This window comes from Pseudofrankia asymbiotica, assembly GCF_001983105.1.
Lineage (GTDB): Bacteria > Actinomycetota > Actinomycetes > Frankiales > Frankiaceae > Pseudofrankia > Pseudofrankia asymbiotica.
Genome location: NZ_MOMC01000077.1, coordinates 1 through 49,891 on the forward strand (window position 1 = coordinate 1; position 49,891 = coordinate 49,891).

General features: G+C 72.7%; 22 protein-coding genes. 8 read left to right on the plus strand and 14 right to left on the minus strand.

The features are described from left to right. The 5 genes from BL253_RS32035 to BL253_RS32055 all read right to left on the minus strand — a co-directional run. On the minus strand, positions 1–1,203 hold a 1,203-nt coding region (locus BL253_RS32035), incomplete at its 3' end, for an AIPR family protein (protein WP_198946486.1). A 79-nt stretch (positions 1,204–1,282) separates the two neighbouring features. Continuing rightward, complete coding sequence (locus BL253_RS32040) at positions 1,283–2,782, minus strand: class I SAM-dependent DNA methyltransferase (RefSeq protein ID WP_076821099.1); 1,500 nt, start codon at positions 2,780–2,782, stop codon at positions 1,283–1,285. After that, positions 2,779–4,287: a restriction endonuclease subunit S gene (locus BL253_RS41485; protein ID WP_076821100.1), complete on the minus strand. Its 1,509-nt coding sequence runs from the start codon at positions 4,285–4,287 to the stop codon at positions 2,779–2,781. Before BL253_RS41485 ends, BL253_RS32040 begins: the two co-directional genes overlap by 4 nt. Continuing rightward, complete coding sequence (locus tag BL253_RS32050) at positions 4,284–7,994, minus strand: DEAD/DEAH box helicase family protein (protein WP_198946487.1); 3,711 nt, start codon at positions 7,992–7,994, stop codon at positions 4,284–4,286. Before BL253_RS32050 ends, BL253_RS41485 begins: the two co-directional genes overlap by 4 nt. A 251-nt stretch (positions 7,995–8,245) precedes the next feature. After that, a complete protein-coding gene (locus BL253_RS32055) occupies positions 8,246–17,242 on the minus strand; it encodes a hypothetical protein (RefSeq protein WP_076821102.1) in 8,997 nt (2,998 codons plus the stop codon). Between the two features lie 632 nt (positions 17,243–17,874). Here BL253_RS32055 and BL253_RS32060 point away from each other — a divergent pair. Next, positions 17,875–18,780 (plus strand): type IV toxin-antitoxin system AbiEi family antitoxin domain-containing protein, encoded by a 906-nt coding sequence (locus tag BL253_RS32060; RefSeq protein ID WP_241835325.1) that lies wholly within the window; start codon positions 17,875–17,877, stop codon positions 18,778–18,780. Between the two features lie 194 nt (positions 18,781–18,974). Here BL253_RS32060 and BL253_RS32065 read toward each other — a convergent pair whose 3' ends face one another. After that, a complete protein-coding gene (locus BL253_RS32065; protein ID WP_131831620.1) occupies positions 18,975–28,574 on the minus strand; it encodes a hypothetical protein in 9,600 nt (3,199 codons plus the stop codon). Positions 28,575–28,910: 336 nt separating this feature from the next. On the opposite strand from BL253_RS32065, the gene BL253_RS32070 reads away from it, so the two are divergent. Genes BL253_RS32070 through BL253_RS32080 form a run of 3 tightly spaced genes read left to right on the plus strand, consistent with a single transcriptional unit; the run spans position 28,911 to position 30,615 of the window. Further along, positions 28,911–29,894 (plus strand): hypothetical protein, encoded by a 984-nt coding sequence (locus tag BL253_RS32070; RefSeq protein ID WP_076821106.1) that lies wholly within the window; start codon positions 28,911–28,913, stop codon positions 29,892–29,894. 59 nt (positions 29,895–29,953) lie between these two features. Next, positions 29,954–30,250, plus strand: a complete 297-nt coding sequence (locus BL253_RS32075; RefSeq protein ID WP_076821107.1) for a hypothetical protein — start codon at positions 29,954–29,956, stop codon at positions 30,248–30,250. Between the two features lie 56 nt (positions 30,251–30,306). Next, positions 30,307–30,615, plus strand: coding sequence for a WXG100 family type VII secretion target (locus tag BL253_RS32080; RefSeq protein WP_076821109.1), 309 nt, complete (start codon positions 30,307–30,309; stop codon positions 30,613–30,615). 65 nt (positions 30,616–30,680) lie between these two features. Here BL253_RS32080 and BL253_RS32085 read toward each other — a convergent pair whose 3' ends face one another. Next, positions 30,681–31,724, minus strand: coding sequence for a lipase family protein (locus BL253_RS32085; protein WP_076821111.1), 1,044 nt, complete (start codon positions 31,722–31,724; stop codon positions 30,681–30,683). A gap of 154 nt (positions 31,725–31,878) precedes the next feature. Beyond that, on the minus strand, positions 31,879–34,035 hold the full coding sequence (locus BL253_RS32090; protein ID WP_198946488.1) for a GMC oxidoreductase: 2,157 nt from the start codon (positions 34,033–34,035) through the stop codon (positions 31,879–31,881). Positions 34,036–34,284: 249 nt separating this feature from the next. Here BL253_RS32090 and BL253_RS32095 point away from each other — a divergent pair, with 249 nt between their 5' ends. From BL253_RS32095 to BL253_RS32110, 4 genes are read left to right on the plus strand one after another with little or no spacing between them, the layout of a single operon-like run. Next, positions 34,285–36,051 carry a GMC family oxidoreductase gene (locus BL253_RS32095; protein WP_241835328.1) on the plus strand — a complete coding sequence of 589 codons (1,767 nt, stop codon included), beginning with the start codon at positions 34,285–34,287 and terminating at the stop codon, positions 36,049–36,051. Further along, positions 36,048–37,277, plus strand: a complete 1,230-nt coding sequence (locus BL253_RS40665) for a collagen-like domain-containing protein (RefSeq protein WP_076821112.1) — start codon at positions 36,048–36,050, stop codon at positions 37,275–37,277. Before BL253_RS32095 ends, BL253_RS40665 begins: the two co-directional genes overlap by 4 nt. A gap of 31 nt (positions 37,278–37,308) precedes the next feature. After that, positions 37,309–38,382 carry an alpha/beta fold hydrolase gene (locus BL253_RS32105; RefSeq protein ID WP_198946489.1) on the plus strand — a complete coding sequence of 358 codons (1,074 nt, stop codon included), beginning with the start codon at positions 37,309–37,311 and terminating at the stop codon, positions 38,380–38,382. Then, a complete protein-coding gene (locus BL253_RS32110) occupies positions 38,379–39,272 on the plus strand; it encodes an acetoacetate decarboxylase family protein (RefSeq protein ID WP_096336134.1) in 894 nt (297 codons plus the stop codon). Before BL253_RS32105 ends, BL253_RS32110 begins: the two co-directional genes overlap by 4 nt. A gap of 23 nt (positions 39,273–39,295) precedes the next feature. Here BL253_RS32110 and BL253_RS32115 read toward each other — a convergent pair whose 3' ends face one another. The 6 genes from BL253_RS32115 to BL253_RS41950 all read right to left on the minus strand — a co-directional run bounded on the left by BL253_RS32115 (position 39,296) and on the right by BL253_RS41950 (position 49,648). Further along, the gene (locus BL253_RS32115) at positions 39,296–39,892 is read right to left on the minus strand and encodes a dihydrofolate reductase family protein (RefSeq protein ID WP_076821114.1); all 597 of its coding nucleotides are present in this window, start codon (positions 39,890–39,892) and stop codon (positions 39,296–39,298) included. 9 nt (positions 39,893–39,901) lie between these two features. Next, on the minus strand, positions 39,902–40,294 hold the full coding sequence (locus tag BL253_RS32120; RefSeq protein ID WP_076821116.1) for a pyridoxamine 5'-phosphate oxidase family protein: 393 nt from the start codon (positions 40,292–40,294) through the stop codon (positions 39,902–39,904). A 59-nt stretch (positions 40,295–40,353) separates the two neighbouring features. Then, positions 40,354–41,304: an NAD-dependent epimerase/dehydratase family protein gene (locus BL253_RS32125; protein WP_076821118.1), complete on the minus strand. Its 951-nt coding sequence runs from the start codon at positions 41,302–41,304 to the stop codon at positions 40,354–40,356. Positions 41,305–41,435: 131 nt separating this feature from the next. Further along, entirely contained in the window at positions 41,436–42,284 is an 849-nt protein-coding gene (locus BL253_RS32130) for a DUF6597 domain-containing transcriptional factor (RefSeq protein ID WP_338013762.1), read from the minus strand. 111 nt (positions 42,285–42,395) lie between these two features. Beyond that, the gene (locus tag BL253_RS44200; protein ID WP_241835327.1) at positions 42,396–47,735 is read right to left on the minus strand and encodes an FtsK/SpoIIIE domain-containing protein; all 5,340 of its coding nucleotides are present in this window, start codon (positions 47,733–47,735) and stop codon (positions 42,396–42,398) included. Continuing rightward, entirely contained in the window at positions 47,732–49,648 is a 1,917-nt protein-coding gene (locus BL253_RS41950) for a hypothetical protein (RefSeq protein ID WP_131831621.1), read from the minus strand. Before BL253_RS41950 ends, BL253_RS44200 begins: the two co-directional genes overlap by 4 nt. Between the last annotated feature and the right edge of the window lie 243 nt (positions 49,649–49,891).

Genomic DNA, 49,891 nt, shown 5'->3' on the forward strand with positions numbered 1-49,891 from the left:
AATCTCACCCCGCTTGATCGTGTAGACCTTCTTCAGGGTCAGCGCGAAGTCGTCCCTGATCTCGGCCTGCACACGGTCCAGGGCAACGAAGTCCCGGAGCTCGACGTCGTTCTGGGTGTTCGTCGCCTGTGTGATCCCGGTCGCGAGCTCCTCCGGGGCGTCGCCCAGCGCGATGATCCGCACGCCTACTACTGCTTCCCGGGCTTTGTCGGGGCTGCGCCGGATCGCCTCCGCGATGGYGGTTACCGTCTGGRCACCGTTGACCACGCTCGCCCCGCTCAGCTGTAGAGTCGCCGAGCTTTGCCRTGAGCTGCGACTGCGGACATYTGCCTCAGCGCTCTCGCATAGGACCGTGATGCCATTGTTGTAGTACCAGAATTTTTCGGGAGCCRTGATCAGAGTCTCGATCACGCCGCTGTTAACGTTAGTGATCCCCAAACCGGTACGGATGTTTCTGCTGAACAGATGGTCTCCGTGCTGCGCATACCAGTCTGCAATCACCTCGGTGCCGACCACGCCAGAGTAGGCACGGTACGGATACTCCAGGAGCATCCATTCGTCCATCGTCACCTTGAGGTCGATAGATGGCTCGGCTATGTCTTTCCGCAACATCTCGACGACGTCGACGGCGAGGCAATACTGGACGTCCARCATCGGACCGGCCCAGTTGAAGGTGTCCTCTGCATCCTTGAAGCACTGCTGCACCTCGGCGGACGGCGGCTGGCTACCGAGGAGTACGACGACGACCGYGATACGCCGGCTCGGATTGTCAAGTACGTCGCGGACCCGCTCGACATGCATCTGGAACCGGTCGTTGAACCGGTCGAACTCCTGCTGCTCGACGAGGTGCAGACCCTGAATCGTCTTGAGCGCCTCGCCGACTCCCAGACCTGCCTCACCGCGGTCGCTCCACTTCGACTGGATCAACCAGAGCCGCGGGACACCGTCAGCAATAGCGATGGCATCAATACCAACGTCCGCTCGGCCGTCGATCACCATGTCGGCGGCCTCGGCGCTGGTACAGCCTGTCCGGTCCCGTGCCACGAGCGCTGCCAGCGCCCGCGAGAGGAATTTCCTTCGCTTCTCGTCGGGCGAGGGATGGGTGACATCGGCCGTGTCGATCATGCCATCGAACTGCGATTCGAGCGCCCTCCTCACCATCGCCACCGTGCTCGAAACCGGACGCCCCGTCTTGCCGCTCATCTCGGTCCAGCCACTCCTCACCAGGGTCCATTGGTGCTGACCAGACTACGGAGAATTACAGCGGAGGAACAGCGCGAGGCTACTCCGCGCGAGTAGCGGCGCGGGCGGCGAGAACGTCGGCCACGGCCGCGAACTCGGCGAGCGCAGACTGTAGCTCATCGACGATTTCGCGGGCGAGGACATCCGGAGGCATTGGCGAGTCGTCGTCGTCAGCGGCCGGGTCGCGGAGCCACGTGATGTCGAGGTTGACCTTGTCGCGGGTGACCAGCTCGTCGTAGCTGAAGGGGCGGAAGCGCTCAGTCTCAGTACGGGTGTCACGAGGCTTCCCGACCTGGTAGCAGGCGACGAAGTCGGCGAGATGCTCGGCGCGCAGCGGATTCTGCTTGAGGGTGAAGCGCTGTCCGACGCGGAAGTCGTACACCCACAGCGTGGATGTCCACGGCTTGCCAGGCCGGGCCTGGCGCTTGTCGAAGAACAGGACGTTCGCCTTCACACCGCCGGCGTAGAAGATCCCGGTCGGCAGGCGGAGCATCGTGTGGACGTCGAACTCGCTGAGTAGCCGCCGCCGGATAGTCTCGCCCGCTCCACCCTCGAACAGGACATTGTCTGGCAGAACGACGGCGGCGCGGCCGGAGACGCCGAGCGCCGAGGCGATGTGCTGGACGAAGTTGAGCTGCTTGTTCGTTGTCGTGACCCAGAAGTCGTGGCGGCTGTAGGAGATGTCCTCCCTGCCGGTGCGGCCGTCCTCACCTATGACCGTGATCGACGATCGCTTGCCGAAGGGCGGGTTCGCAAGGATCACCGACGGGTGGCCGCCGTAGGGCCGGGCGAGCGCGTCCCGCACGTCGATCAACGGCTGGCCGTGAGCGGTGCCGACGCCACGCAGGAAGAGGTTCATCGCCGCAAGGCGCGCCGTGCCCGTCACCAGCTCGGTACCGCAGATCTTCCCGTGGACCAGATCGCGGCGCTGCCCGGGCGTCAGTTCGGCGCCGTGATGGTGCAACAGGTAGTCGTACGCGCCGAGCAGGAAGCCGCCAGTACCACAAGCTGGGTCGTAGACGGTGTCGTCCGGACCAGGTTGGACGCATTCGACCATCGCCGCGATCAGCGCCCGGGGCGTGAAGTACTGCCCGGCCCCCGACTTGATGTCCTCCGCGCTCTTCGCGAGCAGCTCCTCGTAGGCATCACCTTTGACGTCAGTCGTCGCCCCGGACCACCGCTCCCTGTCGATCAGCTCGACGACGAGCCGCCGGAGCTTGGCAGGATCCTGGATCTTGTTCTGCGCCCTACGGAAGATCATCCCGAGCGTACCCGGCTCCGTACCCAACGAGACGAGGATGTCACGGTAGGCGTTCTCAAGATCCTGGCCCTGGCTGTCAAGTAGCGTCTGCCAGCAGTCACCAACCGGTCGCAACGCAAGATCGGGACGCAGACTCCGATGCGACCGCTCGTGCGCCATCTTCAGAAACAGCAGATAGGTGAGTTGCTCGACGTAGTCGATGGTCGAGACCCCGTCGTCGCGGAGCACGTCACAGTAGTCCCATAGTTTCGCGACCAGCTGCCGCGAGGTCGTACTCACTCCGCCACCTCATCCATCCCAGGCAGGGGAGCGGCCACCCCTGTCGGCACACCCTTCAACGCCGGCAGCGACGGCGATTCGGCGATGAGAACCCCAACGGCGCCCGGAGCCACGCGGCGCGGGTGGCGCCTTCCGGGTGGCCCGGAGACGGCCAGTTCGGCCCTGATCCGAGCCAGCGCCTCGGACGCAGGCTCGTCGAGGGAATCCTGCTCGGTCAGCAGCCCCGTGAATGCCGCGCCCAGCAACCGTTTTTTGAGCCGCGCCGCACGCTGAGCTGCCTGGTCAATCGAGATACCGAGGCGGCGTGCACTGTCCAGATCCTCGGCAAGGAGACTGGCGATCTCGGACTGCCGTGCCGAGTCCGGAATGTTGATGCGGACCGACAGCAGGTTCTCCTGCGAAATGTTGCGCATGGACTCCTTCGTCCCAGTCGACAACGCCGTGACCTGGCGCCGCACGGCACGCGACAGGAGCACCTGCAGCAACCACTCCCGATCGATGCCGGCCCGTGGGACGAGTCGAAGACTCTTGTCGCTCAGGAGAAGCTTCGGCCGGGTCRTGCGGACCAGAACCGGAGCGCCGACGTACTCGGGCGTGTTGGCCCTGCTCACCAAGATGTCACCTGACTTGATCTCAAAACGCGGGTCGACCGCACGGGTCGACGGCGCCGCCTTGTTCTCCTCCTCACGGAATTGGCCCCAGGTCATCGCACTGACCTTGATTACGCCCCACTCGTCCGCCCGAGCCGGCCTAGGTTCACATCTGAACGATCTCCCCGCATGCATCTCGGCCACGACATCACCCAGAGTGGCCGCCTGCGCATCTGGGGCGTCAAGACCGGCGGCTCGGGCTGAGTGTCCAAATCGGCGGAGCACCCCACGGGCACGAGAGAGCGACAAACCTGCAGAAGTCAGCCGAGCCAGCTGTTCGTCGAGCGCAGCCACGAGGCGGCGCTGCTCAGCGAGCGGTGGTATTGGCACTGGCAGAAGCCGAATCCTGGACAGGCTGATAGAGGCGAGATTCACACTCTGCTTGCCGTTTCTTTCACACCAGACCTGGCCGAACTCGTTAATATGCCACGCCAGAAGCCGCGGATCCAGTATGCCGCCGAGAACGCGAGCCCGGAAGACATGATTCTGGTGAATGCAGTTCTCGATCTGTCCTTCCCATATCCACCCGCGTCCGAGCTTGTCAYGGTCGCCACCCTCGTTGAGAAGAACATCCCCTGGTCGGAGCGCCAGTTCTTCAACCTTGGCAGACGGTACTCGAATCGTCGCAACATTCGAGAGATCAAGATATCCACGTTGGACGTTCGCAACTCGCAGATAGGGAACTGAGGGAGTCAAAATATCGGCCTGTTTCTTACTGTCCTTCGTGATGCCGCCGACAACATCCGCTATCTCACCGAGGCGGGTCCACGCCCAAGTGGTTGGGAGGTCTGGCAGATAGCCGTCGTCGGTGTCGGCGGGGCTGATCCGGATAGGACCGACAGCTCTCGCGCTCATCCGGCACTGCGTGTGAGAAAGCCGCGGATATCCATGAGCATGGTTTCGGCATGGTCACCGAAGGCGGCGGCGAAGCCGTCGAGGCCGCCGCGTTCGGTGAAGGGAGGCTCGTCGACGTCGTCGAGGGTGACGCCGGCACTCGTGGCGACGATGTCGCGGATACGTTCGAGCCACCAGAGCTGGTCGGGGCGGAACGTGACGCCGTTCTGCTCCTGCCGCAGGAGCCAGTTCTGGAACCGATCCACGATGAGGGCACGGTGGGGCCGAGGTTCGTCGTCGACCTTGAGCTCATAGCGGATGAGGCCAAGCAGATCCAGCACGCCAGCCTTGCCGCCAGGATGGGCGGATGCCTTACCGAGCTTGGCGTAGGCGTCCCAGAGGCCATCTGGCGTCCAGTGGCGGGGCGCGGTGCCGATGTTCGCAGCGAGGTCGGTCAGCAGGGCGTACGCGGAGCGTTCGCCGGTGCCCTTCTCATACGCGGCCTGGATCAGCTCGATCTCCTCCCGATGGTCACGCAGGTAGGCGGACCAGTCTTCCACCTTCCTGCGGGCGATCTCCTCGGGGGGCACGCCACGCGCCTCCAACAACGTGTCCTCGTTCTGGTCGTCCGTGACGATGTCGTACTGCCGGCGGATGTCGACGAGCCGACGGCGCAGCTGCGGGTTCTCCGCGAGCGGGCGGACCGCGTCGACGACCAACGCCCGCACAGCTTCATCGCCGCTGGCAGCCGCGTCGTTGTAGGTGTCGGGGTCTGCGACACGGGCGAGCCGACCGACGAGCGCGGTGAGTGGCTGGTCTGCGAGCCGCGCCAGCTCGGCCCGATCCGTTTCGTTGATCTGCTGGTTGAGTCGGGCGAGTCGGGACGCGAGTGTCGAGGTCTCGTCGGCACTGATCGTGCCGGCCGCGGCACGGTCGAGCAGCTGCTGTAGGCTGACCTGCCGCTCCGGGTAGACGCTGAGCGGGGCGGACGCGCCTCCACGGTCGACGTCTATGGCGCCRACAGCGTCAACGATGACGAACCGGTCCTTCGTCGCGTCCGGGGTGACGGTCCGCAGGTCGTCAGCGTCGATGGTGCGGGCGCCGCGGCCCTTCATCTGCTCGAACAGTGCCCAGCTGCGCGGGTTCCGCAGGAACAGCAGGCATTCCAGCGGCTTGACGTCCGTGCCTGTGGCGATCATGTCGACGGTCACCGCGATGCGTAGCTCGGGCGAGTTACGGAAYGCGGCGAGCAGCCTCTCCGCGTCCGACTGCCGATACGTGATCTTTGCGGCGAAGTCATTACCTTGGCCGAAGACTTCACGGGCGGCGTGCACGATCTCTTCGGCGTGGTTGTCGTCGCGCGCGAAGATCAGCGTCTTCGGGACAACGCCCGCCGCACCACGGCCGGGAAAGATCTCCGTGAACAGCTGGTCCCGGAATGTTGTCAGCACAAGGTACAGCTGGTTGATGCTGATGACCGACCGGCCCAGCTGGGCCGGCGTCCAGACCAGGTCGTCGTCGAGCGCCTCCAGGCGTTGTGCCCTGGTCCGCCGGTCCCGGATTGGCACAGTCGTGTTCGCCTCGAGAGTGGCACCGCTTCCAGACAGCTCGGTCCGGATCCGGTAGACGTCGAAGTCGACGTTGACCCCGTCCGCGACCGACTGCTGGTAGGTGTACTCGCTGACGAGGTTTCCGTGAAAGAACCCGAACGTCTGCTTCACCGGGGTCGCGGTCAGCCCGACGAGGAAGGCGTCAAAGTATTCCAGCACCGCCCGCCACCGGCCGTAGATCGACCGGTGACACTCATCGATAATGATCAGGTCGAAGGCCTCGGGCGGAATCGCCGGGTTGTAGGAGAGCGTCTCGACTGGCAACTCGGCGGCGACGACCGAGGCCTCGCCGTTGTCCGACTCGTCGCCCTCGGTGGCGCTGGCCGCCCACTCCTCGTCCTGTGACAGCTCGCCGAGGTCGTCCGCGACGTCCTCGCCACGCAACAGCGCGTACAGGCGCTGAACCGTTGAGATGACCACGTTCGAGGACCCCAGCAGGCCTGCCCGGCCAAGCAGGTCGACGTTGTAGTGATCCGTGAACGCCCGACCATCGCCGGTTGCGGTGAACGAACCGAACTCGTCGCGGGCCTGCCGACCGAGCGTGTTCCGGTCAACAAGGAAAAGCACCCGGCGGGCCTTCGCATACTCCAGAAGCCGGAATGTCGACGTCACCGCCATGTACGTCTTCCCGGCGCCCGTCGCCATCTGGACCAGCGCCCGCGGACGGTCCGCGGCCAGCGAGGCTTCCATTCCCTCGACCGCCCGCACCTGCGGCGCCCGCAGCGAGGCCACGTCGAGCGGGAACACGTGCGGCAACGCCGCCAACCGGCCGCGCAGCGTCGGATGCACGAGCCCCGAGTCGCCCTCCGCGGCCCTGCGCGCCAGCGTCAGCCACTGCCGCAACGTCTCGGGCCGGTGGAACGAGACCACCTGCCGCGACCGCGGACGCGGGTCAAGCCCATCGGTGAACCGGGTCTCCACCGCCGTGGTCACGTATCGGAACCGCAAATCCTCCCGCCCTGCCGCCAGCCGTTGCGCGGCCGTCAGCGTGTTGGCGTAGCGGTCGGCCTGTGCCTCGGCCGTGCTCAGACTCGTCCCCTCGCGCTTCGCCTCGATGACGCCGACAAGGCGGGTGTCGACGTAGAGCAGGTAGTCGGCGGGGCCGCTGGAGGTCCGGTCCTCCCTCACCGCCACGCCCAGGCCGTCGTAGAGGTTTCTCGCCGCCACGTCCTGCACGACCCAACCGGCATCGGCCAGCATCCGGTCGACCTCAAGACGTACCTCTCGCTCGGTCCGCGGCTCCCGGTCCGCCGCCCGCGCGCGGTCGACGAACTCCGCCCGCGCGGCCGCCGTCACCTGTCGCGCGCGATGCACCATGGCCGCATCGACCTGGACATCGAGAGCCCGCGCCAGTCCGGCCGCCTCGGCGGTATCACCCGCGTCGGGCTCATCTGCACCGGCGAGCCGCGCCATACCCGTCCCACCCGGGCCGGCGTCCGGGGTAGGCACGGCGGCCAGTGCATCCACCAGCACGCGCACTGCCGAGGCGTCTTCCGATACCCGGTCCAACCGCGCCAATACCTCCCGATGGGCCCGTTCCTGGGCCTCCATCAGGCTGACGCCACGGTCGAGCCGCAGCAGCATCTGCTCCATCCGCGCGCGCTGATCCGCGAGCTCGGACCGCAGCGCACCAAACTCGTCCGAGCCGACCACGGCACCGACGACCGTCGCCGGGTCCGGCGGCGGAACAAAGGCGTGCGGACTGGCGTCCTGTGTCTGCACCCGGTAGTACCAGCGGCCGAGCCCGTAACAGGTCTCCAGCACCCGCAACGCATCGGCCGGACCACCCTGGTTCTCGTGCGCAGCCTTGTTACCCCGCGAACGGACCAGATGGAAGCCGTCCGCGCGTCCGCGGCTCAGGACGCCGGCCTGCGTAAGCGCGTTGATCCGGACGAACTGCGTCGCCGTGTCCGACACCGGTAGTCCGGTCGAAGCGACAAGCTGCCGAGCGAGGCGCTCCCCGAACAGGCGCGCCTTCATCAGCGACGCCACCGGGTCCGTCCACACATACGACTCGGCCGTTGCTCCGGAGACGACCAGGTCGCGATCCAAGGGAAGGAGATAGCCGAAGTTCGGCGACCTATCCGCCAGCTGTGCGTACCGCCGGTCCACCACCACGCCGATCCGCGCCCCGCTCCCCCATCGGCCGACGGCCCAACTTCGCCGTCCGATCTACGCTCCGTAACCGAAGCGCGATTTCTGGTTAATCATAGCGCGACAGTTCCCAATTCGGGTACGGCACGCCCATGTCTCGCACAGACGTAGCGGCTGGGTTGGGCACATCGCCTACCCATTCGCGGAGTGCTATCGCTGGTCGTCGCGTATCGCGCCCACCCCGCCCTTCAAACTTTCGGGGCCGATTTCCCCCGTCACCCGAGAAGGGCCAGCGCGGCCTCCAGGTACGGGTTCTCGGCGTCGGGCGCCGAGGTCCAGGACGCCGGCCGTGCCTGGTCGGGTGCCGACGCGCCGCTCGGAACCGGCGCCGAGGCCGGCGTCGTCGTCGGGGTCGGGCTCGGGGGCTCCGTCAGTGACGGCGTGGCCGTGGGGGTGGGAGTCGGGGTCGGGGGCGGCGTCGGGCCCTGGGTGTCTGTCGGCGTCGGGGTCGGGGTCGCGGTGGATGTGGGAGTCGGCGTTGGGCCCGGGGTCGCGGTCGGGCTGAGTGTCGCGGTCGGGGTCAGGGTCGGGAGGAGCGTGGAGGTCGGGACGAGCGTCGGGGCTGGGATCGAGGTCGAGGTCGGCACCGGATGCGGTGGGACCGAGGTGGGTCCGGATGCCGGGGGTGGCTGGGGGTTCCCGGGGTGCGGAGCGGTGGACGGCGTCACGGTCGGAGGCGCGGCCGGCGTCGGGGTTGATGACGGGGACGGCGGGCCGGTCGGCGTCGGCGTTCCGGTCGGCGTCGGTGTCGGCGGCACGGACTGTGACGGGGAAGGCGACGGCACGGGGGAAGGCTGGGCGGCCGGCTCCTCAAGTAGCCACCTCTTGAGGAACAGGCTCAGCGTGCGGTCGGCGACCCGTTCCCCCGCGATCCAGCCGACCTCGGCCAGCCCGCCGACGTGGAAGAACCGCCCCGAGGCGTAGCCGTGGACGAGGCTGCGCCCGAGGCCGATCGGCAGGCCGGTGATGAGTGTGCTCGCCGCGCTCTCCCCCGGGCTGGCCCACTGCCACTGGTCGCCGAACACGCTCCCCACCGTCCAGCTGCTCGCGGCCGAGAGAACCGGGTTGAAGACGGCCCCGTACGCGCCGGTGTCATAGGTGAGGCCCCGCCACCGCGGCGCGTACTCGTTGCCGGCGAACTCCGTCTCCCAGTCGTCCCGGGGGATGTGCCGGTTGTAGGGGAAACCGTTGTCGACGTTGCCGAAGCCCTGGCGCCACCTGCCGATGCCGCCGATCTGGTGCAGCGTCGTCGCGCCGGTCCGGAACGCCCCGCCGACCAGCGAGTTCAGCACGGTCTTCTCGACCCATTTCCAGCTGAACGGGTTGTCCTTGTGCTCGCCGCTCATCCCGTTGAACAGCAGCTGGCTGACGAACCGGGCCGGGAAGTCCAGGAGGACGTCCTGCGTGTAGTCCAGGAGCGCCCGGCGCGCGACCAGCAGGCGGCGTGGGATGAACTCGCCGACCAGGCCGTCCCCGGCCCGGTACTGCCGCATGTTGAGATACCGGTTGACCCGGTTCCAGCCGCGGATCTCGTTGAGCGCGCCGCGGTAGTCCATCTCACGGCCGACCAGGTCCCAGTGGCCGTGCGGGGTGGCGACCACGCGTCTGCGCCCCAGCGGGTCACGTTCCCAGACCCGGCCGGAGAGCGTGCGGATGCGCAGCAGCTTGCCCTCCGCGTCGGTCTCCCGCCACTGCCCGTGGAAGGTCTCCGTCTCGCGGAAGCGGCCGGGCTCGAGCTCGACCCGCGACCGGACGGCCTGGCCCTGGTCGAACTCCCGCCAGGTGCCGAAGCCCATCTTCTCGCCGACCGGCCGGCCCACCGGGAGCGGCGGGGGCGCCGGGGCGTGCGCACCCGCCGAAGCCGGCATGCCCGCCGGGGCCGGCGGACCCGCCTGACCGCCCGCCGAGTGCCCGCCGGCAGGCGTGTACTCGAGGACCCTGCCCGCGTCCGACTCGCGCAGCACCCGCTGGCCGTCGGCGCTGAGGTCCTGCCAGACGGGGGCACGCGCCGGGATCCGGTCCGTCCCCGCCACCGGCTCCGACTTCCAGATGGGCTTCCCATGGGCGTCGGTCCCGTGTCGCCACTGCCGGGCCGCCTCGGTGTTGGGCTTCGGGGCGCCGTCGCCGTCGAAGACCTGGGAGCGCCAGCCGGTGCCGTCGTGGAAGCTACGCAGCGTCGTGCCCTGGTCGAGCGCCCGGCTGTCCCGGACGAGGACCCAGAGGTCCTCGTCCCTGCCGCCGGTCCTGACGGTCACCTTGAGGTAGTCCCGGAAGGACTCGTCGAAGTGGTCGGCGTACCGCAGGTTGAAGGGGCCGGTCGGGCGCTTGTTGCGGGCGCTGATCCGCGTCCCGGCGAAGTCCTTCGCGTCGACGGTGACGTCCTGCCCGCCCGCCCGGACCCTCAGCTGGACGCCGTCCTGGTCGATCTTCCAGGCCCAGTGTCCCCGGCTCGGATGGCCGTGGCCGGTGACCGTGACCGTGATCGGGTTGCCGCCGGCGTCCTGGACCCGCCACGCGTCGGTCCGGCCGACCAGCTCGCCGTACGTGTCCCGGGTGACGGAGACGGTGCCTGGGCTGTCGAGGTTGGCCGCGGTGTGCGACGCGCCCTCGGCGAGTCCTCGGTCGTACGCCGGCCGGTGCCCGGGCAGGTAGGTGACGACGTCGCCCGCGTCGCCGAGGGTCTGGCGGACGACGACCCGCGTGCCGTTCTCCGTGACGGTGTCGACCCAGTGCGGCCCGCCGCTCGGGAAGTGGCGCTCCCCGGCCGCCAGCACCGTGCCGCCGGGCGCCGTGCCGTCCAGCTCCTGCCAGTGCAGGTCGCGCGGGCCGGCGTAGACACTCGGGTCGGGGTGTGCCATCCAGCGCGTGCCGCCGGCCTGGCCGACCACCCCCGCGTCGGCGCGGCCGACCTCCAGGCCGTTGCCGTTCTCCAGCCGCCAGGTACCGCGCGCGAAATGGCCGTCGTGGGTGAAGTCGGAGAAGGTGCCGTTCGTCCGGTCCCGGACCGCCCGCACCCCGCTGGCGACCTGGTCGCCCTGGGCGTCGCGCTCGACCCAGCGGAACGCCCGGTAGCGGCTGTCACCGATGTCCCAGCCGGGCGCCGGATCGCCGGGCGCGCCGCGGCGGAGCCGGACGTCGCTCGGCCTGGGGAAGTCGACGTCGCCGATGTCACGACGAGCCCGCCACCAGCCCGGCTCGTCCGCCGGGCCGACCGCGCCCAGGTCCTGCCTGGCCGTCCAGACCTGCCGCGGCGGGCGCAGCTCGGCGTACCGCTGCAGGTCCAGCGCGTGGCCACCGCTCATCGCCTCGCTGCCGCGGGTCAGCTCCCCCTGCGGCGAGAACTGCGTGAAGCGGTCCGTAGGCCGGCCGGTGGCGTCCAGCTCGTGGATCACGTAGTCGAACGCGTCGCGCGGGCGGTGCGCGCCGACGAAGGGGAAATGGCCTTTCCAGAACACGGCCGGGTAGTACCGCTGCGCGACGTCGCCCGTCGCGGCCCGGTCGACCCAGCCACGGCCGTACCGGACCCGCTCGCCCTCGGCGACGAGGCTGTGGTCGGCGCCGAAACGGTGCCAGCCCCACCGGCCGGACACCTCCTGCTCGGCCCGCACCAGGCCGCCGTCGGGCAGGTTCAGATACTCGCGCACCCGCGGGCCGGTCGGCCCGAGCGGGCCCGCCTCGTGGTCCCACCACATGCCGGCCGGTATCTCGTCGTAGGTGCGGAAGCCGCGCCTGGCCTCGAAGTGGTCGAGGCTCCGCCCGGTGTCACGCCACTCGAACCAGTGATGCCGGCCCCTGGCCCTGCCGAAGACCTCCAGCACGTTGCCGTTCGACAGCCGCTCGCGGACATAGGCAGCCGGCCTGTCGCGCGCGAGCGGGTCGACCAGCCGCAGCTCGCCGGACCGGCCCGTCACGACCTCGCCCCGGCCGCCGTAGTCGGGTATCCGGGTCGAGCCGGCGGGGCCGCCGCKGATCGGCTCGTGCCGTTCCCAGGTTCCCTCGCCGTGGTTGATCTCGAGCGTCGCCCCGGGGCGGGCCCCGTCGCGGGCGAACACCGACACCTGCTCGCGGTCCAGCGTCCCGTACGCGTCGTACAGCCGGAAGTCGCCCTGATGCCGGCCGGCGGTGGTCGTGACCCGGACGTGGGTGCCGTCCCACGCCGCCTCGGCCCCGCGGACCTGGACGTACCTCGCGGGCCCGGTCCCGCCCCGCAGGCGCGCGAGCACGTCGACGTCGAGATCACCCGTCGTCGCGTTGCGCGCCGCGCGGATGACCAGGCCTCCGTCCTGCCCGTGGGCCGGGCCCAGCCGGATGTTCTCCAGCCTCGCCGGCTGGCCGTCGGCGCGCAGCACGACCGTCATATCGCCGTTGGTGAGCTTCTGGCCGCCGCCCGAATGGGTCTGGGCATGCCAGGCCGGCGGGGCGGTGTGGGCGCCGGCCCCGGGGCCGCCAGGCCCATGGCCGGGAGGCGGTGCGCCGCCGACGGACCCCAGGTGCTGCTGCTGGGGCTGGTGGTGCCAGCCGGCGCCGCCGGCCGGAGGCTGCGCGGGGGCGGTGGGGTGACTGCCGGCCGTGGGATGGCTGGTGCCGGTCGGCGCGGGGTGACTGGCGCCCGCCGGGGCGGGATGACTGGTGCCGGTCGACGCGGGATGGCTGGTGCCGGTCGGCGCGGGGTGACTACTGCCGGTTGGCGGGGCATGGCTGGCGCTGGTCGGCGCGGGCGAGGGGTGGGCCACCGTGCCGTCGGCGGCGTAGCGGTACGAGGTGCCGTCGGCGCGGGTGATCGTGCCGCCGCGCTCGGTGGCGACGTGGGCCAGGCCCTCCTCGACGGTGCCGTCCGCGTGGCGGAGGGTCGCCGTGCCGGCGGCATGGTCGACGGTGAGGTGGGCGTAGAGGTGGTGGCCAGGGTCCTGGAGGAACCTCCCGCTGCCCGTCAGCCGGCCGGCGCCGTCGAACTCACGGAAGTCGGCGATACGGGGGCCCGACCCGTCCAGTAGCACGACGTCCTCGAAACCGGTCACGCCGGCGAGATCGTCCGTGGTCAGCGCCGTGACGCGGACGCCGTCGCCCTCGATCTCCTCGAAGGCGCCCCGATAGACGTCCCGAGCCCCTGGATCGATGATCCGCCCGAGCCGGCCCTCGGCCGCGGTGGTGACCGTCAGGTGACGCCCATCCGCCAGGAAGCGCGCCTCCACGCCCCCCCAGGTCACCGGCGAGGCCGCGAGCGCGCGCGGCGGCCTGGAGGGCCAGGCGTGGACCATCCGTTTGTGCCGGGTGACCTGCACCCAGTGGGTGAGCTCGCCGGTGTTGCCGCGGACGCCGACGGGTCCGCCCTCGATGAGGACCCGGGCCTTGTTGCCGACCCACAGGCCGGCGGCGTCCGCGTAGGCCGCGGCGTCGAGCGTGACCTTCTCGGCCGCGACATGGCGCAGGAAGAGACTCTTGAGCTCCGGGCCCGGGGCGTTCGCGAGGTGCGGCGCCATCTTCGCCGGGCTGACGGTGTACGCGCCGTTGGTCCAGTGCCCCTCCGGGCTCATGCGCGGCACGGGCAGGCTGTGGCTGAACGTGGTGAGGGCGACCGGCGCCTGGGCGCCGTCGGCGAAGACGAGCTGGTAGCCGCCGCCCGGACCGGCGGCGAGCCGGAGGTCGCCGGTGACACCGGTGACGTCGCCGTCGGCGTGGTGCCAGACCGCGGAAGCGTCGGCCGCGACCTCGACGTGCCCAAGCGGCGTGCCGTCCGCGGCGGCGTGGGTGATATGGGCCTCGGTGAGCGTCCCGCCGGCGTCGAAGGAGAGACGCGTGCCGTCGGGCCGGTGGAGGTGGAACCCGCCGTCGCCGTGCGGGGTGTAGCGCAGGTCGCTGCTGACGGCTTTGCCGTTCGGCTCGAACCAGGTGGTCGTCCCGTCGGACCTGATCCGGGTACGGCCGAGGGCGTCCCCGTTCTCGAGGGTGTGACGCAGGTTCGCGTGCAGGATCCTGCCGTCGGCGTCGAGCCTCATCCGGTTGCGGCCCGCGGTGAGGGTCACCGATCCGTCGGCGTCGTGCGTGACCTTCCAGGGGCGGGGGTGGCCGGCGATCCGGGCGGTGCCGTCGGCGTGCAGGAGCACGTCGAACGCCGGGTCACCGCCCACCGACGCCACCAGCCGGCGTGGCTGGGCCGTGCCGCCGCCACCGGGCACACCTTCGGAGGGATCCGGCGCCGAGGAGGGCACCGGGCGCGGTGGCTCGCCGGGCGGCTTCTGCCCACCACCCCCCGAGCCCGCCTGGGGCCGTTCGCCCGCGGGCGGCTCCGTGACGGCGGAGTGCTCGGCGCCGCCGGGCGACCCGGCGGGGCCTTCGGTCATTCCGGGGGGCGGGTCGGCGCGCGCGGCGGTGCGGGCGGAGGGCGCCTCCGCGGCGCCGCGGGCGGCCGGCACGTCCGCGGCGGTATGGGCCGCCCGCACGTCCGCGGCGGTCGCGGCCCGTGCCGCGTCGCCGCCCGCGGCCGGGCCTGGCGTCGTCAGCTCGGCGTGGGCGTGGGCCAGGCGCGTCTCGGCCGCGTGACGGTCGACCATCGCCGTGATCATCGCGTCTGGGTCATGCGCACCGGCGACCAACGCGGAGTCGAAGGCGGCGTCCGCCCGCGCCAGCTCCTCGGCGGCCTGCAGGTGGGCCGTCGCCGCGTTCACCGGCCCGCCCCGCTCGCCGGCCCCCGCGCCCTGCCGCGCCCAGTGCGGCTGCCGCGGCTGCTCATGCCAACCGGCCCGGCCATCGGACGCCGACGCCCCCGCGCCCGCGCCTACCAGCGGCCGCTCCGACGTGCCGGCCCCGGCCGGCGACCGGAACTCGGGCCGGACGGGCACGCCGACACCGTCCGTCGACGCCGTGGCGGCGGCTGGCCGCGCGCCGTGGCTCTGGGCGGCGACGCCGGCGGCCTCCGGGCGGCGCGCGGCCTCGTCAAGACCGGCCCCGCCGTGGCCCGCGCTGGCCGCGTCGACCGGGTGCCGGGTGCCGGCCGGCCCGGTCTCGGCGAGCAGGTCGGAGGTGTCCGGCGTGTGCGGAGCCGGCTCCGCGAGCCCCCCGTCCGCCGCCGACGATGTGCCATGCGCCCGGGCCGGCGTCTCGTCACCCGCGTGGAGACCCGCGCGGACTCGATCCGGCGCGGTGGCCGTTCGGCCGGCGCCGTCGGGCAGGCCTCCCAGGTCGTGGGTGGCCCCGGGGCCGATCCGCACCTCCGCGCCGTCGAAGGCCAGGTCCCGGCCCGTCGCGGCGGCGGGAGCTGACGAGGCCGCGCGGGCCTCGGCCGGCAGCCTGGGCCCCGCGTCGAGCGGGGCCGTGCGCGCCGCGTCGAGCGGGGCAGCACGGGACGCGCCGGGCGCGCCCGCATGGGGCGTGTCGAGCGCGGCCCGCGCGCCGGGCGTCGACACGGCCGCGTCGGCGCCGGTGGCCCGGGCGACGGGCGCGGCGGTCTCGGCGCGGGAGAAGTCGATCGCGAAGGTGTCGCCGCCGGTGCGCAGGGCGGTGACGTGTTCCGCGTTCGTGATGAGCTTGTGCTCCAGCGGTCCGAAATCCGCGAGCGCCTCCCCGAGGCGCCTCGCGGCGTGCACCTGCCCGAGCATGTCCACCGCGTGCGTGGGTGCTACATGCGCCGATCCGAGCACCGCCGTGCCGCCCGCGGAAAGTGACACACGCCCCGTGGCCCCGAGCGCGCCGGTGTCGACGGACGCCCGCGCGCCGGCATGGCTCATCGGGCTCGCGAGCTGGTTCGCCGCGTCCGCGACGCCGTGCGGAAGGATCACGCCGGACGCGCTCGTCGCGTGAGCCGCGGACGCTCCGGCCGGTTCGAACAGCGTCAGCGCGCCCGGGTCGAGGAGCACGCCGCGGCCATACCCGAGCCCGGATCCCGCCGCGCGCCCGCCGACGACCGGAAATGCCCGGTCCATCCCGGCGCCCGTGTGCAGGCCGACCGGGGAATGGGTCCCGAACAGCGCGTCGCCGAGATGCGCACCCGCATGGGTACCGGCCGCGGCGGCCCCGGTGACGTAGTCGGCCAGACCCAGGTACCTCGGTATCTGGAAGCCGCGGCCCAGGATGGCGAGGTCGTGAGCGCCCCAGATGCCGAGAACCCCGATCTCGTTGGCTTCGAGCGGTGTGAAGACCCGTAGCCATTTCAGGTCGTGGAACTGGTTGGCGAAGCCGGCTTTCGTGCTCTGCCATGGATGCAGCGCCCTGAGCTGGGCGAGCTGTCTGGCGGTGCCGGCCTTCAGGCCCTGCCAGGGGTGCAGCGCGGTCAGCGTCTGCCAGGGGTGCAGGGCCATCAGCGTCTTCGGCAGCTCGACGAGGGTGACGAAGCCGCGCAGGGCGAGCACCCAGGAGGCGTCGGCCGCCTTGCCGAGCACGGCGACGACGTCCCACGCCCTGCCCATCACGATCGGCAGCGTCATCGCCCGGGAGAAGTCCCAGGCGGTGATGGCCACCTTGCCCGCGCCCTTCACCAGCCCCAGCACACCCTCGCCGAGGGCCTTCCAGGTCTTGAGCGCCATCAGCGGCTTCGTCGTCGGCGCCACCGCCATCAGCAGGCCGAACAGCAGACCCCAGCCGTCCGTCTTGCCGGTGGCGTAGTCGACGACGGCCTTGACGGCGAGCACGGCGTTGAGCGCGAACGCGAGCAGGCCCAGCGGGCCGCCGACGACGATCGCGACCAGCGTGATGACGATCGCGACCTCGTTGAACGCGTCCCAGAACTGCTCACAGCCCGTCTTCGGCGAGACGATCGCCCGCGCGGCCGCCCGGATCGTCTCCGTCGCCGCCTTGGCCGCCCTACCCAGATCCGCCTGCGCGTTGACGGCGTCCGTACGCAGCCCCGCCAGCGCCGGATCATCCGGCGCCAGCCCCTCGGCCCGCGCATGCGCCGCGTCCGCCCGACCCTGCGCGTCCCGCATCGCCCGGACATAACCACGAACAGCCGGCTCCGCCTGCTCGAACGCACTGTGCACACCGGCGATGAAATTGCGGATAGCCCCGTTGACCGTGTCCCGCAGATAATCCGCGGTCTTACCGACGAACGCCCCGTCACCCGTACTGGCGACCACCGCGGTCAGCTCGTCATGAACCCTCGACGCCTGCCAGCGCATCTCCCACATGAAGTCCGCGACGCCCACCAGCGCGTCCGGATCACCCGGCGTCGGATCCGCGTCCAGGCGCAGCCGCGACCAGTCGGTCGGCCGACCACCCACCCGCGCCTCCCCGCCGCGTCGCCGCCCGGCCCCCTCGCGTTCACCACGAGGTTGACAGACGTTCCGCTACGGTCAACGCGGCCGAGCCGGCCGGGGTTCATTCTTCGGCCAGCGTGGGTTCACTTTTGGGCCAAGGTTTCACCTTGGTGACGTCGGCGCGTCGGACGGGTGACGGGACACCACCGGATCGGACCAGGGCGCGTCGGCGGATTTCGCCCCCCCTCGCTCCTCCCAGAGAACGGTCGGCAGGGGGTCGGGGAGTGTCGGACGAGTGGTGCGAGCCGGGGTGATCGTCGATCGCGGAGGTAGATCAGAGGACCCCAGTCCCACCTGCCTCCACGCGTCCGCGCGGTGGGTTTCGCGCGGCGTCTCCCTCATCCCTGGACACTCCCGCCGCGCACCCAGGTGATCGCCGGTTGTGCCCTCCCGTGGTCGTGTCGGGACCGGATCTACGACCACCGCAGGGCCCAATCGCCGATCAAGAACGGTTGCGGGCTGTCCACAGAGGCGCCGGAGCTGTCGCGGTGGGTGCTGTGGGCGAGTCGGGTGTGGTGGTGCGGGGTGGCGGTGGCATGGGAGGTGGTGGTGTGGAGGGTGGTGGGGAAGGTCGGCCGGTTCGGAGGTATTCGGGGGTGGCGGCGGCGCTGCGGGTAGCCGGGTGGCAGGACGGCATGATCACCTATGAGCAGGCGCTGGGCGCGGGGCTGACGCGAGGCCAGGTGCGGCAGCTCGTGCGGGCTGGTGCCTGGTCCCGGCCGTTCCCGGGCACGTATCTTGTCGCGGGCGCCGACCCGTTCTTCGGTCGGGTGCACGCGGCGCTGGTCCGTCGGCCAGAAGCCGTCGTATGCGGCATCACCGCCGCGAGGCTGCTCGACCTGCGTGCGCTTCCTCCGCTGTCCCCCTCGGAACCGATACATCTTCTCATCACCGGATCTGTGGCGCGGACCGTTGCCCCAGGCATCGTTCTGCACTCGGGTTCTCCCGCGGACACGCAGGTCTGGCGGCGCCGCGGGCTTCCGCTCACGTCGGTGGCGCGCACGCTCGCCGATCTTGTCCTCGCCTGGAATAGGCCGGAGGCGGTCGCGCTGCTGGACGCCGCCACACATGATCACAGGTTCCGCCAGGTGACGGAGGTGGCGGCGCACCTGTTGGGTCGACATGGCGCGGCAGCCCGATTCCGATGGCTCGCGGAGGTCGACGCCCGCGCGGAGTCCGCGCTCGAAAGCCACCTGCGCCTTCTTCTGCGTGACCATGGGCTCAGGCCGCCCATGGTGCAACATGCMATCACCGACGAGAGCGGGCGGTTCGTCGCTCGCGCGGATCTTGCCTATCCGGCACATCGACTGCTCGTCGAGGCGGACGGTGCCGCGTTCCACGGTGACCACGCCGGCGACCCGCGGCCGCTACACCACGACCGCGAACGTCAGAACGCCCTGTCCCGCCTGGGTTGGACGATCCTGCKCTTCACCTGGTCGGACGTCCTGACCCGCCCCGACCAGGTCGCCGCCGTCGTCCGTCACACCCTGGCCCGGTCATGATCGGCGTTAGGGCCCTGTGGTGGTCGCGATCGAGCCCCGCGCACGACCACCACAGGGCCCAATCACCGATCAAGAACGGCGAGGGCTGTCCACTGGGGCGCCGAGGTGGTCGCGGTGGGGAGAGTCCAGGGAAGGGCGACAGTCGGCGCGGAACCCGCCGCGCGGGCGCTCGCCCTTCCCGGGCACTCCACCGGTCACGCCAGTAGCGCGAGCGCGGCCTCCACGTGCGGGTCGCCGCCCCCGGCGTCGGCCACGATGGGCCGGATCACCGGGTGCGGCCGGCCGGAAGGCGCCGACGTGGGGCTCGTCGTCGGGGTCGCGCCAGGCGGGGACGGTGCCGTCGGGGAGGTGCTGGACCCGGGCGTGGCGCCGGACGTGGGAGTCGGCGAGGGCGACGTCGGGGCTGGGCTCGACGTGGGCGTCGCACCTGGGCTCGACGTCGGGGTTGGACTCACCGTGGGTGTCGGGGCCGGGCTCGACGTGGGCGTCGGTGTCGGTGTCGAGCTCGACGTGGGAGTCGGGACAGGCGTCGGCGTTGTGGCGGGCTTCGGGGTCGGGTCGAGGTACCGGTCGTAGAGGTAGCGGCCGGCGAGGCGCTCGAAGGTGCGCTCCCCCAGGATGAAGCCGATGTCGGCCAGGCCACCGCGGTGGAAGAACCGGCCGGAGGAGTAAGCGTGGGCGCCGGTGCGCGCGAAGCCGATCGTGCCGCCGACCGCGAGCGAGCTCAGGGCGTAGGCCCCGCCCTCCCGCAGGGACTGGCTGACGTCGCCGTTCGACGTCACCAGGGCGACGCCGGTGTTGGCCAGGAACGAGATGGCCGGGCTCGCGAGCAGCGTCGACGTCGAGTAGTCGTAGGTGAGGGTCCGCCAGCGCGGCGGGTTCTCGTTGCCGGCCCACTCGTTCGACCAGTTCTTGTCCTGGTTGTACGGGTTGCGGGTGTAGTGCTTGCCGCCGTCGACGTTGGCCAGGCCGTCGCGGTATCCCTTGAGCGGCCCGGGTTCGTGCAGCGCCAACACGCCGCCCTTGAGCACGCTGTTGAGGCCCGCGCCCAGGAGGCCGCCGCGCAGGAACTCCTCCCAGGTCAGGTCCCGGTGCTCGGTGGCCTGGAAGTAGATCTCCTGGGAGACGGTGCGGGCCGCGAGGTCGACGGTGAACTCCTGCGCCCAGTCGAGCCCCAGCTTCGTCCACACCCGCCGCCGGACCGACATGAACTCACCGGCGAGCCCGTCCGTCGCGAGGAACTGGCGGCGGTTCGCCTCCCGCAGGTAACGGTTCACGCCGCGGAACTCGTTGGTCGCGCCACGGAAGTCGATCTCCCGACCGACGATCTCCGTCGGCTCGCCGCCCATCATCCGGCGCCGCCCCAGGGGGTCACGCTCATAGACCCGCCCACTCAGCGAGCGATGGCGCAGCAGCTTCCCGCTGGCGTCGGTCTCCCGCCACTGCTGGTGGAAGCTCTCGGTCTCCCGGAAGATCCCCGGCCGGTCCGCGAGCTCGACCCGCCGGCGGAGCACCGCGCCCAGGTCGAACTCGCGCCACTCCCCCCAGCCGGACGGCATGTCGAGCGGCCGGGGTGTGACGTACTCGCGGACGCGGCCGCCGGCCGACTCCCGAAGCACCCGCCCGTTCGCGTCGACGTCGCGCCAGTCGGCCGCGGCGCGGCCCGCCGGCGCCTCGGTGGGCCAGGGCACCGACGGGTCCGGGGAGCCCGGCGGCCGGAACTGGCGGGTGGCGGCGGAGTTGGCGACCTCGGCCCCGTCGGCGTCGTAGCGCGCCGAGTGCCAGACGCCGGCGTCGTCGCGGTAGGCCCGCAGCGTCGTGCCCGCGTCGAGCGAGCGCAGGTCGCGGACCAGCTGGAGGCTGCCGTCGGCGCCGACGGTGAAGTCGCGGTACGAGTCATCCCAGGCGCCGGTCCAGCGCTCGGCCCGGCCGCTCACCCGCAGCCCCGCCGTCCCGTCGGCGTGCTCCCACGCCCAGTCGGCCTTTCGCGGGTCGCCGTGCCCGCCCACGACGGCATGACCGCCCCCGCCAGGCCAGGCGTCGGACCTGGCCACGACCTGGCCCATCGTGTCGTGGGTGACCGAGACCGCGCCGGCGTCGCGCGGGAGGGGCCTGCCGTCCACGAGACGCGACGGATCGTGGGCCGGCCGGCCGCCGGGGGCGTAGGTGACGACGTCGCCGTTGTCGGCCGCGGTGTGGCGGACCACGACCGTGCGGTCGCCACCCGGCCCGCGCTCCGTCGCCGTGTCGACCCAGTGGTGGCCCCGCTCGGCGAAGTGTCGCTCGCCGGTCGCCACGACGTTCTTGTTCCCGTCGAGCTGGCGCCAGCTCAGCGTGCGGCCGCCCTCGCCGGGGACACCGCCGGCGACGGACTCCCAGGTGCCGTCGGCCCGGCGGCCGATCTCCACCGTGTGACCGTTGTCCAGCTTGAGCGTGCCACGGACGAAGTAGCCGTCGACGGTGTAGTCCGAGAACGACCCGTCCGGCCGGACGGTGCGCACGCCGGTGGCGGCCCGCTCGTCGACGACGAGACGGTCGCCGCCTGGCAGCCGCTCCGTCCAGCGGTACACCTGGAAACGGCTGTCCCCGCGCAGGAAGCCGGTGTTCGGGAAGTCGACCGCGCCGTAGTGGCCGAACCAGGAGAKCCGCGAGACCGTCCTGCTGCCCCGGCCGCCGAGGCTCTCCGGCGTCTTCCACAGCTGGTGGGGCGGGCGCTGCTCGGTGAAGCGGGTGAGCTGAAGGCCGTTGCCGTTCGCCAGCCGTTCGAGGGACGCGGTCTCCTTGTTCTGCGGGGAGAACTGGGTGTACGTGTCGCGCAGGTGGCCTGCGCTGTCCAGGTCGTGCTCGACGTAGTGGAAGGCGTCGCGCGTGCGGTGCATGAAGTAGCGGTACCGCTGCGCGACCTGGTCGGATCCGTCCACGTGGTCGACCCAGTCACCCAGCCGACCGTGCCAGTGCCGGACGCGCTCTCCCGAGAGCACCTCGCTGCCGGCACGGTCGTACCGGTGCCAGCGCCAGCCCTCGCCGGGGTGCCGGTCGGCGCGCACGATGCCGCCGTCGGACATGTGCAGGTACTCGCGCACCTTGAGGCCGAACGGGTTGACATCCCACCACATGCCGTCGATCTCGTCGAACCGGCGCATGCCCCGGCCGGCCAGGTCGCCGAACAGCCCGTTACCGAGCCGGTCCCACTGCAGCCAGTGCAGCCGCCCGCTGACGTCGCCGACGTGGCCGCCGCGCTCGGCGAACAGCTCGAGGTAGCGGTTACCGAGCCCCCTGTCGGCGGGCAGCGTCGCACGGATGTAGAACGTCGTCCCGTCCCTTCCGGCGAGGACGAGCTCCCCGGCCCGGCCGCGCGCGATCACGCCCTCGGCGCCGTAGGCGACGTCGCCACTCGGCCCGACCAGCCGCACGCCGTGCTCGTCGACCCGCGTCCACGTCCCGGCACCGTGGTCGATCTCGAACCGGGTGCCGTCCGGGCGGCCACGGCGGTCGAGCCAGCGCACCCGCTCGGACTCCAGCTGACCGCCGCGGTCGTAGACCCGGACGTCACCGTCGTGAGGACCGCCGGTCCTGTCGGTCACGCGGTACCGGTCGCCGTCCCGCGTGACGTCGACCTTGTCGACCGGCCGGCCGTTGCCGTCGTGGTAGCGCGGCGTCGACGCGCCGCCGCCCGGGTCCGGGTACTCGCGGATGTGCCCGTCGCCGAACGCGCGCAGGGGCCCACGGGGTGTGTGGCCGGCGCCGGCCATGGCCGGTCCCGTGGAGCCGCGTGCGCTGGCCGACGCCGTGGCGTGCCCCGGCGCGGAGGCCGAGCCGTGCGCCCCGGCCGGTACCGAGGGATGCGCCCCGCCCGGTGCCGAGCCGTGCGCCCCGCCCGGCGCCGAGGGATGCGTCCCGCCTGGCGCCGAGGGGTGCGCCGAGGTCGGCGGGTGCCCCGCGCCTGCCCCCGGAGCATGCGCGGACGTCGAGCCATGGCCGCCGGACGAGGGCTGGCTGTGCGCCTGTCCGGGCCTCGAACCGTGCCCGCCGGCCGGCGCCGGGCCATGCGCCTCCCCCGGCACCGAGCCATGGGTCGCCGGCGCCGGCGTGAGGTGCCGGAGGGGTTCGGGGCGCGCGGCCGGGTCGAGGTGCGGGGCCCTCGGGTGGCCCAGTGCCGCCGCGCGCCGGCGCAGCAGCGCGTCGCGCAGGTCGAACAGGCCGTCGCGCAGGTCGAACAGGGCGTCGAGCTGCACCGCGCCGGCGTCGCCGCGCATCGCCTCCATGCGTGGGAAGAACTCCTGGGCCCAGTCGCGGGCCGCCCGCATCCGCTCGACGCGCGTCGAGGCCGGGACGAACTCGCCTATCAGCCCGTCCGTCGCGAGCAGCTGCCCACGGCCCGGGCCCGCCGGGGACGGACCCCGGCCCGGGAGCCCACCGGACGGGCCGGACGGGCCGGGCTCGCGGCCGACGATCCGCGACCGCCCGAACGGGTCACGGTCCCAGATCCGCCCGGTCATCGACCGGTAGCGCAGCAGTCTCCCGTCGGGGTCGGTCTCCCGCCACTGGCCGTGCCCGTGCTCCGTCTCCCGGAACACGCCCGGCTCTGTCTCCCGGCGTTCGCGCAGCACCGTGCCCAGGTCGTGCTCGCGCCACTCGCCCCATCCGGACGGCGCGTCGACCGGTCGGGGCAGGCCGCGTTCCACGGAACGCCGCGCCTCTGGGTTGAGCAGGTCGTCCAGAGTCTCCCGCTCGTGCCAGCTGTACTCCAGGACGCGGCCGTCGGCGGACTCGCGGACGACCACCAGGCCGTCCTCCGTCGCCACGACGTCGCGCCAGTCGGCCGCCGCCCGGCCCGAGGGCGCGTCGGTCGCCCAGCGGTCGCCCGGCGCGAGACCGTCGTCGGCCCGCCTCCACTGGCGGGTGGCCACCCGCCCGGACTCCGCGACGCCGTCGGCGCCGAACCGCGCCGAGCGCCAGGTGCCGTCCGCCTCGCGGTAGGCCCGCAGCGTGGACCCGTCCTCCAGCGAGCGCAGGTCGCGGACCAGGCGGAGCTCGCCGTCGGCGCCGGCGACATAGTCGCGGTAGGACTCGTCCCAGGCGCCCGTCCACCGCTCGCCGCGTCCGCTGACCCGCGGACCGGTCGCGCCGTCGGCCTCCCACCTCCAGTCGCCCTGGCGAGGCTCGCCGTGCCCCCGGACCATCGACAGCCCGTCGTCCACCGCCCAGTGGTCGGTGCGGGCGACGACCTGGCCCATCGGGTCGCGGGTGACGGAGACCGCGCGGGGGTCCTGAGGATGCGGCCCGGGGTGGGTTCCGGGGTGGGTTCCGGTGGAGGGCGGCTCGTACCGGGGCCGGTCCCCGTGGGCGTAGGTGACGACGTCGCCGTCGCCCGTGGTGTGGCGGACGACCACTGTGCGCTCGCCGGCCGGCCCGGGTTCGGTCGCCGTGTCGACCCAGTGGCGGCCGTCGCCGGCGAAGTGCCGCTGGCCCGTCGCCAGCTCCGTCTCGCCGTCGAGCTCACGCCAGCGCAGCGGCGCGCGGCCGCCGTCGTCGCTCCAGCCGTCGAGGACCGACGCCCACCGGCCGTCGGCGTCGCGGCCGATCTCCAGGAGGTGGCCGTCGCCCAGCCGGTGCGTTCCGCGCACGAGATGGCCGCCGATGAAGTCCGAGAACGACCCGTCGGGCCCGACGACCCGGACGCCGCTGGCGAGGGCCTCGCCGCCGGCGGGCCGCTCCGTCCAGCGGAACACCTGGAAGCTGCCGTCGCCGCGCAGCCAGGCCGCGCTCGGGAAATCCACCGTCTGGTGCCGGATCCCGCCGGTGGCCCGGGCGACGAGCCGGTCGGCCTGCCGCTCCAGCTGCTCCGGGGTCGTGCCCGTGCCGCTGGGCGGCCGCCACTCGGCGACGTGCCGGATCTCCAGCTCGTGGCCCCCGGCCACGAACTCCAGCCGCTCGGTCATCGAGCCCCGCGCCGAGTACCGGGTGTACGCGTCGCCGACCCGGTGGTCGCGGGCCATGCTGTAGACCGAGTGGTCGATGGTCAGGTCGTGCTCGAGGTAGTGGAACGCGTTCCTGGGCGAGTTCGCCCAGCCGAAGTACCGCTGAGCGAACGCCCCCGAGTCGGCGTGCCGGTCGGCCCAGCCGCCCCAGGTCCAGTAGCGCCGCCCGTCCATGACCTCGATGCCGTCCTGGTAGCGGGTCCAGAACCACTGCCTCCGCGTGTACCAGTGTTCGCGCGAGCCGCTGTCCGCGCGGACGATGCCGCCGTCGTGCGTCTCGACGTAGGAGCGGACCTTCCGGCCGAGGCCGTCGACGTCCGACCACATGCCGTCGATGCCGCTCTCCACGCGCATGCCGCGATCGACCAGGCGACCTCCCAGCTCGCCGTAGTACAGCTCGCCGGGGCGCGCCAGCCCGCCGGGGCGCACGAAGTCCTCGGGGCGCATCGACTCGCGGATCTGCCGCAGGTCGCCGCCGCGCAGCAGCTCGTCGAGGCGCCGCTGGGCGCCGGGGAGCCGCTCCGGGGAGATGCGCTGCACATCCCCCGCTCGTTCCCACTCGAGCCAGTGCAGCCGCCCGCTGACGTCGCCGAGACGGCCACCGCGCTCGCCGAACAGCTCCAGCCAGCGGCTGTGCGCCACCTCCCCCTCCCAGTGATCGGGAAGCGAGGCGCGGACGTAGAAGACCGTCCGGTCGGCGTCGGCGTCTCCCCGGAGGATGAGCTCGCCCTGGCGGCCACGGTCCACGAAGCCCTGGGAGCCGTACGCCGCCCGGCCGTTCTCGCCGACGAGCTGGTCGCCGTGCGCGTCGAGGCGGGTCCAGCGCCCGGCCTGGTGGTCGATGTCGAACCAGGTGCCGTCGGGGCGGCCCCGACGGCCCAGCCAGCTCACCCGTTCGCGGGCGAGCCCACCGTCGAGGCTGTGCACCCGGTAGTCGCCGTCGTGCGGGCCGCCGGAGACGTCGGTGACGCGGTACCCGTCGTGGTCGCGCACGACGGCGAAGTCGTCCCGCGGCAGACCGAGGTCGGCGTGGCCGCGCGGGATCGCTTCGCCGGCGCCCGAATCCGGGGCCCCGTCCGCGCCGCGGCCCAGCGCCGTCAGGTCGGACTCGGCCTGGGCCAGGCGGGCCTCGGCGGCGCGCCTGCCGACCAGCGCGTCGAGGAGCGCGTCCGGGTCGTGCGCGCCGGTGACCAGCGCCGTGTCGAAGGCGGTGTGCGCCTGGGTGACCTGCGCGGCGGCCCGCTGGTGCGCCGCCACGGCGTCCGCCGCCTCGCCGGGACGGCCGTCCCCCGTCGCGGGCGCCGCCCGGTGCTGCTGCTGGGGTTGCGGATGCCAGCCGTCAGCCGCGGCCGTGTTCGCGGCCGTCATGGACCGCTCTGGCAGGTCGGCTCCGCTCGGCGCCCGGAACTCCGGGCGGACCGGGACGCCGACGAGGTCTGAGGCGCCGGCCCCCGTGGTGGCGGCCGTCTCGGCGCCGCGGGGCGCAGCGGCGGCGCCGGCGGTCTCCGGGCGGCGCGCCGCGGCGTCGAGACCGGCCTCCCCTCGGCCCGCGCTGGCCGAGTCCACCCGGTGCGAGGCCCCGGCCGACCCGACCGTCCCGGCCTCGTCGAGCGAGCCACCCGGCGCGCGCGCCGCCGGCTCGGCGAGCCCGTGCTCGGTGAGCCCATGGTCGGCGAGCGCGCGCTCGCCGGTCGGCGTACCCGGTGACGGCGCGGACGCCGTCCGGGCCGCGGCCGGATCGCCGTGAGCCCGGTCGAGCTCGCCGGCGGGGACGGTCCCCCCGTGCGCGCCGGGCAGGCCCTGGACGTCACGGGTGCCGGCCGGGCCGATCCGCACCTCGGCGCCGTCCACGGTGATCTCCCGGCTCACCGCCGAGCCTCGCGGCCCGGGCGCGGTGGCCGCCGGCGGCCGCGACGCCGCCGTGTCGACCGGGGAGGACCGAGGGGGCTCGGCGTGGGCGGTCGAGCCAGGTGCCGACAGCCGCGAGTCCGTGGCGGCGGTGTGCGCGGCCGACGTCGCCGGTTCGGCGTCGGTGAAGGTGAACGCGACGCGGTCACCCCCGCTCCGGGTCACGGCGACGGGCACGTCGCCCGTCAGGATCGCGCGCTGCTCGACCGGCCGGAAGCCGGCCAGCGAGTCACCCAGGTGCCCCGCCACCCGGGTGGAGCCGAGCAGGTCGACCATCCCGGTCGCCCGGGCCATGTGCGCCGGCGCGAACGCCGACAGCGCGCCCGCGTGGGCGGGCAGCGCTCCGGCGGCGGCGAGCCCGCCGGCGCCGGCGGCCATCGGGACCCCGGCCTGGTCCACCAGGCCCATGAACCCGCCCGTCATGCCGGCGTGCGGCAGGATCAGGCCGGAGGCGCTGGTCGTGTACGCGGCGGACGCGCCGGCCGGTTCGAACAGTCCAGACAGGCCCGGTTCGAAGTTGAGCCCGTGGCCGGACGCGCCGAACAGACCGGTGGAACCGAGCGGGCTGCTGGAACCGAACGCGTGGCTGCCGGGCAGGAACAGCCCATGATCCATCGCGGCGGCTCCCGACAGACCGACCGGGCCGTGCCCGCCGAACAGCGGATGCCCACCGAACGGCAGGAGGCCGGTGGACGGCGAGTAGACACCGGACGGCGGGTGGGCGCCGAGGCCACCGACGACGTGGGCCCCGCCCGCGATGCCGTCGACGACGTAGTGGGCCGGGTTCAGGTACTCCGGTATGCGCAGCCCGCGTCCCAGGACCGACAGCTTGAACGCGCCCCGCAGGCCGTAGACCCCGATCTCGTTGGCCTCCAGCGGCGTGAAGATCCGCAGCCACTTCCCATGGAGGAACTGGTTGCCGAAACCCGCCTTCAGGCTCTGCCACGGGCGCATCGCCGTCAGTGCCTGCCAGGGGTGCAGGGCCATCAGCGTCTTCGGCAGCTCGACGAGGGTGACGAAGCCGCGCAGGGCGAGCACCCAGGAGGCGTCGGCCGCCTTGCCGAGCACGGCGACGACGTCCCACGCCCTGCCCATCACGATCGGCAGCGTCATCGCCCGGGAGAAGTCCCAGGCGGTGATGGCCACCTTGCCCGCGCCCTTCACCAGCCCCAGCACACCCTCGCCGAGGGCCTTCCAGGTCTTGAGCGCCATCAGCGGCTTCGTCGTCGGCGCCACCGCCATCAGCAGGCCGAACAGCAGACCCCAGCCGTCCGTCTTGCCGGTGGCGTAGTCGACGACGGCCTTGACGGCGAGCACGGCGTTGAGCGCGAACGCGAGCAGGCCCAGCGGGCCGCCGACGACGATCGCGACCAGCGTGATGACGATCGCGACCTCGTTGAACGCGTCCCAGAACTGCTCACAGCCCGTCTTCGGCGAGACGATCGCCCGCGCGGCCGCCCGGATCGTCTCCGTCGCCGCCGACGCCGCCTTGCCCAGGTCCGCCTGCGCGTTGATGGCGTCCGTGCGCAGCCCCGCGAGCGCCGGATCGTCCGGCGTCAGTCCCTCGGCCCGCGAGTGCGCCGCGTCCGCACGACCCTGCGCGTCCCGCATCGCCCGGACATAACCACGAACAGCCGGCTCCGCCTGCTCGAACGCACTGTGCACACCGGCGATGAAATTGCGGATAGCCCCGTTGACCGTGTCCCGCAGATAGTCCGCGGTCTTCCCGACGAACGCGCCATCGCCCGTGCTCGCGACGACACTCGTCAACTGGTCGTGAACGGTCGTGGCCTGCCAGCGCATCTTCCACATGAAGTCCGCGACGCCCACAAGCGCGTCCGGATCACCCGGCGTCGGATCCCGATCCAGGTGGAGCCGCGACCAGTCAACCGGCCGTCCGCCCACCCGCGCCTCCCCACCGCCTCGGACCGAGGCCGCCCGCGACCAGGGCGGCCAGGATCCCGCCCTGGATCCTCGGGTTGGATCCGGTTCGCGACGCCGCTCCCGCGCCGCGAACCTCCACCCTCAATGGTCAACATGACCGGTTCGGCGGAGATTGATCGAATTTCTGATGAACCTCGGTCGATGAACCTCGGCGGTATCGCCCGCGTTGTATTGAATGGCGGTTGGCGCGGGCCGGGCACCGCGCGAGGAGGGGACGGGCCACATGCGGCTGCGGGATGTGCCGGCCTCCGATCGGCGTCGGCGACTGACTCGGGCCTCGCGGGCGGGTGGCTCGCCATGAGCCGGCCGGCGGACGGCGGGGGCAGTGGCCCTCCAGACCTGGTCATCGACTACTCGCTGCTGCACCGGCTCGCAGGCAACATGAAGACACTGCGTACGAACGTCGAGTCCGACCTGCGCCTGTCGGGTGGCATGACGGTCCCCAGCGAGGCCGGACCGGTGAGCACCGGGCACGTTGGCGACCCATACCTGTACGGCGCCCTCCTCGCCTTCTACCGGGCCACGCAGGGACCGTTCAGTGACGCGCTCGACGCGCTCGACCAGCTGTCCAACCTGTTCGGCGGCATCGCCGACGCGTACTTCAACGTCGACGCGGACCTGAAGTCCAGCGGCCTGGACACCCTGGCGCAGATGGCCGGCGGCGACTGGCAGTCGCAGCGGGCGGCCTACGACGACTACCTGAGACGCAAGGCCGACGGGACCTGGCCGGACGACCAGCCACCGCCGCCGAAGCCGGCGGACAAGCCGTCGGGGAACCCCGCGCCGGGCACCCAGGTGACCTACGACGACCAGGGCCGGGTCCTGACGCAGACGACGACCGTCACCACCTCGGACGGCCAGAGCTACACCAAGACGGTCACCTACGACTACGGCGACGGCAAAGGGTCCCCCGAGTACAGCGCCACGGTCACCTACGCCGGCGGCGAGACCATGACCCTCAACAAGCACAACAACGCGGACGGCTCCTACACGGTCACCAGCGTCTCGGACGGCAAGACGTCGACGTCGACGGTCATGCCCGGCGGAGCCGACGGCTCCTACACCCAGCGCGACGTCAACCCGGACGGCGCCGTCACCAACACCGTCGTCGGCGGCAACGAGTTCGGCGGCTACACGAAGACGGTCACCAACCCGGACGGCAGCAAGGACATCTACACCGGCGACCCGAACACGAACTCCTGGAGCCAGTCCGCGCACGTGGACCCCCCGGCCCCCGAACCCGCGGACAGCGACCCGAACCTGCAGTGGACCGGGCCGTAGCCCGCTCGCGTTCCCCGAACCGTTCCCGTTCCGTACCTCGAAACCTCGAAGGAGGCCCAGTGGCCGACATCAGTGTCAACTACGACGCCGCTCAGCTGGTGGCGGGCAGCCTCAACGGCGCCGTCGAGAACATCGTTCCGCAGCTCGTCGCGCTGCAGAGCGCGGTGACCGCCCTGCTGACCAGCGACGGCGGGCTGTGGATGCAGAAGTCCAGCCCGGTGCTGGCGCAGAACTACCAGACGTTCAACACCTCCGCGACGAACGCGGTGACGAGCATCAACAGCTTCGCGGCGCAGTTCAACGGCATCGTCACGAGCCTGCAGACGATGGACACCCAGCTGTCCGGCGCCAAGTAGCCGACAGCGACGGCGACACCGACCAGACCAGACCGACGACAGCGAGAGGCCGAATCGTGGCAGATATCCAGGTCGACTACGGACAGGTGAACGCGGTCGCCAACCAGCTCCAGACCCAGGGCGGCGACATCCAGGTCCAGCTGGGCGCGCTGCAGCGGCAGGTCGCCTCCCTGCTCACCCCCCAGGGCGGCCTGTGGATGGCCCTGTCCAGCCCCGTGCTGAGCGCCAACTACGACACCTTCAACACGTCGCTGACGCAGGTCATCGCCAGCATCGGCCAGTTCGYGACGACGTTCCAGACCATCGCCACGAACTTCCAGCAGATGGACCAGAGCATCGCCACCCCAGGCGCCTCGGACGGCTGAGCCGGTCCGTCCCGCTCCCGGACATCCCGGCCGGGCGGGCCGGCGTCGCCGACTTTCCCACCGGTTCAGTCGCCGTATTCGCTCCGGACTCCGGCCGGGGTGAGCGCCGAGACGTAGTGCTGCGGCAGATGGTCGTCGAGGGAGGCGTGGAAGGGCAGCTTGCGCAACACCTGGATCTGGTTGGCGAGCAGCGTGAGCGGGGCGCCGAGCAGGTTCTGCAGCCCGGTGAGCTGCTTCATGGGTTTCGGGTTGTGCCGCCAGCCCGCCGGGGCCAGGTACTGGTACTCCTGGCCAAAATGCTTGAACTTGCCGGACATGGCCGGTGGTATCTGCGGCGCCGCGTCATGCTGGTAGATGTAGCGGATCACGTTGCGGCCGAGGAACGGGTGCGCGTCGCAGGCGTCGGCGAACTGGGGCGTGCCGACCATGAGCTGCCCGATCGTGTAGACGGCGCGTAGCCTCGCCGCGATCAGCGCGTAGTCCGTTTCGGTCATCAGCATGACGGCCATCAGCGCCGCCATCGCCCCGCCAAGGCTGTGCCCGGTGATGTAAAGCGCCTCGAGCGGGTTGGGCATCCGGCCGCGGCCCGGCAGGACGGACTTGCCCTCGACGGCGCGCCGCAACGCGGCGATCACCTCATACCGAGTCGCCCGGACATTGCGATAATATCCCGCGTGGACGCCGTATTCCTGCGCGACGCCGGGCAGCGGTATCGATATCATGTCGGGCTGCATGTCGATGTTCGTGAACCATTCGATGATGTTGCCGGGCGATGTTCCCCGATAACACAGGACGACGACCCGGCCGTCTCGGCTCTGCACCAGGAACGAAGACGAGAAGATGAACATGGCGTCGACCGTCTGGGAGATCATGCGGCAGTGGTTGTCCTCCATTCCCAGCCGGGCCATGATCGTGGCCATCGTCGGGGCGTCCGAATACGCGTACGCGGCGCCCACCGCCATGACATAGGCGAGCGCCGGATCCGGGTGCACGGCCGCCGAGGCCAGCATGTCCGTCAGCTTGGGGTAGACCGGGAAGGTCCGGGTCTTGTTGGGTTTGAGCGGCCTAAGCTGCGCGTAGGGCGGAGCTATGGAATCCGTGACGAGCACCGTGACCTCCGAGAGTGTTCAGGGGATATGGGGGCGGACGAAGACGTCCCACAAGTTTCCGACGAACATCCTCTCGAATCTCGCGAGCGTCCCGGCCTGGCGGATCGGGTTTTTGGTGCCGGTGACACGGAACGTGGTCAGCTGACGCATGAAATCAGGCACGAGAATGTGGAGAACGCCGGTGGCGAGCACGTCGCCGTCGGGTTGGTGGCCCGCGCGGATGACCGTGTACAGCGTGGAGGTGGCGGGCCAGACGTCGAACATGCCGTGGTCGCGTACGTCCTTGAACCCGTCGAGAAGGTAGGGCTGGCCGTCGGCGCCGAAGAACGGCAGCGAGTACAGCATCAGGCGGGCGTCCGGGCCGTCGCCGGGGCTGAAGAGGTGGAACACACCGTTGCTGACGGCGGCGCCGGCGGGGCCGGTGAATCCCGCGACGTACACCGTTCCCGCGGCCACGGCCGGGTGCTGCGCGGAGGTGAGGAAGTCGTCGAGGCACGAGGTGGCGATGGTCAACGTGAACCGCGCCGCGGTACCGGCACGGCGGCCCTCGGCCTCGCCGCCGCGGTAGTCGTCCCACGGCCGGGGTGCCGCGGGTCACGTAGCCCCGCATGGTCTCGGTGAATCGCAGCCCGACCGCCGGACTGCTGGGCGGCGCGGTCCCGCCGGTCGGGATCACCAGCGCCGACACGGGGTCCGTGACGGGTGTGGCGAGCTCCCGTTCCGGCGCCCGCCAAGTGGGGTCGGACGTCAGCTTCCTGATCGCCGCCTCGATATTGCGCTCCGCGACCGCCGCGATCGTGTGGGAGGGGTTGACGCCGGTCGCGGCGGGAAGCGCGGCACCGTCGAGGACGTGGAGGCCGGGGTATCCGAACACCTCGCCGCCGCCGTCGACGACGCCGTGGGCGGGGTCGTCGGCCATCGTGGCGCCGCCGAGGTTGTGGACGGCGACCGGCAGCCGTAGGCGCTGCCACAGCGGGTTGAGCGTGAGCCGCCCGCCGAGTGCCTCGGCCACGTCCGCGCAGAATCGCTCCTCGGTGTCATAGAGCGGGAGGTTTCCCGGGACGTCCCAGGTCACCCGCAGGTCGTGGGTGACGGGCATCAGCTCGACGCGGCCGTCGGCCCGGTCCCGTCCCATGACGAGGAACACGGCGCTGTCGGCGTCGGCGGCGACGACGCCCTCGGAGGCGATCCTCTTCTCCGCGAGCTCACGGATCTCACGCGCGACGTCCTCCCACACCCGCGCCGAGTCCATGGCCTGTCCGCCGCGATGGCCCAGCGCCTGTACCAGGCCGGCGATCTCGCGCGGGAAACCACCTTCCTGGAATATGAACCACTTGCGGTCCTCGCCCGCGCCCCGGTCATACACGATGCCGGTCGTGATGGTCGGCCCGTCCCACGGCTCGAACGGGCTTTCCGTGTCCATGGCGAAGGCGAGGAAGTCACCGTTGGCCGAATATCCGTGACCGAGCCTGTTGGAGACCGCGGGCAGGGACCGGTACTGGTCGCGGCAGCGCAGCAGCAGCTCGGTGGAGTTCACCGCCCCCGCACACAGGAAGACCGCGGGCGCCCGCACGCGCCTGTCCTGCCTGGCGACGTGATCACGGTAGCGGATCTCGTAGCTGTCGCCGTCGTAGTCCAGACGCAGCACCTCGCACTGGGTACCGACGTCCGCGCCCCGCTGCTCGGCGACGGCGAGATAGTTGAGGTCGAGGGTGTTCTTCGCCCGGTAGTTGCAGCCGATGTCGCATTCCCCGCAGTGCCGGCAGCCCTCCTGCGCGACCCCGAACTTGTTGAGATGCTCCTGTCTCGGCTCCTTGAAGCTCACCGCGAGGTTCGGATAGCAGAACTGGGCCGACCGGCCGAGYCGGTCGGCGGCCTCGCGCATCAGCCGCGTTTTCGGCGGCAGGCCGAGCGGCTGGTCCTCCCGGATCGGGGTGATATCCAGCATGTAGGCCACGAGGTCGTAGTACGGGTCGAGAGCCGCCCGGCTGTACCCGGCCGGCCAACCCGTCCGGAATCCGTCCGACGGCACCCGGAGGTGCACATTCGCGTACAGGTGGGACCCCCCGCCGTACGCGGCGCCCTGGACCACCGTCACCTCGTTGACGGGACGGACGTCGAAGAGGCCCTGCCCGTGCTGCCACACCCAGCCGTTCAGCGGGTCGTGCCAGTCCCGCGGAAACCCACCACGGGCGTACCGCCGTCCCCTTTCCAGGACTCCGACCGCCAGCCCGGCCTGGGCCAGACGGCACGCGGCGACGGCTCCGCCGAACCCGCTGCCCACGACCACCGCGTCGTAGCTGTCAAGCATGGGCCCTCCGCTGCTTCCTCGACCGCACCCGGCACAACGCCGCGATCCAGGTATTCATCCTGGCAGGCGACGGAGAACTGTCGCCGAACCGACGCGCGGACATAGCGCATGGCCGTGGCCGACGCTTGTGTACCTCCGCTCGAGTAGCTTTACTACCCGCAAGCGCCAGGCCTGGTGGGCGTTCCAAGACGGGCTGGAAATGCCGTGGGGGGGTCAGTGGCTGCCAGACACGAGCATGCCGATGTCGTCGTGGTCGGTTCCGGATTCGGCGGCTCTGTCACCGCTTTCCGTTTCGCGGCCGCCGGCCAGCGCGTGATTCTGCTGGAACGCGGCAGGTCCTATCCACCGGGTTCTTTCGCCCGGACACCGACAGATATGTCCAACAACTTCTGGGATCCGAGCAAGGGGCGGCACGGCCTGTTCGACGTCTGGTCGTTCCGGGATTTCGAGGCGGTGGTGTCGAGCGGTCTCGGGGGCGGTTCGCTCATCTACGCCAACGTCCTGCTACGCAAGGACGAGCGCTGGTTCGTGCGGGACGCCCCCGCCGGCGAGGGCCACGAGAGCTGGCCCGTCACCCGGGACGACCTGGAACCGCACTACGACGCGGTCGAACGCATGCTCGCCCCGCAGCGTTTCCCCCAGGGCGAGCCCGGATACGAGGCCGCGCGGCGGGCCGAACTGCTCGAACAGGCCGGCCAGGCCCTCGGCTGGAGCGCTGACCAGCCGCCGCTGGCGGTGACGTTCGCGGCCGGCGACGGCCCCCCGATCCCGGGCGCGCCGATCCCCACCCCGGTCTACGGGAACTACCACGGCAAGCCTCGGATCACCTGCGTGCTGTGCGGCGAATGCGACCTCGGCTGCAACTTCGGCAGCAAGAACACCCTCGACCACAACTACCTGTCGGCGGCCCAGCGACACGGCGCCGACATCCGCACCCAGCACGAGGTACGGACCATCACGCCGCGCGACGGCGGAGGCTACGCGGTCGGCTACGTCGTGCACGACCCCGGCACGCCCCGGGCCACCGTCGACCTGCCGACCCGCATCGTCACGTGCGACAGGCTGGTCCTGGCCGCGGGCACGTTCGGTACCACCTACCTGCTCCTGCGCAACCGGTCGGCGCTGCCGGGACTGTCCCGGCGGCTCGGCCGGCGGTTCTGCGGCAACGGCGACCTGCTCGGGTTCATCCGCGACGTCCCCGGGCTCCCGTTGGGGTCGTCGAGGGCCCCGGTCATCACGTCCTACGTCCGGGTGCCCGACGCCCTCGACCACGTCGCCGGCACCGGCACCGGCACCGGCACCGGCGGCAACGGCGGCCGTCCGCCGTCGACCGCGACCGGACGCGGGGTCTACATCGAGGACGCCGGCTATCCGGCCGTCGCGGAGTGGCTGCTCGAAGCCACCCAGGTGAACAGCACGGCGCGCCGGCTCGCTCACACCGCCGCGGCCCTGGTGCTGTCCCGGCTGCGCTGGGCGCCGACTCGCCGGATCAGCGCCATCATCGGGAACCTACTCGGCCCGGGTGCGGTGTCGGCCGGGGCGATGCCGCTGCTCGGCATGGGCCGGGATCTGCCCCTGGGCGTCATGTCCGTGCGCGGCGACTACCTACAGGTCGACGGGTACCCGGCCGGGAACTGGCCGTACTTCGATGGTCTGCGCGAGGCGATGGAGAGCCTGGCCGAGCAGCTCGGCGGCCGGTTCGTCGACAACCCGATGACCTGGCTGTCCCGGGTGGTGACGGTGCACCCGTTGGGCGGAGCGTCGATGGGGGACGACGTCGAATCCGGGGTAGTCGACAGCTATGGCGAGGTGTTCGGCCATCCCGGGCTGTACGTGGCTGACGGTGCCGCGATGCCCGGTCCGGTCGGCGCGAATCCGTCGATGACCATCGCGGCGTTCGCTGACCGGCTCGCCGAGCACGCCCTGAGCGTCCCCGCGACCAGCACGGTCCCGACCACGCCGTCGATACCGGCGGCCCGACGGACGCGCGGCGTCCAGAGAGCGAGCATGTCGTGACCACCCGCTCGATCAGTACGAACGGCCAGACGACCACAGGCCGCCCGGCGTCGACCAGCCCGCGGCGCAGGACCGCTCCGATCAGCACGACTGCCCCGACCGGCAAGGCCGGCCCGCCAAGCAGGGCCAGCACAACCGGCAAGACCGGCGGGTCGGCCCCAGCGAGCACCACGGGCAGGACCGGCAAGACCGGCCCGGCCAGCACGACCAGCAAGACCAGCAGGACAGGCCCGGCCAGCACGACCAGCAAGACCAGCAGGACAGGCCCGGCCAGCACGACCAGCAAGACCGGCGGGACGGGCCCGGCAGGCAGGGCCAGCACGACCGGCAGGACCGGCCCGGCGAGCAGGGCCAAGGGGAACGGCAAGGCCGGCCCGGCAAGCGGGAGCGGTCGGCCGAGCAGGACCGGTTCGGCGAGGCTGGCCGGTCCGGTCAGCTCGCGGGGCCGGGCCGACGCGGTCGCCGTCCGGTTCACCGAGACGATGCGCGGCTTCTTCACCTTCGACGAGACCGACCCGCGACGAGGCTACGAGCAGGGCCGGGCCGACGGGACGCGGCTGTTGTTCCGGCTCACCATCGGAACCGACGACGTCGACGCGTTCGTAGCGGATCCCCGGCACCAGGCCGTCGCGAACGGTCATGTCGACTGCGACGCGCTCGGCGGTCCGCGGCCGGTCGCCGACGGCGAGTTCAACCTGTTCGTCGCCGACGGCGGCGGCGCCTCCGACGGCGGCGGCGCCGGGGCCCCGCGGGGGTCACGGAAACGGCGGATGATCTACCGGCTGCCGTTCGCCGACGCCGCCGGCCATCCGCTCACCCTCAGGGGTCACAAGCTGATCCAGGACGACGGGGTGGTGCATCTGTGGCGCGACACCACGACCCTCTACACCCGGGTCTACGCCGGTCACGTCGGTCTCGGACCGGGCGTCGACCCGCTGGCCGAACCGGACGCGCGGGTCGTCGGGGCCGGGATTCTGGTGATCCCTCCGCTCGACTTCCTCCGCCAGCTCACGACGTTCCGGACCGACCCGGCCGGCCTCGACGGACTGGCCGGCCTGACCAGATTCGCCAAGTTCTTCCTCGGTGAGCTCTGGCGGGTCTACGTCCCGTCTCCCGGTCGGCCAGCCCCTGGCGACACCCCGCCGGAAGGCTCGACGCCGCCAGATGCCGTGCCCAGCCCGGCGGCGTCGCGACGAGCTGGCCACCCGCACCCCGTCCGGGCCTGACCGAGCCTCGCGGACAAGACAGGAGCTCGACGTGGCCGCCGCCACGCCCAATCCGGTCGTGCCGACCGTTCCGATCGTGCCGACCGTCGACGAGGTCGTCGAGGTGACCGCGTCCGACGGACTACCGCTGAACCTCGTCCATCCACGACGGGAACAGCCGCCGACGCGAGGGCCGGTGATACTCGTTCACGGCGCGGGTGTGAACGGGAACGTCTTCCGGCCCCCGACGCGCCGCACGCTGGTCGACGTTCTGCTCGACGCCGGCCACGACGTGTGGCTGGCGAACTGGCGGGCCAGCATCGACCTGCCCCCGACGGACTGGACCCTGGACCAGGCCGCCGTCCACGACCATCCGGCGCTCGTGAAAGCGGTTCTCGAGCTGACCGGCCGGGACAGCTGCCAGGCGGTCGTGCACTGCCAGGGCTCGACCAGCTTCATGATGTCGGCCGCGGCCGGGCTCGTGCCCGAGGTGACGACGGTCGTCGCGAACGCGGTGGCGCTGCACCCCGTCATCCCCCGGTGGTCCAGGTTCAAGATCTCCAGGCTGGCGCCGCCGGTCTCGCTGGTACTCGACGGCATCGACCCGAGGTGGGGGGACGGCGCGCCGCGGCTGGTCGAGGCGGCCCTCGTCCGTGTCGTCCAGACGTTCCACCATGAATGCGACAACGCGGTCTGCCACATGGTCAGCTTCACGTACGGAGCGGGATTCCCGGCGCTGTGGCGGCACGAGAACCTCAACAGCGACACGCACGCGTGGGTCAGGACCGAGTTCGGCCGGGTACCGATGACGTTCTTCGCCCAGATGGCCCGGTGCGTGGCCGCCGGGACGTTGGTGAGCGTCGACGGGTTCGCCGAGCTGCCGGCCGTGTTCGGCGTGGAGCCGCCGACGACCTCCACCCGGTTCGTGTTCCTGCGCGGGCTACGCAACAGGTGCTTCCTGCCGGAGTCAATGCGACGGACGTACGCCTACTTCCAGGAGCACCAGCCGGGCCGGCACCGGCAGTACGCCCTCCGGGACTACAGCCACCTCGACGTCTTCATGGGCCGCCGGGCCGCCGTCGACGTGTTTCCGATCATCGCCCGTGAACTGGAGGAGTCAGCGTGATTCTCACGCCGCCGCGGGACCGCCGCCTCATGGGCCGGCACGCACTCGTCGACGGGATCCCGTTCGTCATGCCGGTGAGCTCCCGGACCAGCCCGGCGCTGATGGCGGCCTTCCCGCTCGACGCCGGGGCCGCGGCGAACCTGATGCCCGGCGGGATCCACCCGCTGCGGCTGCCAAACGGGCGCGGGATGCTCGTCGTCACCGTCATCTACTACCGCGACACCACCATCGGCACCTACATCGAGTTCTCGGTCGCCATCGCCTGCACCCACGGGCGCAGACCGGTCCCGAGGCTGCTGCCCGGGCTGGCCTTCCTTCCCGACCTCGCGCTCTCCCAGTACGTGGTCGACCTGCCGGTGAGCACGCTGATCTCGGTGAAAGGCGGCAAGGGCATCTGGGGAATGCCCAAGCACCAGGCGAACCTGGACTTCGAGGTCGAGGACGGCGTCATCTCGAGCCAGTACGACGTCGACGGCGAGCTGGGTGTCCGGATCGAGATCGACCATCCCGGCGGACCGCGGCTGCCGCTGCGGGGGGCCGGGGTGAACTACTGCACGTTCCGCGGCATGCTGATGAAGTCGAGGCTCCGTTTCGCCTCACCGGCCCATGTGGGTCTGTTCCGGCGTGCCCGGGCCCGACTCTACATCGGCTACGGGCCACGGGTGCGGCAGCTGCGATCGCTCGGTGTCTCCGGGACGCCGTTGTTCACCGCCTATCTACCCGACAGCGGCGGCGTGCTGGACGACCATATCGAGTCCTGGTTCCTCACCTCCCCGGACCCGATCACCGTCCGCCCGGAGGGCATGGAGTCCGTCGTCGACCTCGAACCGTCCCAGGAATGGCCCAAGCCGCCGAGCGCCCTGTACGGGCCAGAGCAGAGAGTGCTCTGACCGCCAGGAGGTCCAAGGACCGGTCAGCGCTTGACCGTGTAGCGCAGATGCAGCACCCGGTCGCCGTGGACCACCTGGTCGGGATCGTCGAGGAGCACCGCGCCGGCATGGCTGCCGAAGAAACGCACGCCCTCGCCCAGGACCACCGGGGCGACATCCATCGCGACCTCGTCGACCAGCCCGGCCGAGAACGCCTGCCCGCCGAGGTCGCCGGCGGTCACACAGACGAGACCGTCGCCCGCGAGTCTCTTGGCGAGCGCGATGCCCACCTCGACCGAGCCTGCGGTGTGGAACGGTGCGTCCGGGTGGGCGGCGAGCCATTCCTGGGGCAGGGGCCGGTGAGTGACGACGACCAGCTGGTCGCCCGCGGCGGGGTTGCCGTCCCAGCCGTTCGTGGTGTCGAACAGGTGGCGGCCGATCACCGTGACCTTGACGGCGTCCCAGAAGGGCTGGACGTGGTCGGCCGAGGCCCGGGAGACATGGAACGTCCAGCCGCTCGCCCGGGCGGACAGCTCTGTGTCGCCGTTGAAGTACCAGTCGAACAGCGGCCCGACCGAGTCGTCGGGATAGGCGATGTAACCGTCCACCGACACGACCGCCTGCATGACCACCCTGGCCATCTCCGCTCCTCAGCCGAACGTCGGAACGGCCACGTGCGCCGGTTCCACCAGGAACGCCTGGCGTTCCTCGCGCCGCGGGTACGGGCCGCCGGTGTACTTGGCGAAGATACGGTCGACGATCTCCCAGCCCGCGGCGCCGCCGACACGCCTCACGACACGGCCGCGGACGAGCGCACTGCGGACCAGGTTCTCCCGGTCGGTCACGGAGATCGCGACGCGGTCGTCCGCGAGAAGATTGCGGCCCTTGCGCGAGTCGGGTGACGTGAAGAACGCGAGATAGTCGCCTTCGATGTCAACCATCACCGGAACGGAATGCGGTCCGCCATCAGGCAGGAGCGTCGCTATGTGGGCGATGTTCGGCCCGGTGAAGAGGTCGCGCGCCCGGTCGTTGAGCACGGTCATGCCGAGTCCCCTGTTCGGTGGGTGTRCCAGTCCGTCGGTGTCTGGTCCGGAGTGGTGAGTCAATGATCATTTCGTGTGAGCCAGTCGGCGTAGTCCGCCACGGTGCGCTCGACGTCGTACTCCGGCTGGAAGCCCGTGTCCTCGCGTAGCCGGGTGATGTCGAGGTGGTTGTCCGGGGGCCGGTCGGGGTTGCGGCCCGGCGGGAGGGTGACGTTCGCGCCCGGGACGGCGGCGTTGATCGCGGCGGCGACCTCGCTGTACCGCACCAGCCGTCCGCTGGAGACGTTGTAGATGCTGTGACTGAGCCTCTCCGCGAGCATGAGCAGCGCGATGGCCCGGCCGCAGTCCTTCACGTAGCAGAGATCCGTGGCGTCCTCGGCATAGGCGAGCGGGCGGGGCGGGGTGAGATCAGGGTCTTCGCCCCGGACCGTCGCGCTGAGCAGGCGGGGAAGCGGGGTGAACGGGTTGTCGGGCACGCCGAGGGGCCCCCAGACTGTGCCGATCCGCAGGTTGACCACGTCGAACCCGGCAGTGGCGCCGGCCACCGTGGCGAACAGCTCCGCGGTCTTCTTGAACACCGGGATCTGGTGCGCCGCCATCACTGGCAGCGGAAGGTCCTCGCGCAACGGGACCTCGTCCACGCCGGCGTACACGGCGATGGAGCTGGCGACGGAGAAGCGCCGCACACCCCACGTCGCGGCCGCTTCGAGCGCGTTGAGGAGGGCCATTGAGTCGGCGCGCAGGTACTCGACCGGGTCGGGCAGGTCGTAGCGGGCCGCCGCGAGGTGCACGATGCCGGTGATCTCGTGCCGCTTGCCGAGGTCGAGGAACGCCGCTTCGTTCGTGGTGTCCAGCGGCTCGACGACGACCCGGCCGGCGGTCTCGTCGGCGAGGTGCTCCGGCAACCGGGTGGACCGGTGCGCGGTGACCACGACCGATTCGCCCAGGTCGAGCAGGGATCGTGCGGTGTGCGACCCGATAGAACCCAGGCCACCGGTAACAAGTATCACTCGCGCCCTCCACAGCGTGTCGAGTCCCGCCGTTCTCGGCTGGTGGGACCAGCCGCGCCGGCTCCCACGCGAACTCGGATCCTGATCAGGGAAGACGCATGATCGAGACGCCCAGCCGCTTGATCGCGACTCTAGGCCGGAGCTATTCGCCGCTCTTGTACGAAACGGCCATCCCGTGGCGGAGCATCGGGATGTAGGACGCGGCGTGCTCGTGCCCGCTGGTGCACGTGGCGCGCGACTGCGCGAGGAACTCGCCGGGCGGCACCCCCGAGGAGCCGGCGGCACTCGCGACTGAGGTGTGCCTGGTCGTGGTACCCGGTCTCCACGGCCCACCGTGCGAGATCGACGCCCGAGGCGCCCCGCAGGGCAATCGACGCCTGGACGCGGGCGACGAAGCCCCGCAGACGCAGGATGCGGTGCAGCTCCTTCGGGCCGACTCCGACCGCGGCCCGGCACCGGCGGCGCAACTGCCGCTCGGAGATCGACAGCAGCCCAGGCAGAGCGGCCGTTCCGCTGCTGTGCCACGGCATGAGATTCCGGACGGCCTCGTTCACCAACGGATCCAGCTCGCCGGCGGACCGCCCGACGAACGACTGGAGCTGAGCGAGCGCGGCCCTCGGTGTGGCGGCTTCCCCGACGAGATCCGTCAGACGAGACACGTCGCGCCAGATATCGATGCCCGCGATGTCCTGATCGACGAGCTCGTCGGCCGACATCCCGACGAGGCCACCGAGCACGCCCGGGCGCAGCCGCACCCCGACGACGGTGCCTCCCGCCGGGATCTCCCGATACATCGCGGTGGTCAGGGGCCCGAGCAGCCGGGGCGCCTCACCGAGCACACATCGCAGCTCGGCGCCCCCGTGTGGCTCGTGCCGCTGCGCCACTGGTCGGTCGCCGACCTGCTGGATCCAGACAGAAGATACAAGCGTGGCCAGCGCGGGCGCCGGAGCGCGCTCCACGTAGGACGATCCTCCGGCCACCCGACCATCCTGCCAGCTTCGGGTGGGTTGTCCTCGTCGGGCCGCGGGCCAGGTAAGGTGACCGGCCCAGGCCGGACCCGGCCGCGGGCCTGGCCGGCTTCTGGCCGACGGTCAGCGCAGCACGGTGTGCGGGATCGTGATGGTGCGCAGCACGCCGGCGGCGTCGATGATGTGGCCGCGGCCGGGGCGGATGCCGGTGCGCAGCAGGCTCTGCGGGATCCGGGTGCCGATCAGGTCGCCGTCGACGGAGCTCTGCGGGGAGAGCAGGACGCCCTGGCGGGAGCGCTTCGCCTCGGCGAGCCAGCCGCCGAGGGCCTGGCCCAGGGCCTCGCCGGTGCCGGCGTAGGCGAGCCCGATCCCGCGCTCCCGGCCGGTCGCGACGACGGCCCGCAGCGGTGGCTCCAGCGGGTTGTTGTACCCGAGCAGGTCCACGTCGTCGACGAGCACGACGACGGGCCGTGCCCCGCCGGGCCGCGTGGTATCGCCGGCCTCGGCGGCCCCGAGCTCCGCGAGCGCCGCCGCGAGGTCCTCGCCGGCGAGGACCGGCCCGGTGACCAGCCGGACGTCCGCGTGCGCCGCGAGCCGGCGCAGCGGCGACTCGCGCGGCGTCACGACCACCAGCGCGGTGCCGCCGGCCAGCAGCGACACGCCCAGCGTCGCCAGCGTCGTGCTGCGTCCCGAGCCGGGCGGCCCGACGACCAGGAAGGTGTGCGACCGGCCGGCGAAGTCGACGACCAGCGGCCCGCCGTCGTCGCCGCCGAGGCCGAGCAGCGCGCGCAGCGGCCGCCGGTCGGCCTCGGCGACCTGCCCGAAGGCCTCGGCGAACGTCACCGTCTCCGGCAGCGCCGCGACCGGGAACGGCACCCGCCCGCCCGGCGCTCCGTGAGTCCCGGCCTCGCCAGCCCCGGCCCCGGCCCCGCCAGCCCCGGCCCCGGCAGCCCTGACCGTGCCGGCTTCGGCCGCCCTCGCCGCTGCCCCGATCCGGCGCAGCGCGTCCGCCTGAGCCTGTCCGGTCGGGTCGGCGGCCAGCAGCGCCACCTGTACCTCGGCCTGGTCCTCGGCGCGCCAGCCGCGGCCGGGCGGGACGACAGCCGGCACCCGGGACGGCTGGAGGTGGATCGTCGAGTAGTCGGAACGCTCGGTCATCCGCAGGACCAGCTTGCTGTCGACCAGCGGGGCCGCCCGGCCGGTGAGCAGCGCGCGCTCCGAGGTCGCGACGAGGTGGACGCCGACGCCCGAGCCCTCCCGCAGCAGCGCCATCAGCACCTCGAGGAGCCGGCCGCCGTCGTGCTCCCCGAGCGTCGCGGCGAGCGAGTCCCAGCCGTCGGTGAACAGCACGAGGTGCGCCGGGCGCTCGGCCGCCGGCACGACGCCGCGCAGCTCCGCGAGCCCGGCGCAGGAGTGCCTGCCCAGCAGGGCCTGGCGGCGGGACACCTCGGCGGCGAGCCGGTCGAGCAGCCGGGCGAGCCGTTCGAGGTCGCCGGCGGGCACGACGGCGCCGGTGTGCGGCAGCTCCGCGAGCACCGCGAGCGCCCCGCCCCCGGCGTCGACACCGTAGAAGTGGACGTCCGCGCTGGAGATCGCCCCGGCGAGCGCGCCCGCGAGGGTGCGCAGCACCTGGGAGCGGCCGGCGCGCGGCGTGCCGATGACGCAGAGGTGCCCGAACGAGGCCAGGTCGCACATCACCGGCACCTGCAGCTGCCGCGCGGGGACGTCCGCGAGCGCGTAGGGCACCGCGGGCAGCGCGCCGGTGCGCGCGGTCGTCGCGCGGTCCGGCCCGGTGTAGCCGATGGCGCGCACCCGTTCGGCCAGCTCGTCGACGAGCAGCCTGGTGCCCAGCGGCGGCAGCCACGGGCTCGGCCGCTGAGCGCCACCCTCCTCGTCGCCGGCGAGCACCGCCGCGGCCCGGATCGCGTCCACGAGGACGTCCAGGTCGGTGGCGGCCGCGTCCTCGGCCGACGCGGCGGCCGGCTCGGCGTCGGTGAACGGCAGTGGCCGGCCCAGGCCGATCCAGCGCAGCGGCACGGCCTCGACCGGCCGCCCGGGGGCCGGCGCCGGGGTGGGGGCCGGGGCGGGCACGCCGCCGGCACCGCCAACCCCGGCACTCGCGGGCGCGTCTCCCGCGCCGGCCGCCGCGGCCGGGGCCGGCGGCGCGGGCAGCACGGGTGGCACGGGCGGCCCGGCTGGGTGGGGCAGCAGCGCCGTCGTGTCCGCGGGGTCGTCGCCGGCCGGGGCGTGCCGCGGCCAGGTGGCGGCCTTCGCCGGCTGAGGCCGAGCACCGGTCTCGGCCCCGGCCGGGCCCGCGACGGGCACCGGCCCGTCGTAGCGACCGCCCGCGTAGGCCGTCTGGAACGGCACGGACGACCGGGCCGCGAGCCGGACCAGCGCCCGGCCGGGGGTCGAGGCCGGCACGAACGCGGCGTCCTGGGTGTCGATGACGTCGGAGCTCTCATGGGTGTCCGTGACCCGCAGCGCGATCCGCAGGTTCGTGTTCGCCCGGATGTCGGCGGTGACGGCGCCACCCGGGCGCTGGGTGGCGAGCACCAGGTGCACACCCAGCGACCGGCCCCGCTGGGCGAGGCTGACCAGGCCGGGGACGAACTCGCGCACCTCGCTGACGAGCGTCGCGAACTCGTCGATGACGATGACGAGGCGGCCGAGTGACGGCAGCGAGGGGTCCCTGGCACGCAGCGTCCGGTACTGCGCGAGGTCCTTGGCGGCGGCCGCGGCCAGCACCTCCTCGCGGCGGCGCAGCTCGGCCGCGAGCGACTCCAGCGCGCGGACGGCGAGCGCCGCGTCCAGGTCGGTGACCATCCCGAGGGTGTGCGGCAGCCGGACGCAGCCGTGGAACGCGCTGCCGCCCTTGTAGTCGACCAGGACGAAGCCCAGCTCGTCCGGGTGGTTGCGCGCCGCGAGCGCCGCGACGAGGGTCTGCAGCAGCTCGGACTTGCCGGCGCCGGTGGTCCCGGCGACCAGGGCGTGCGGGCCGTCGCGGACGAGGTCGAGCACGAACGGCCCGTCGAACCCGGCCCCCAGCGGGAACGCGGTCGTCGCGGGGCGGGCCTGCCAGGCGCCGGCGATCCGGCCGGCCATCTCGTCCGGTCCCGCGTCGGCGAGGCCGAGCAGGTCGAGTAGCCGGACCTCGCCGGGCAGCCCGCCGGAGTCGTCCGGGGTGACGTCGCGCAGCGGGCACATCGCCCGGGCGACCTGGTCGCACCATGCCGGTGTGACCAGGTCCAGGCGCACCCCGCGAAGCTCCGGGGCGTCCGACTGGCGGACCGTCAACCCGTCGCCGTCCACCCGCACGACCGCGGCGCACTCCTCCGGCAGCAGCCGCTCGTCCGCGTCCAGGCACAGGGCGAAGACCCGGACCGCCGGGCCCTCCTTGAGGACCTGCACGACGCCGGGGACGTCGCGCAGCCGCCGGGCGCCGTCGAGGACGACGACCACGTCGGGCTCCCGGAACAGCACCTGGCCCATAGTCGACCCGCGTGCCTTCGTGCGCGCCTTGACGAGTGCGACGAGCTCGGAGACGCGGTGCGCGACCGTCTCCGGGTCGGTGCCGACGAACGCGTACGGCGCACCGGGCGTCGGGCCGTCGGCCGGGCTCGGCCGGGCGTGCGGCAGCCAGCGCACCCAGTCCCAGCAGGCCTCCCCCAGCCCGTCGGCGAGAATCTCGACGCGCACGTCCCGGGGGCTGTGCAGGACGCAGGCCTGCGCGACCAGCCAGCGGGCCAGGCCGCCCACCGTCCCCGCGGGGCCGGCGACGCCGACGACCCCGCGGCCGGCCAGGTCGACGAGCACGGGGACGTCGGGGACGGTCCAGCGCACCTCACGGGAGAATCCGTCAACCGTCGGGTCGTCGATCTCGATCAGGGACGGCTGGTCGGCGGTCCCGACCCGGAGCACCAGGTGGTCCGGGTCGGCGCGGCGGCGTTCCCACAGCCGCCCGCCCGGCCCGGTCGCGGTGAGCCACGCGGCCGCCGGGTCGGGGGCCGCCTCGCCCCTGGCCAGCTGCTCCGCGGCGACGGCGGCGGCGAGTTCGCGGTCCACCTCTGCCCGGCGGGCACGGTAGCGGGCGGCCGCGACGCGGTACTGGCGGCGCCCGCCGCGCCGGTCGGTGTACCAGTTCGCCACGCCCATGAGGGGCGCCATCGCCATGATGATCAGAAAGTAGGTCGACCCGAAGAGCCAGACGAACGCCACACCCATGACGAGTGGCGACAGCATCATCACCAGCGGGATAGGGCGGCGCGACGGCGGCGACGGCGGCGACGGGTAGCGCTGCCGGGAGTAGAGCAGCGGCGGCACGATCCGCGGCGGCCGGTTGAAGTCCCGGCCCACGACGTCGACCGAGGGGGTCACCGCGGCGTCCGGCTCGAACGGGTCGACGAGCCGCAGCAGGGTATCGCCCACGGCGAGGTCCGTGCCGACCGGCCACGGCGACGACGGCGACGGCCGGCCGGTGGCCGCCCGGCGAGCGGACGCTCGGCCGGCGGTCCCGGCGTCCGGGCTGTGCTCGCTCGCGGCGGTGGTGATCCCGCCGGGCGCGGGCGCCGGTGTCGCCTGGTCAGCCGTGCGCCCGGGCTTGCGGCGGGGGTCCCCGTGGTGGTTGACGTTCGTCGCCAGCTGGTGCTCGTCGGTCCGGCGGGCCGGTGGCGCGAACGGACGGGCGAGCCGCGCGGCGCGCCGGCGGGAGTCGCCCGCCGAGGTCGCGGCCAGGCTCGGTGGGCCGTCGGGCGCCGGCCAGCTCACCGAGGTGTCACCGGTGTGGCCGACGTGCAGCGCCGGCCCCCACTCGGGCAGCCCGTCGAGCCGGATCGGGCAGCCCGCCGCCGAGCCGATGCCGTGCACGCCCGGCCCCACGGCCCACACCTGCCCGGCGTGCGGACCGCCGACCGCGCGCACCTCGTACCAGTGCGGCTCGGCGGCCGCCGACGGCTCGCCACTCGCCGCCGCCAGCGCCGTGTCCCGCCACGGCGGCGCTGGCCCGACGGACGGCGCCGGGGCGCCGACGCCGAGCCGGGCGCCACCGGCCAGACCGGACTCGCGCAGGGTCGCCAGCGGGTCGAGCCGCGTGCCCTCAAGGTAGAGGTCGAGCTCACCGGCGCCGGCGCCGGCCATGACGCCTGAGGCGGCCTCGCCTGGGATGGCGTGGTTCGCGGTGGCGCGGTACGGAGCTGTCCGCTCCGGATGGGCCGCGTCCAGAGTGGCCGCGTCCGGAGACACACGATCCAGGAAGGCGCCGTCGCCTGCCGGACGCGGCGGGCCCGGAGGCCGCGGGCCGGGAAGCGGCGGGCCGGGAGCGAGATCGGCGGTGAGGTCCTGGGTGAGCCCGGCCGCGACCGTCGCGATGGTGCTCGACGGGCTGGCCGCCAGCGCCACGTCGAGCTCGGCGCCGGACGGGAGGGTGACGGTCAGCGGCACCGATCCCACAGACGACGTCGTCATCGCGCGGCCTCCCTCGCCGGCGGCGTCGCCGACGCCGACGCCGCCGTCGCCGTCGCCGATGTGGTAGCCGGGTCGGCGTCGCCCGGCGTCGCGTCGGGCTCGGCGAGGTCGGACGCGTCAACCGGGATGGTCACCCCGGGGTCTCGTCCGGGCCTGGCCGGACCGGAACCCGGCGGCGGCGCGTGGTGGCGCGGGTCCGGCGACGTCGCCGCCGGCGCTGCCGTCGCCGAACCCGCCGTCGACTCCAGCGGGGCCGCGGCGGCCGGCGGTGACGCGGGCGGTGACGGTGAGCGGAACGGCGCCGGCGGCATGGGCCACGCTGGTGGCACCGGCACCGCTGGCGGCACGGGTTGCGCTGGCGAGACCGGCCGCGCCCGTGGCGTGGGCTCCCCCGGTGGCGGCGGCTCGGCCAGTGGGGTGAGCTCCCCCGATGGCGGCGGTGACGTTGGCGGCACCGGCGACACCGCCGGTCGCGTCGGCGAGTGAACAGGCGACGGCGCCGGAAGCGCGGGAAGCGCCGGAAGCGCCGCTCCGGGAGCCGGCCACGTCCCCGGAGCGCGCCCCGCCACGGGAGACGGCGGTGTTCCGGGGAACGGCGGCATGGGCATCGAGCCTCCCGTCGGCGGCGGCCAGAAGTGCGGAGCCGGGGGCATGGGAGACGAGGGAAACGGCCTGGCCCCGCCGGACGGCGACGGCGACGGCGACGGCGACGGCGCGAGCAGCGCCGCGGCGGGAACCGGAACCCCCGCCGGCGGCGGCCAGGAGCCCCGCGGGACCGGCGGAAGAGGCGCGGGTTCTGATCCCGCGGGAGCGTTCACCGCCGGCACGGCTGTTTGCCCGTTCCGGGCGTTCGGGGCCGGCGCTGCGGTGGTCTTCTCTCGCCGGCGCTCAGCCGTGCGGCGCAGCGCCCGCGCGAGCGCGCGCTCGAGTGGCGCCGCGTCCACGGCCACGCCGAACTCCGGTGCGGTCAGCCCGCCCACGTCGTCGAGCACCAGCCGGAAGCCGGCGCCCGGCCAGCCGCCGGCGACCAGCACTCGCAGCGCTGGGTCCCGTTGGGCCGCGGCCGCGAGCCGGCCGGCCTCGGCGCCGTCGGGCCGGGCACAGACCAGCACGGTGAACGAACCCGTCGAGGCTTCGCCGCCGTCGCCGGGCCCCCCGGCGGTCCGGGGCCACTGGCCGGCGGCGATCGATGTGCTCGGGAGCTCCCCGAGTGCCGTGGCGAGCGTCGGACCGCCGTAGCCGGGCAGCACGTCGTCCGTGACGACCAGTCGCGCCGGGCGGCCGGTGGCCGGCAGGCCGGCGGCGAGCTGTGCGGCGATCATCGCGGCGAGGCGACGGGCCGCCTCGGGTGGGCCCTCGATGGTGCCAACGGCGGGCAGGGCGGCGAGGTCGAGCAGGACGAGCGCCCGCCGCCTGCCGCGCCCGGTAACGCCGACGGCGGCCAGGAGGCCCGGCGCGGGCCCGTCCGTCCTGTCGCCGCCCGCGGCCAGCAGCTCGGGGCGACCGGCCGTCCACCGACCGGGGCCGGCGGGGCGCCAGGGCGCGCCCAGGCCACGCTTCGCGTCGCGGGAGGACGGGTCATCGTGGCTTCGCGCCGCCGCGCCGGGGCCGGACCGGGCGGGCCGCAGCGTCGCGCCGACACCCACCTGCGCCCGACCGGCGGCCAGCAGATACGGACGGCCGGAGACCCGCGCGCCGGCCACCGCGGCGAAGGAACGCCCGCGCAGCGCCGGCACCTCGGCGTCGAGCAGCGCGGCGGCCGCGAACCGTACCCGCAGCCAGTAGCGCGCCGGCCGCCAGACCACGATCGCGAGATCGACCGCGGCGCCGCGCAGCGAGCGGGCGAGCCAGGCGGTGGCCCGCTTCCAGCCGACCGCCCTGGAGAACGCCTGGGCGCCGAACAGGGCCACCACGACCGCCACCGCGATGGGTCAGGACGACGAGGATCACGTGCCGGTGGCTGGAGATCAGCCCGGTCGGGCCGAACAGCGCCGCGCCGGCGGTCACCGCCGCGCCGGCGGTCACGGTCGTCACCGGCGTCCCGCCGGCTCCGCCGCCACCGGTGGCGTGGGTGGCGTGGGTGGCGTGGGTGGCGTGGGTGGCGTGGGTGGCGTGGGTGGCGTGGGTGGCGTGGGTGGCGTGGGTGGCGTGGGTGG

Excerpts from the sequence above, each read along its gene's own strand:
- BL253_RS32070 (WP_076821106.1), top strand. The coding sequence starts at position 28,911 with ATGAGCCGGCCGGCGGACGGCGGGGGCAGTGGCCCTCCAGACCTGGTC.
- BL253_RS32115 (WP_076821114.1), bottom strand. The coding sequence starts at position 39,892 with ATGGCCAGGGTGGTCATGCAGGCGGTCGTGTCGGTGGACGGTTACATC.
- BL253_RS32120 (WP_076821116.1), bottom strand. The coding sequence starts at position 40,294 with ATGACCGTGCTCAACGACCGGGCGCGCGACCTCTTCACCGGGCCGAAC.
- BL253_RS44200 (WP_241835327.1), bottom strand. The coding sequence starts at position 47,735 with ATGACGACGTCGTCTGTGGGATCGGTGCCGCTGACCGTCACCCTCCCG.